Consider the following 54,958-nt stretch of genomic DNA (forward strand, 5'->3'; position numbering starts at 1 on the left):
TGGCGTTGGCGACGACCTCGGCCACCGATTTCGCCAGCCGCACGCCGCCCTTGGCGTCGGGACCGAGTTCCCTAAACTTGCCCTTGCCGCGGCCGCCGGCATGGATCTGGCTCTTCACCACATAGAGCGGGCCGGGCAGTGCCTTGGCGGCAGCTTCCGCCTCGCTTGCCCTAAACACCGGCACGCCTTCGGCCACCGGTGCGCCAAAGCCCTTCAGCAGCGCCTTGCCCTGATATTCATGGATGTTCATGCTAGATATCTCCGGGTCACTTGGCGGCGAGTTGCGGAGCGATCTTGACGCAGGCCTCGCACAGGCCCTGCACCGCCGCCACCGAATTGTCGAACATCTTCTGCTCTGGTCTGCTGAGCTCGATCTCGATGATGCGCTCGACGCCGCCGGCGCCGATCACCACCGGCACGCCGACATAGGTGTTCTTGACACCATACTGGCCGGAGAGATGCGCGGCACAGGGCAGCACGCGTTTCTTGTCCTTGAGATAGGCTTCAGCCATGGCGATCGCGGAGGCGGCCGGTGCGTAGAAGGCCGAGCCGGTCTTAAGCAGGCCGACGATCTCGGCGCCGCCGTCGCGGGTGCGCTGCACGATCTGGTCGAGCTTTTCCTTCGATGTCCAGCCCATCTTGACGAGGTCGGGCAGCGGGATGCCGGCAACGGTCGAATAGCGGATCATCGGCACCATGGAATCGCCATGGCCGCCGAGCACGAAAGCGGTGACATCCTCGACCGAGACCTTGAATTCCTCGGCCAGGAAATAGCGGAAGCGCGAACTGTCCAGCACGCCGGCCATGCCGACGACATGGCTCTTCGGCAGGCCGGAAAACTTCTGCAGCGCCCAGACCATGGCGTCGAGCGGGTTGGTGATGCAGATGACAAAGGCTTTCGGCGCGTATTTCTTGAGACCCGCGCCAACCTGCTCCATGACCTTCAGATTGATGCCGAGAAGGTCGTCGCGGCTCATGCCGGGCTTGCGCGGCACGCCGGCGGTGACGATGCAGACGTCGGCGCCCTCTATGCCGGCGTAATCGTTGACACCGGTCAGCCTGGAATCGAAACCATCGACCGGCGACGACTGCGCGATATCCAGCCCCTTGCCTTGCGGGATGCCCTCGGCGATATCGAACAGCACAACGTCGCCGAGATCCTTGAGGCCGATCATGTGGGCGAGCGTGCCGCCGATCATGCCCGAGCCGATGAGCGCTATCTTGTTGCGTGCCATGTCAGGATGTTTTCCCTTTAGACTGTGACGGCGCCCAAATCCTTCACGAATTTGATAACGGCGCCGAGGAAGGAGGCCGGAATGCTGCGGGGAAGCCGCAGGATTTCGCCGCACCCAATAGCCCCGGGGCAAAAGAAATTCAAACGATTATTTCGGAGTGAATAATTTCAATCGGTTAGAAACAATGGGAGTTACGTAAACGTCAAAAGAATAAAGCCGACTTTGGGATATTTACACAATGAAGATGGAATAAGAAGGCTGCTTCCCGGCGATGACGCCCTTGTGATGCGAGCGCCAAATCTCCCCCCTTGAGGGGGAGATGTCGCCGAAGGCGACAGAGGGGGTCGCTGCGCGTGAAGCACCGGCGCCATCTGCGCCGAACCCGGTCGGACCGACCCCCTTCTGGCCTGCCGGCCATCTCCCCCTCGAGGAGGGAGATAAGCCGCCACGCCGGGTTTCGCCAATCGCCAGAAGGGTGGCGAAACTAGATCTCTAAGCCTGCGCCTGCTGCGCTTCCGGCGGCCACACCTTCGCCTTCTGCCGCTCCGTCCAATCCTCCAGCCAGTCGTGGCTCTGCATCTCGATCAGCCGTGACGCCGTGCGCTCGAACTCGAAGACCTCGGTGCCGCGCTTGGCCGTATACAGCTGCGTTGGTGGCGCAGCGGCGCTCACCACCAGCCGCACATGATGGTCGTAGAGCGTGTCGATCAGCAGGATGAAGCGCTTGGCTTCGTTGCGTCTGCCTTCGCCGAGCACCGGCACATGGTCGATGAAAATGGTCGAGAAGCGGCCGGCAATGGCCAGGAAATCACGGGCACCGTGCGGTTTTTCGCAAAGATCGGCAAAGGAAAACCGCGCTGCTTCGCCGGCAGCACGCGGCACCACGACCTGCCGGCCCTTTACCGTCAATGCCGCCTCGGCGGTCGGCCGGCCACGCGTCATCACTTCCCAGGCCTCGTCGAGGACAGCATCGGCGGCGGCATCGTCAGGGGTGACATAGACCGGCAGGCGGCTCAGCTTGTCTAGCCGATAGTCCTTGTCGGCATCCAGCGCCAGCACCTGCGCATGCCGCTCCAGGATGCCGATGAAGGGCAGGAAAAGCTTGCGGTTCAAGCCCTCCCGGTAGAGATCCTGCGGCGCGACATTGGACGTGGCGACCAGCACGACGCCGTTGGCAAACAGCGCCGAGAACAGCCGGGACAGGATCATCGCGTCGGCGATGTCGGTGACGGAAAACTCGTCGAAGCACAGCACCCAGGCTTCGTCGGCCAGCGCGCGGGCCACCGGCGCGATCGGGTCGTCCTCGCTGACGGCGCCCTCTTTACGCGCCTGCCGGTGCTTCTGGATGCGATCCTGCACATCGGCCATGAAGTCATTGAAATGCACACGGCGCTTGCGCCTGACCGGCACCAGCTCGAAGAACATGTCCATCAGCATGGTCTTGCCGCGGCCGACGCCGCCATGGATGTAGAGGCCCTTGACGGCCCCGCGCGTTTCACGCTTGCGGGCGAACAGCCAGCCCAGCGCGCTCGATTTGTGCGCCAACCGCTTTGCCGAAATCTCGTCGACCAGCCGGTCGAGTGCAGCGACGATCCGCTCCTGTGCCGGATCGCGGTCGATCAGGCCCGTATCGACCAAATGGTCGTAGCGCTGCCGGACGGTCGCATGGGTCTGAAGGCCGTCACGCAGATGCATCGGTCACGTCGTTCTGGAAGCAATTCCAGGAAAAGCGGTTTTCCGTCCGGAATTGCGTAAAAACAATAAAGCGGCTGGTCAGCCTCTTGTAAGCGAGATCGGCAGGCCGTTGGAAGTCTGGCCGTCGAATTTCTCTCCGCCCGAGGAATAGAGCCGTGCCAGCGTGCCGCCATTCTCGTCGTACAGCGTCAACTGCTTGCCGGCGACGTTCCAAGATTTGATGCCGTCGATCGGCGCCGGGCAATGCAGCGGTCCAGCGCGGTAGCCGGCGCCGAATTTGGTCTGCGGCGTCGCCACCTGACAGCTCTGGCCGGACACGCTGGCTTTCCACACGCCGGCGACGCTGCTTGCGGTAAGATCCGGGGCGCCGGCCGGAGCCGTCCCGTCCGGCGGCAGCGAGGCGACCTGGGGGTTTAGCGTCCCTTGCGGCGCCGTCGGAAACTTCGACGGGTCGGCCGTGCCCGGCGACGCCGGCGGCGGCAACTGATTTGCGGTCACCTTGCCAGAGGGCGCGGCTTGCAGCGGCGACGGCTGCTCCTGGTCCATCGGCGAGAACCGTGACGTTGAACAGCCGCTCGCAACGAGCGCGGCAAGCGATACGGCCAGCAGACCGGTTTTCGAAAAATCCATTTCAAACCTCCGTCGGATCCGGCTGGGGCTGCCGTCCGCACAATATCCCCTTCACCAAGATGGAGAAGGTGGCGAAATTTCAACCCGATATGGTTAAAATACAATTTGCGTCAGCATCTGTTGCAATTTTACCACAAGATGCGTGCCGCCTGAAAGCCTGCCCTAAGGATCTGACCCGAGACCGCGCAGCGTGTTTGCCTGGACAGGCGTGCCTTGGTGTCCGGCCGCAAATGCTTGCGCCAGCCCGCTTCGGTCCTATCTCTGATGAAACGGAACCCTGCCGGAGGCGAAACCTTGGCTGCGAGAAAAAGGGCTGCCAATCGCTACTATAGCGGCCCACCGAGCGATCATTTCGACGGCACCTTGTTCTTCAATCCCAACGGCAAGCCGCCCGCCCGTTTTTCCGATCTTTTGAAGTGGCAGCTGGGCGGCGAACGCTCGAAATGGCCGGCGGCGAATCCGAGCCCGTTTCATCAGGCGACACCGGCCAAGCAGATCGACGGCTCCGAACTGAGGCTGACCATGGTCGGCCATTCCACGCTGCTCATCCAGACAGCCGGCCTGAACATCCTCACCGACCCGGTCTGGTCGCGGCGCGTCTCGCCGCTCTCCTTTGCCGGGCCGAAACGGGTCAATCCGCCGGGTATCGCCTTTTCCAACCTGCCGCCGATCGACCTCGTATTGGTCAGCCACAACCACTACGACCATCTCGACCTCGCCACGCTGAAGCGGCTGAAGACAAAGCACGACCTGCTGGTGCTGACACCGCTCGGCAACGACGCCATCATCGACGATGGCGTTCCCGGCATGCGGCTTTCCGTGCATGACTGGGGCGAGCGGTTCGAGATCGGCAAGGACGTCGCCGTCCATGTCGAGCCGGTGCACCACTGGTCGGCGCGCGGCACCCGCGACCGGCGCATGGCGCTTTGGGCTGGTTTTGTGGTCGAGACGCCGGGCGGAAAGGTCTATTTCGCCGGCGACACCGGTTTCCACGACGGCATCAATTACCGGCTGATGGCTGAAATGCACGGCGGCTTCCGCCTCGCTATCCTGCCGATCGGCGCCTACGAGCCGCGCTGGTTCATGGCGCCTCACCACCAGAACCCGGAGGAGGCGGTGCAAGGCATGCTTTTGTGCAACGCCGCCTATGCCGCCGGCTGCCATTGGGGCACGTTCCGGCTCACCAACGAGCCGATCGACGAACCGGCGAGAAAGCTTGGCGAGGCCCTCGACGATCAAGGTATCCCGCAAGAACGCTTTCGCGCCCTACGTCCCGGCGAGGTCTGGGACGTGCCACCGCTCTAGGCAGGCGACCGGCTTCAGGGGGAACCTGCGACGTCGTAAACGCGTTGCTGGTCATCTACAACCGTCGGCTGCGAGGGATTTCCCCATGATCAAATGGATTGTCATTCTTCTGATTATCGCGGCCGCAGCCAGCCTGCTCGGCATGCCGGCATTGGCCGGGGCCGCCGCCACCGGCGCCCGTATTCTCATCGGCATCGTGCTGATCATCTTCCTGCTGGTCATGCTTGGCGTCTTCGCGGTGGCCTAAAATGCATGTCGCGCAAAAGTGCGAAGCGGTTTGCGATAACGACATGCATAAAAACAAGAGCTTTAAGCGCGCCGTATGAATCCGTTCAAACGCGACGCGCGTTAGACGCATCGGCCCGAAAAATCGGAATCGATTTTCGGAAAGCACGATGCGCCGGTTCAAAGCGTCAGCGCGTGCTTTGTGTGTCCAAGGGACACACGTCGCTCTGACGCGTCCGCACACTGGTAATTTCGGCCGGTATCCGCCATATAGGCGCCAAACCGGCATGAGACCTTTCGATCCATGGCAAGTACTGCCCCCTTCGCCAAGATGAACGGCATCGGCAACGAGATCATCGTTGCCGACATGCGCGGTCGCGCCGATCGGGTGACGCCGGCTGCCGCTCTTGCGCTCAATGCCGATGCCGCGACGAAATTCGATCAGATCATGGCGATCCACGACGCCAGGACGCCGGGCACCGCCTTTTTCATCGACATCCTGAATTCCGACGGAACCGGCGCGCAGGCCTGCGGCAACGGCATGCGCTGCGTGGTGCAGGCACTTGCTGCCGAGACCGGCCAGAAGACATTCGCCTTCGAGACGGTCGCCGGCATCCTCAACGCCGAAGAACACGCCGACGGGCTGATCTCGGTCGACATGGGCAAGCCGCGTTTTGGCTGGCAGGATATTCCGCTGGCCGAGGAATTCCGTGACACCCGCATGATCGAGCTGCAGATTGGCCCGATCGATGCGCCTGTGCTGCACTCGCCTTCGGTCGTGTCGATGGGCAATCCGCACGCTATCTTCTGGGTCGACCGCGACGTCTGGTCTTACGAACTCGACCGCTTCGGCCCGCTGCTCGAAAGCCACCCGATCTTCCCCGAACGCGCCAACATCACCATCGCACGGGTGACCTCACCCGAGACGATGGTCATCCGCACCTGGGAGCGCGGCGCCGGCCTGACCAAGGCCTGCGGTACGGCGGCTTGTGCCGCCGTCGTCGCTGCCGCGCGCACCAGGCGGACCGGACGCAGCGTCTCTCTGGTGACGCCCGGCGGCGACTCCTTGCATGTCGAATGGCGCGGCGACGACCACGTTATCCTCACCGGTGCCGCCGAATGGGAATTTTCCGGCAGCTTCGACCCGTCGACCGGCGTGTGGGCCCGCGACACCGAAAGCGCCGCCTGATGGCTCCTCTTGCCAACAAGGTTCCCGTTCCTTCCAGGGGCCCCACTCTTCCCAAAGGTCCCACTCTTCCCAAAGGTGTTGACGTCGTCACCTTCGGTTGCCGGCTGAACACCTACGAATCCGAGGTGATGCGGCGAGAGGCGGAAAGCGCCGGCCTCGGCGCGCTGGAAGGCGGCGCCATCATCTTCAACACTTGCGCCGTCACCGGCGAGGCGGTGCGCCAGGCAAAACAGTCGATCCGCAAGGCCCGCCGCGAGAACCCGCAGGCCCGCATCATCGTCACCGGCTGCGCCGCACAGATCGAGCCGCAGAATTTCGTCGCCATGGACGAGGTCGATCTCGTCCTCGGCAACGAGGAAAAGCTGAAGGCGCATTCCTATCGCGCGCTGCCGGATTTCGGCGTCAACGATACCGAGAAGGCCCGCGTCAACGATATCTTCTCGTTACGCGAGACGGCCGGCCACATGGTCGACGCCATCGAAGGCCGGGCGCGGGCCTTCGTCCAGGTGCAGAACGGCTGCGACCACCGCTGCACTTTCTGCATCATCCCCTATGGCCGCGGCAATTCGCGCTCGGTGCCGATGGGCGCCGCGGTCGAACAGGTCAAGCGGCTGAGCGGCAATGGTTATGCCGAGATCGTGCTGACCGGCGTCGACATGACCAGTTTCGGCGCCGACCTGCCTGGCAGCCCGAAACTCGGCAAGTTGGTCAAGACAATCCTGAAGCAGGTGCCTGACGTAAAACGCCTGCGCCTCTCCTCGATTGATTCGATCGAGGCCGACGACGATCTGCTCGATGCCATTGCCACCGAGCCCAGGCTGATGCCGCATCTGCATCTGTCGCTGCAGGCGGGTGACGACATGATCCTGAAGCGGATGAAGCGCCGGCACAACCGGGATCAGTCGATCCGTTTTTGCGAGGATTTGCGCAAATTGCGCCCCGGCATCGTCTTCGGCGCCGACATCATCGCCGGCTTCCCGACCGAGACGGACGCCATGTTCGAAAAATCGCTGGAGATCGTCGAGGAATGCGGGCTGACGCATCTCCACGTCTTCCCGTTCTCGCCGCGCGAAGGCACCCCCGCCGCGCGCATGCCGCAGCTTCGCCGCGAGGTGGTCAAGCAGCGCGCGGCACGGCTGCGCGCCGCCGGCGACGCCGCCTATATCAGTCACCTCGCCGCACTCGCCGGAACACGCCAGTCCATCCTGGTCGAGCGCGACGGGCTCGGCCGCACCGAAGGGTTTACGCTCGCTGCGGTCTCCGCGGGCGCGCCGGGCGAAATCGTTGAGGCTGATATCGCCGGCCATGACGGCGCGCGCCTGATCGCGGCGCCGCTTGCCGCCCGCGCCGCCTGAGACGCAGGAACATGGCTGGTTTTTTCAAGAAGATATTTTCGTTCGGCAAGAAGGAAGTGGTCGAGGAGCGGATCGATGAGTCCGCACCCCTGCCGCCGATCAAATGGGATGCGCTGGAGGCGCTGAAGCCGGCCGCCGAACAGACTGTTCCGGAATTTTTGAAACGCGAAGAGCCCCGGCCCGAGGCAGAAGCTGCGCCTCCGCCACCGGTCAAGGCGGAAGCGCCGCCCGCGCCGCTGCCGGCGCCGGTTGAAGAGGCCGAGCCCGCTCCGATCATTTCCCCCGCGCCGGAAATCCAGCCGGAGCCTGCTCCGGTTGAAGAGCCAGGGGCGCCTGCCGAACAGCCGGCGTCAGAGGCCGCTCCCGTCGTTCGCGAGCCAGCTCCGGAGCCTGAGCCGGAGGAAATCCCTGAGCCAGAGCCGACCCAGCCAGAGATCGTCCAGACTGAGCCTCCGTCAGCCGAACGTGGCGCTGCCCCTCATCCGCCTGCCGGCACCTTCTCCCCGTATAGTGACGGGGAGAAGGGTGCTGATCGTCACGCCGAGCCTCCTCTTGAAAGCGGCAAAGAAGAAGCTCCGACGCTGACGCCCCCCTCTCCCCGTCCTTTACGGGGAGAGGGTAAGGGTGATGGGCAGCGCGAACCTGCGCAAGATACCGCACCGCCCGCCGAGGCCCCCTCGCCGGTGCCCGAGCCTGAGGCGCCGCCGGCCGAAATCCCGCCCCCGATTCGCCAGCCGGCGCCGGTCGAGGCGAAGCCGGTCCTTGCCGAGATCGCACCAGAGCCAGAGCCCGTTCCGCAACCATCACCGGAGGCAAAGCCCGCTCCCGGCAAGGTCACCGTCACCAGGAAGGTCGAGCAGAGAGCCGAGCCGCAGAAGGCGCCGGAACCGGCACCGAAACGCTCTTGGTTCCAGCGCATGAAGGAGGGGCTTGCCCGCTCTTCCCGGGAACTGTCCGGCAACATCGCCGGCGTCTTCACCAAGCGCAAGCTCGACGAGGACACGCTGCAGGATCTGGAGGACGTGCTGATCCGCGCCGATCTCGGCATGGAGACGGCCCTGCGCATTACCGATTCGCTGGCCGCCAGCCGCCACGGCAAGGACGTCTCCGAGACGGAAGTCCGCGCCATCATGGCGGCCGAGGTGGAGAAGGTGCTGATCCATGTCGCCATGCCGCTGGAGCTCGATCTCAGCCATAAGCCGCATGTCATCCTTGTCGTCGGCGTCAACGGCACCGGCAAGACCACGACCATCGGCAAGCTGGCGGCAAAGCTGACCGACGGCGGCCTGTCGGTGATGCTCGCAGCCGGCGACACGTTCCGTGCCGCGGCGATCGAGCAATTGAAGATCTGGGGCGAGCGCACCAAGTCGCCGGTCATCGCCTCGAAGCTTGGCGCCGATGCGGCAGGTCTTGCCTACGACGCCTTCGAGCAGGCCAAGCAAGCCGGCTCCGACGTGCTGATCATCGACACCGCCGGGCGGCTGCAGAACAAGACCGAACTGATGGCGGAACTGGAAAAGATCGTCCGGGTGCTGGGCAAGCTCGATCCTGAGGCGCCGCACACCGTGCTGCAGACGGTCGACGCCACCACCGGCCAGAACGCGCTCAACCAGGTCGAGATCTTCCGCAATGTCGCCGGCGTCAACGGCCTGGTGATGACCAAGCTGGACGGCACCGCGCGCGGCGGTATTCTTGTGGCGATCGCGGCAAAGCACAAATTGCCGGTCTATTTCATCGGCGTCGGCGAACAGGTCGACGACCTCGAACCATTCTCCGCAAGCGAGTTCGCCAGGGCGATCGCTGGAGTGGCCTAACAAGCATGGTTCCAAGAAGTCGCAGACTTTCTTGGAGGATCATCCGCAAAAAGGAAGCCTATGAACCCGCCCATCCTCGAACGCGACCCGTCCGATCCGCAGAAGCAGAAGAAGGAAGGCGTCAATCCGCTGCTCAAGATGATTCTGGAGCTCGGCCCATTGATGGTGTTCTTCTTCGCTAACGCCCGTGGCGCATGGCTGTCGCAGAAATTTCCGGCGCTGGCCGAATTCGGCGGGCCGATCTTCGTCGCCACCGGTCTGTTCATGGCCGCGACCGCGATCGCGCTGGCCGCGTCCTGGCTGCTCACCCGCACCTTGCCGATCATGCCGATGGTGTCGGGCGTCGTCGTCTTCGTCTTCGGCGCGCTGACGCTCTACCTGCAGGACGACATCTTCATCAAGATGAAGCCGACCATCGTCAACATGCTGTTCGGCGGCGTGCTGCTCGGCGGGCTGTTCTTCGGCAAATCGCTGCTCGGCTACGTCTTCGATTCGGCCTTCAGGCTCGACGCCGAGGGCTGGAAGAAACTCACCTTCCGCTGGGGCCTGTTTTTCCTGTTTCTAGCCCTTGTCAACGAAGTGGTCTGGCGGAATTTCTCCACCGACGCCTGGGTTACCTTCAAGGTCTGGGGAATCATGCCGATCACGCTTCTTTTCACCTTCAGCCAGATGCCGCTGATCATGCGCCATTCGCTTGAAGGCAAGACTGGAAATGAAGAGAAGGCCGGCAAGTAACGGTTAGGAGAGGGCATGGAATTCGTCACCACGCGCGAAGAGCTGAGAACGATCTACAAGACGCCTCGGCCGACCGACGGCTCGATCCGCAAGGAACTGAAGGCGCTGGATGGCCACAGCCGCTCCTTCATCGGCAAAAGCCCTTTCGTGCTGATCGGCTCCTCCGACGGCGCCGGCAATGCCGATGTGACGCCGAAGGGCGACAGACCGGGCTTCGCCGCCGTGCTTGACGAGAAGACCATCGCCATCCCCGACCGGCCCGGCAACAACCGGCTCGACACGCTGGAGAACATTCTTCTCAACCCCTCGGTCGGGCTGCTCTTCCTCATCCCGGGCATGAACGAGACGCTGCGTGTCAACGGCGATGCCCGCATCACCGTCGATGAGGCTTTGCGCGAGCGGCTCGCCGTCGACGGCAAGGAACCGCAAAGCGTCGTCCTGGTGACGGTGAAGGCCGCCTACATGCATTGCGCAAAGGCCTTCATGCGCTCCGATCTGTGGAAGCCGGAAACCTGGTACGACCGCGCGACGCTGCCGACGCTCGGCCAGATCCTGCGCGACCAGCTGGCGCTCGCCGATTCGGCCGAGGCGACCGATCGCTGGCTGGACGAAGAATACAAACACACCATGTGGTAAAATCTGCTCGGGCGCGATTCGCCCGAGAAGGCATAGCAACGTGCTTGCAATTGCTTGGCGGCCGCTCAGTAGGTCATTGCGCCGTTGACCATCAGCCGGACCATGTAGAGCGAGGTCGTGCCGGCGATGTAGAGGCAGTTCAGCTTGTTGCCGCCGAACACGCAATTGGCGACGACTTCCGGCACCTTGATCTTGCCGATCAGCGTCCCGTCCGGATCGTAGCAATGGATGCCATCGGCGGCACTCGTCCAGATCCGCCCTTGGTCATCGAGCCTGAAGCCATCGAACAGGCCGGCCGTGCAGTCGGCGAAGACCTTTCCCCCGGAGACCTTCTTGCCACCCTCATCGACATCGAACACCCGCATATGCGCCGGATTCTGCGCGCCATGCGTGCGGCCGGTATCGACGACATAGAGCTTGCTCTCGTCGAGCGAGAAGGCGAGCCCGTTGGGCCTGACCATATCGGTGATCACCGCTTCGATCTCACCGGTGCCGGGATCGGCCCGGTAGACATGGCAGGCGCCGATCTCGCTCTCGGCCTTGTCGCCCTCATAATCCGTATCGATGCCGTAGGTCGGGTCGGTGAACCAGATCGACCCGTCGGACCTGACCACTGCGTCGTTGGGCGAGTTCAGCCGCTTGCCGCGCCATTTGTCGGCGATGGTGGTGATCGAGCCGTCATGCTCGGTGCGGCTGACCCTCCGGCCCGAATGCTCGCAAGTGACCAGCCGGCCCTGCCGGTCGACGGTGTTGCCGTTGGAATTGCCCGACGGCTGGCGGAACACGCTGACACTGCCGTCGGTCTCGTCGTAGCGCAGCATGCGGTTGTTGGGGATGTCGGACCAGACCACATAACGGCCGGCCGCAAACCAAGCCGGCCCTTCCGCCCACCGGCATCCGGTGAACAGCTTGTCCACCTGCGCATTACCGTTGAACAGCCGCGCAAAACGCGGATCGAGAATCTCGTAGTCATCAGCGGCCATGGTTTCCTCCCGGTCATGCAGATCGCTAGTGCCGACGCGATCAAGCCAGCCGGCGATCGATATGGCAAGATCGTTGATATCGGTCTCACCGCATCTTGAGGCATCGAGGGCAAAACGCGGCAATGCCGCCCTTGCTCAAATGACGGGCCCAAATGAAGGCCTCACGCCCGGTTAACCGGCTATGCGTCCAGTGCAATGGTGCATTGCAACATCTTCTTTTTGCAACGCATCATAACTATGTCATGCTCCATATCGATCAGGGAGGAACAACCTGCTGCAACAATGCGGCACAGAAGGAACCTCGCTATGATTCTCGACAGCCTCATGAGCCGCGCTCGCACCAGCATCGCCAAGCGCCGGCAATACAACCGCCTCGTCGCGGAAATCGACAGCTTTTCCAGCCGCGACCTGGCCGACATGCGCGCCGACCGCAGCGAAATGCTCTACCAGGTCCACAAGCAGATCTACGGCTGAGTTCGGCGTTCGATCCCCAACGAAGGCTTGTGAACCCAGATAGGGTTCAAGGATGATCCCCCCGCACCTACGACGGCGAGTTGCTGGATCCGGCGAGATTCCCGGCCGAGGCAGTCGCCAAGCTCAAGCGGGACAAGGGCAGCTATGCCTATGCCGGACAGTATCAGCAGCGGCCAGCGCCACGTTCAGGTCGCATGTTCCAGCGTAGCGACTTCGAGGTTGTTGATGCGGTTCCCGCCAGCGCACGGCGTTGCAGGGCTTGGGATTTCGCAGCATCGAAAGAGAAGCCCGTAAGCAGCCGGACTGGACCGTTGGGTTGCGCATGGCGCGCAGGAATGGGATTTTCTACGTCGAGGACGTCGAGCGCGGCCGCTGGTCTCCCGGTGAGGGCGAGACCAACTGAAGAACAGTGCCACTCATGACGGACTGGAAGTCACGATTCGCATGCCGCAGGACCCCGGATCAGCGGGCATGGCGGATGCAGCAACCAAGGTGAAGCTGCTGGCCGTCAGGACGTAAAGACCCTTCCGGTCTCCGGCGACAAGGCTACTCGTGCCAAACCAGCATCGGCACAGGCGGAGGCCCGGCTACGTGAAGCTCTTGTGCGGTCGGTGGAACGAAACATTCCTCGATGAGGTCTGTTCATTCCCGAACGGTCAATTCGATGATCAGGTCGACGCCTTCGCCGATGCTCTGAACGAGTTGGCGCTCGGCTCAACCTTCACCCTCGACAACGTTTAACATTGAGCTTCGCTTCAATGGCGAAGGCTCGCATCAGCCTTCAAAACATTTGAACGACCTGAAAATCGTCAGATGCATGTGGGATGTGAGCGCACGATCGCTTGGACCCCCATACCGAACTTTTGCGCCCGTTTAGCATTAGCTCGAGCGATGTCGAGTACAGCTTGCTTGACAAACGCGATGTCGTGAGAGGGGAGGTTCAAGGAGAAGCCATGGGCGTGACAGGCTGCTAAAAACTGCTCTCTCCCGCCCATCCCAGTGATGAGGTCGACGACCTCGAAGACTTTCTCGGGTGTCATTGCGGGTGGCGTTTCGGGAACGGTGCTAATTTGCATGTCGTCGAAATTTATTGCCATATTCACGTTCCTCCTCATCTATTCTCGACGGCGCTCGAACGCCTGCTGCAATCGTACGTTATTTAGTTCATCTTCGACGCGCTGCTCCGCGATCGTGAGAGCGCGTTCGCCAGCCCCGGTTGGCATAACAAATGTGATGGCCACCTTGTGAACCTCAGATCGACCGTTAGAGACGGACCCTGATGCTTTTGAAAGCTCAAATGGCTCGCCGAGCGGATTCAGACCGAGTGACGGACCAACCGAATTTTTGGCACTCGTCGTGAACTTCAAAGTTACGGTGTAAGGCGTCTTAGATGTGTCAAGATTGCCAGATTGATTCATGCTTAAAAACGTTTGCGCATACCGACGCAGTTCTAGGGCTCCGGTGATTGGATAGATGTAATTTTTCGTGCGACGGGGCGCTAACTCGCAGTACTCGTCGTCCGGAACAAGAGTTACCAATCGACCGAAGCTGTCTAGGTTGCGGAAATTTTCAACGCCATTCCGTTCCAGTGAAGCAGATGCCGTAAGGCCCAATCCGAACGTTCCTCTGGTCAGAGCTCCGACGAAGTCAACCGAACCCAGTGCAGTGTTGGTCTCGGTAATATCCAGGTTGAATTCGTACCCTATGAGAACGTTTTGATATCTCTCGATGATCTGCTGAGAGTTTTTCAGGAAGGCTAGAAATCTTGAGATCTATAAATTCGGCATCTGTGGTAAATTTGTTGGAAAGTTCTCTGTTGCGCCGAATAATAGCTTGTCGCATCAGATCGCGGACCGCATCTCTCATTTCGCACCGCACACGAAGCACTATCTCGTAGCTTGATACTTTTGAGTAATCCTGCGAGTGCGGTGGGAGGGCACATGCGGACAAAAGCAATCCGGGTGCCATTAAGCCAAAACAGTAAGATCGCAAACTTACCCTCCCCCCGAAGGATACTTCCCTAACCACTACATAAGCAGTTGCCGGGTGGTCGTGTCAATGTGCGTCGTAAATTTTCCTGATAACGGGCAGGTCAATTCTAATCCAAGCGTGGCCGTTTACTCGCAAGAATTTGCTTACACATCGCTGCTATGGGATCAGTTATTGATATTGCTCGCAAATTCGGCGACAGCCTGACCAATGTCGTTTCCCGCTTCGGCACCGAGCGGGACAAGGCGTCGAGCAGCTACTATGCGATGCGCAGCAAAATTGCAGATCGAACTTAGCCAATCCATTCGATCCAGCGGCCGTGGTAATCGCAATGGGCCAGGCGGCGCGTCTCGCCGCCGGGCCATAGAGTGAGGCTGAGTACCGCCCACTGCTTTGTGGGATCGCGCGGCTCCATCTTCAGCCTTGCGACAGGCGCAGCCGCCGCGGCCTGTCTGCCCGCCTGTTCCAGGGAGGCGGTGATGGCATCCTTGGTCGCCCGCGGCAGATATTGCCACATGATCGAATGATAGAGCACGAAGGCGCCGCCCTGCTGCCGTGCGGCCAGTGCCTTCTCGACAAAATCCGCCGCGTCCGCTTTGACAAGCAGCGGTTGAAGCTTTTCGGCAAGTGACAGCGCGGCGTCGAGTCGGGCCAGCCGCGCTGCCTGATCGGCCCAGATGTAGGACCGAAGCCGTACCCGCGCCGATGCGTCGGCGACATTGACCGGTGCGATGTCGCAGCCGGCGCGATGGCGGACGTTGATCACTCCACCAAACGGGACAGCGCGACCTCGCACCTCCGGCGCCAACCGGACGGGGGAGGCCGGGTCGCCCCACTCGGCATCGCCGTAGCGATAGTGAAAGCTGTCGAACAGGAGATTGAGCCCGGCGCTGGCGCCGATCTCGCACAGATCCAGCGGCAGGCCAGTTTCCCGCGCGACCGTCAGAAATCCAGGCAGCAGCATCGCCGACCGGGCGATTTCATTGGTCTGCGGCGCGCCGGCGATGCCGGCGACGATCCACTCGTCGGATCGCGCAATTGCCTCCGGCAGCACCGCTGCGATCTCGGATTCGCTTGTCTGGTTGGGCGGATAGATCAGTGCCAGTCGCTCACTGGCACCCGTCAGGACCAACGCATGCAGCGCACCGCAGACCCGCAATGCGAGGCCGTCGGCGCGCGCGTCGCCCGGCCAGCCGAGCACCGCCTGCCCGGTCCTGGTGTTTGCGTCGAGAACCTTGGCCAGCGCACGGCATAAATTCGCGGTGAAAGGCGAGCCAAGTTCATCGCAGGCTTTCGCTTGGGCCAGAAAATGATCGCGGATGTCTGGTTCGTCCATCGCCTTTCCGGTGCCTTAGCCCGGCGCGGCCAGCGCCTTCTCGATCTCCGGCAAAAGCAGCGTCTGCGCCGAGCCTGGGGTCAGCGGGCCGACATGCTTGTAGGCGATCTTGCCGTCCTTGCCGATGACGAAGGTTTCCGGCACGCCGTAGACGCCCCAGTCGATCGCCGCGCGCCCCGCCGCGTCGACGCCGATCGCCTGGAACGGATTGCCGAGATCGCCGAGGAACCGGCGGGCGTTTTCCGGCTGATCCTTGTAGTTGAGCGCGGCTATGACGAAGCGCTTGTCCTGCGACAGCGCCAGCAGCACCGGATGTTCGTCGCGGCATGGCCCGCACCACGATGCGAAGACGTTGACCAGTGTGACCTTGCCGGCGAACTGCCTGGAATCGAGCCCCGGCAAAATCATACCCTCCAGCGCCGCCAGATTGGTCTGCGGCGCTGGCAGGCCGATCAGCGCCGATGGCACTTCCGAGGTGTCGCGGCCGGACAGCAGCTGCGTCAGGAACAGCCCCGCCAGCCCAAGGAAAATCACCAACGGCAACAGCACGATCAGGCGCCGCCCGCGCGCCGGCGTTTCCGTTTCCATGCTCATGATTTCCGCGCCTTGTCGGAGCGCCGCCGCACGCCGGATGCTTCCAGCTCGGCGAGGTCCCTCTTGCGTGCCTGCTGGTCGAAAAGGATCCAGCCGATCAGCCCAGCCAGCACCACGGCCGAGATGACATAGGCGGCGGTCACGTAGAGCGCATGCACGCTCATATGGTTCGCTCCGCCGGCGCAAAAACTTTCAACCGGGCCATTCCGCTTCGTTCGAACATGCCTTCCCTTAACCTTGCGCCATCGGCTTCGCAATCGACAGCAGCGCCGCAGCCTTTGACGTCAGCCGGCCGTCTAATTTAGTCCGCTCCATGACGCAGCGCCAGCGCCGCTGCAATCGGGCCCAGCACGGCAAGAAACAAGGTCAGCGCGGCCAGAATGAGGAAAGGCTGCAGGAACGGATCGGGGTTCGCCACCGCGCCATAGCTTGCCGAGACGCCAAAGATCAGCACGGGAATGGTCAGCGGCAGCACCAGCACCGAGATCAGCAGCCCGCCTCGCGGCAGCGCCACCGCCACCGCCGCACCGGCAGCGCCGATGAAGGTGATCGCCGGCGTGCCGACCAGAAGGGTCAGCGCCGTGGCGCCGATGCCGACCGGCTCCATGTTCATGAACAGGCCGAGCAGGGGTGCCGCGATGACCAGCGGCAGCACGCTTCCCGCCCAATGCGCCAGGCATTTCGTCAGCACGGTCAGCGCCAGCATCTGCCGGTCGTTGCCGAGCACCAGAAGATCGAGCGAGCCGTCTTCCCGGTCGGCCTGAAACAATCGGTCGAGACCGAGCAGGCAAGCGAGTAAGGCGCCGATCCACAGGATCGCCGGGCCGATGCGGGCGAGCAAATTGAGGTCCGGTCCGACGCCGAAAGGGATCGTGGCGATCACGGCGAGAAAGAAGATCACGCCGGTCAGCGCCCCGCCGCCGGCACGGATACTCAGGCGGATATCGCGCAGGAAGAGGGCTAGCATGGTGTGAGACGCCCTTGCCCAGGCACCCCCCTCTGTCCTACCGGACATCTCCCCCTCAAGGGGGGAGATTGGCCGTCATGATTGCCTTCGCTAAACTCGATCGTTGAAAGATAGGCGGAGCAAAGAAGCTGCCAATCTCCCCCCTTGAGGGGGAGATGTCCGGCAGGACAGAGGGGGGCGCCGTGGAGCACCGACATCAAACGGCCTCCCCCATCACCAAAGCCTTTGCCCCGTCCAGCCCAAGCGGCAGATGCGTGGCTGCTACAACGATCCCTCCGCCCTCCAGATGCTTTCGCATCAGCACCGCGAATCGCTCTTCCGATGCCTTGTCCAGCCCGGCCGTCGGCTCGTCCAGCAGCCACAGCGGCCGCCGGCTGACCAGCAGTTTTGCGATCGCCGCGCGGCGGCGTTGCCCGGTGGAGAGATAGCCGAACGGCAGATGGCCGAGACCATCAAGCCCGACCGCTTCGAGCGCCTCTTCAGCGCCCAAAAAATCCGCGCCCGAAAAATCGCGCCAGAAGCGCAGATTTTCCGCGACGCTTAGCGCCGTCTTCATCGCGTTCTGGTGGCCGAGATAATGGCAGGCCGAGGCAACCGACGGAAAATCCTCGCCGCCGCCTTCGATAAGCACACGGCCTGCCGCCACCGGCAGCAGCCCGGCAACCACCCTGAGCAGCGTCGACTTCCCCGCGCCGTTCGGCCCTGTGACGATCAGCGCCTGGCCTTTCTCAAGGGCAAAGTTGATGCCGGAAAAAACCGCCTCGCCGCCGCGTTCGCCGCCTAGATTTTCGGCGATCAGCCGCATTCCTTGCCCGTCCCGAAAACATCGCGTCACGGCAGTTGCCGCATCGCACAAAATAGCCTTTCGACTGTCTAGAACTATTCCAGGAAATTCTCTATATGCGGGTCATCCGTGCCAGCGGTCGGCACGGGAAGCGAATTAGCGCCGAACCAGCGCACGCGCCGCCTTGAACGGCTCGGGTTGGCTGGGAACGGACAGCGGAAATGGCCGTACCCGCACCTTTGCGCGTGATTGCATGCCATCGGCGTCCGTTCCCTTTCAGGCTGAACAGACAAGGACGGATCGCACGTGTCAAAATCCCTCGATAATTTCAATTGCCGCCGCACGCTGACCGCGGGCGGGACCGACTATGTTTATTATGATCTTGTCGAGGCCGAGAAGAACGGCCTCACCGGCATCGCCCAGCTGCCCTATTCGATGAAAGTTCTGCTGGAGAACCTGCTGCGCAACGAGGACGGCCGTTCCGTCACCAAGGAGAGCATCCAGGCGGTCGCCGGCTGGCTGACCGACAGGGGCACCGCCGGCGTCGAGATTGCCTATCGCCCGGCCCGTGTGCTGATGCAGGATTTCACCGGCGTTCCGGCCGTGGTCGACCTGGCCGCCATGCGCGATGCCATGGCCTCGCTCGGCGGCGACCCGCAAAAGATCAATCCGCTGGTGCCGGTCGATCTGGTCATCGACCACTCGGTCATCGTCGATGAATTCGGCACGCCGCTGGCTTTCGCCAGGAATGTCGAGCTTGAGTACGAGCGCAACGAGGAACGCTACAAATTCCTGAAATGGGGCCAGCAGGCCTTCCGCAATTTCCGCGTCGTGCCGCCCGGCACCGGCATCTGCCACCAGGTCAATCTCGAATATCTCGGCCAGGTCGTGTGGACCAACACTGAAGGCGGCGAAACCACCGCCTATCCCGACACCTGCGTCGGCACTGATTCGCACACCACCATGATCAACGGTCTTGGCGTGCTCGGCTGGGGCGTCGGCGGCATCGAGGCCGAGGCCGCCATGCTCGGCCAGCCCGTCTCCATGCTGTTGCCCGAAGTCATCGGCTTCCGCCTCACCGGCAGACTCAGGGAAGGCGTCACCGCCACCGACCTCGTGCTCACCGTCACCCAGATGCTGCGCAAGAAGGGCGTCGTCGGCAAGTTCGTCGAGTTCTTCGGTCCAGGTCTGTCCAACATGACGCTGGCCGACCGCGCCACTATCGGCAACATGGCGCCCGAATATGGCGCCACCTGCGGCTTCTTCCCGGTCGACGGCGAAACCATCCGCTATCTCACCATGTCCGGCCGCGAGGAAAATCGCATCGCGCTGGTCGAGGCATACGCCAAGGCGCAAGGCATGTGGCGCGATACCGGCTCGGCCGACCCGGTGTTCACCGACCTGCTCGAGCTCGATCTCGGCAGTGTCGTGCCGTCGATGGCCGGTCCCAAGCGTCCGGAAGGCCGCGTAGCGCTTGAAGGCATTCCGGACGGCTTCGCCAAGGCGATGGAAACCGAATACAAGAAGGCCGCCGAAATCGACAAGCGCTACGCCGTCGAAGGCACCAACTATGATCTCGGCCATGGCGATGTCGTCATCGCCGCCATCACCTCCTGCACCAACACCTCGAACCCGAGCGTGCTGATCGGCGCCGGGCTTTTGGCGCGCAACGCCAACCGGCTCGGGCTCAAGCAGAAGCCGTGGGTCAAAACATCGCTGGCGCCGGGCAGCCAGGTGGTCGCCGAATATCTGGAGAAGTCCGGCCTGCAGAAGGAACTCGACCAGATCGGCTTCAACCTGGTCGGCTTCGGCTGCACCACCTGCATCGGCAATTCCGGCCCATTGCCGGCGCCGATCTCCAAGACGATCAACGACAAAGGTTTGATCGCTGCCGCGGTGCTTTCCGGCAACCGCAATTTCGAAGGCCGCGTTTCGCCCGACGTGCAGGCGAACTACCTCGCCTCGCCGCCGCTGGTCGTCGCCCACGCGCTGGCCGGGACCGTGACCAAGGATCTGACCACCGAGCCGCTCGGCGAGGATCGTGACGGCAACCCGGTCTACCTCCGGGACATCTGGCCGAGCTCGGTCGAGATCCAGGAGTTCATCGAGAAGAACGTGACGCGCGAACTGTTCGCCCGCAAATATGCCGACGTCTTCAAGGGCGACGAATACTGGCAGAACGTCAAGGCGCCGGAAGGCCAGACCTACGCCTGGGACGACCATTCGACCTATGTGCAGAACCCGCCTTATTTCGCCGGCATGACATCAGGCTTCGGGACAATCGGCGACATCAAGGGCGCCCGCGTGCTCGGCCTGTTCGGCGACAAGATCACGACAGACCACATCTCTCCGGCCGGCTCGATCAAGGCGGCCTCGCCAGCCGGCAAGTACCTGATGGATCATGGCGTCGGCGTCGCCGACTTCAACCAGTACGGCACGCGGCGCGGCAATCACGAGGTGATGATGCGCGGCACCTTCGCCAACATCCGCATCCGTAACCACATGCTGGGCGAGAACGGCCGCGAGGGCGGCTATACCATCCACTATCCGTCGAAGGAAGAGAGATCGATCTACGACGCCGCCATGGAGTACAGGAAGGAAGGCGTGCCGCTGGTCATCTTCGCCGGTGTCGAATACGGCAACGGCTCGTCGCGCGACTGGGCGGCCAAGGGCACCAACCTGCTGGGTGTTCGCGCCGTCATTGCTCAGTCGTTCGAGCGCATCCACCGCTCGAACCTGGTCGGCATGGGGGTCATCCCCTTTGTCTTCGAGGAGGGCACCTCATGGGCCTCGCTCAACCTCAAGGGCGACGAACTGGTCGAGATCGACGGACTGAGCGCCATCAAGCCGCGTCAGAAGATGATCGCGAAGATCACCTATGGCGACGGCAGGATGAAGGACATTCCGATCATCTGCCGCATCGATACGCTGGACGAACTCGACTACTTCAAAAACGGCGGCATCCTGCAATATGTGCTGCGCGATCTGGCAGCATAGGGGAAGGGAGTATGGGAGTAGGGCAGTAAGGGAGTAGGGAAGACAATACCTATTCCCCTATTCCCCTATTCCCCTATTCCCCTATTCCCCTATTCCCCTATTTTCGGCGCCCCGAAGCGCGCCGCCGCCGCCAGCAGCACACCGAGCATCAGCCCGTTGAGGATGTGCCACAGGAAATGCGTGCCGAGCGGGAAGCTGCCGCAGACCAGCGGATCGATCATCCTGAAGATGACCGACACGGCGAAGATCGCCGAGCCCGCCAGATTGTACCAGCCGGCGCGGTTGCCGCTCACCGCCACTATGACGCCGAAGAAGGCGAGCGCCAGGAAGGGCGGCAGATAGCCGGTCGTGCCGTTCGATGCCTGGCGCAGCCAGTCCGGCACGGCCCAGGTCAACAACCCGGTGACGGTATAGAAGGCGACGAAGATGGCGATCGCCTTGCCCCATTTCATGCCGAGGAAACAGCGCAGGTTGAACAGCGTGTAGGCCAGCGTGAACCCGGCGATCGGCAGCACGTCGGCCCACACCGTGCCATAGTTGGCAAAGGTGTGGAACAGCGCCGAGCCGATGCCGATCGCCACCACCCACCAGGCCAGCACTTCGGCGAAGATGCCGGTGCCACGCCGGCGCACCTCCCGGACACCCCACAGCCCGGCGACAAGAAAAGCCAGATTGGTCAATGCATTGACCGGCTCGGCCCAGAGCTCCGGCCCGACCCGCTCGCAGTACAGGTCGACCGGCGTCAGGAGAGTTTGCCACATGCTGATTGTTGCCCGAATCGGTATCTACTCTGAAGTGTAGTCCGTCCTGTGGCGCCCTTGCAGTTGGTTGCAGCGGTAAAATTTCACCGCAACGTGACTTCCCGTTGACTGCCGCTTCTGCCACATATTTCGCCAATCAGAATAAAGCCGGCCATCACCGGCGGGAGTCGAAACGGCTATGACACCTCGAAGACCATTGCGGCTTGCGGCATTGGCGCTGGCCCTCTCGGTGTTTGCCAGCGCTGGACTTGCCGGCAATGCGCATGCCGGCGAGGCCGACACGCCCCAGGCTGACAAAGCCTCGACTGACCAGCCCTTGGGCGTGGTCGAGCTCTTCACCAGCCAGGGCTGCAATTCCTGCCTGCCGGCCGATGAATTCTTCGCCGAGCTTGCCACCAGGCAGAATATCGTCGCGCTCGCCTATCATGTCGACTACTGGGATTATCTCGGTTGGAAGGACACGCTGAGCCGCAAGGAGAACACCGAACGGCAATATGAGTATATGCGCGCCTTCGGCAGCCGCTCGGTCTATACGCCGCAGGCCGTCATCAATGGCCGCAGCCATGTCAGCGGCGCCAACCGCAAGGAAGTCGACGGCGCGCTCACCCGCATGGAAAGATCGGGCGAAGGCATGCGGGTCAGCATCAAGGTCAGCCGGACCAATGACCGCGTCACGATCGACGCCGGCGATGCCGGGACCGGTCCCAGCGATGCCCATGTCGTCATCGTCTATTTCGACCCGCCGCAGACGATCAAGATCGGCAAGGGCGAAAACACCGGCCGCAGCATGACCTACTGGAACGCCGTCTCCGGCATCCAGACCGCCGGCATGTGGCACGGCAAGGCGCAGCGCTACGAATTGCCGATGAGCGTGATTTCCAAGAAAGGCGGCTGCGCCGTGCTGCTGCAATCGGTGGGTAAGGACGGCCTGCCGGGACCCATTCTGGGCGCCGCCTTAATCCACAAGCCTTTACCGGCTGCGCATTCTCGCCCGTAGCATTTTGCAGCCAAACGTCTTCGTTTGGCGTCCGACAAAATGCGTTAAATAATGCATGTCGCGCAAAAGTGTGCAGTGGTTTTGCGATAACGACATGCATAAAACAACAACCTAAAGCGCGCCGCATGAGGCCGATCAAACGCGACGCGCTTAGTAAAGAGAGCGCGGATTTGGTTCCACCAAAACGCAAAGCGCTCTCGGCGTCCGCTTCCATCCAGACATAAAAAACCGACGTCAGCTTGCTTCTGACGCCGGTCATTGTAGGTTTTGGGATCGTCGCACTCGATTTTTCCCTAGGAAAAACCGAGGTTGGTTCGATCCGACGCAGACCCGTGGGCGGGGGGCTTGGGGTTTACGAGCCAGTGCCGGACCGAACCGTCTCAGGCAACACCCGTAAATTCGTCGGACATTGGGGCATTAGCACGGATAAAAGAAGGCAGGATTGTGGCGAAGCATCACCAATTCCAACGGGCGTTTTATAAACGTGACTGGACACCGGGGAAACGGTGCGCCGCCAGCCTTTGTCCGGCTGGGCTTGCAATTCCATGGCGAAAGCGCCAACTTTGATTGATGTAAGATTCATTCGAAGGGATCGAGGCATGACTGATCACGGCAGTGGGACGGAGGATGGGGACGCATCCGCAATACTGATCCCGCTGCATGAGGCAAGACGCGAACGCCTCGACCAGCCGGTGCGGTTCGACCGGCGTGAATTGGACCAGATCCTGAGGCTTTACGGGCGCATGGTCGCCGCCAATGAATGGCGCGACTACGCCATCGACCATCTTACCGACCGCGCCGTCTTTTCCGTCTTCCGTCGCACCAGCGAGGTGCCGCTGTTCCAGATCGTCAAGGATCCGAAGCTGGCGCGCCGGCAGGGCGCATTTGCCGTCATTGCCGCCGGCGGCCGCATCCTTAAGCGCGGCCAGGAACTTGGCCGCGTGCTCGGCGTCTTCGACCGCACGCTGAAGCTGGTCGAAGCCTAACTATTTATTTTGCTGGCGGAATTTCTGTTCCGGCAACGAGTTGGGATCGGGCGGAACCAGAGCTCCGTCATTGATCGGCAGCTGCATGAACACCGTATCGAGCCAGCGTCCGTGCTTGTAGCCGGAGCCTTCCAGGCGGCCCGAATGGCGAAAGCCGAGTTTTTCATGCAGCCGCACCGAGGCACTGTCCGGCCGACCGTCGCCGATCACCGCGATGATCTGGCGGAAGCCCGCCGCCTCGGCCGCGTCGATCAGCCCTTGCATCAGCTTGAGCCCGATGCCATGGCCCTTGGCCTCCGGCGCGACATAGACAGAGTCCTCGACGACAAACCGGTACGCAGGCCGCGCCCGGAAGGGGCCGGCATAGGCATAGCCGAGCACAATGCCCCCTTTTTCCGCCACCAGATAGGGAAAGCCACCCGCTATCAAACTATCGAAGCGTTGGCCCATCTCGGCGCGATCAGGCGGCTCCAGTTCGTAGCTCGCCGTGCCATGGGTCACCGCATCGGCATAGATATCCGTGATCCGATCGAGATCAGCCGAAGCCGCGGGCCGTATCGTGATGCTGCTCATAATTTATGCAAGTCGTTCATCTGCCTTCCATCACAGCAAAGGTCGGCACAAAAAGAAAGGGCGGCCTTTGGGCCGCCCTTTCCAAAATCGCTGGTCCAGAGACGCAGGGACCGTTTTAACGGCGGTCGCCCATGAACTGCAGCAGGAACATGAACAGGTTGATGAAGTCGAGATAGAGCGTCAGCGCGCCCATGATCGCCTTGCGGCCGGCAACGTCGGTGGCGTCGCCCTCGAAATACATCTCCTTGATCTTCTGCGTGTCATAGGCGGTTAGGCCCGAAAAGATCAGCACGCCGAGCGCCGAGACGGCGAAGGACAGGGCCGACGACTGCAGGAAGATATTGATCACCATCGCGATGATCAGGCCGAACACGCCCATCACCAGGAACGAGCCGAACGCGGTCAGATCGCGCTTGGTCGTGTAGCCGTAAAGCGACAGCGCACCGAACGCCGCTGCGGTGGCGAAGAAGGTCTGCGAAATGCTAGCCGTCGTGTAGACCAGGAAGATCGACGACAGCGACAGGCCGACGAGGCCGGCATAGACCCAGAACGTCGTCTGCGCGGCCGAAACGCTCATCGACTGGACGCGGAACGACAGAAACAGCACGGCGGCGAGCGGGGCAAAGATCACCAGCCATTTCAGCGGCGAGCCGAAGATCGCGTAGCCGAAGGAGGTCAGCATGTCGCCGTTCGGCAGCGTGGCGACCGCCGAAGCCGGATCGGTAGTGGTGGCCAGCATAATCGTTCCGACCGCGGCGAGGCCGGTGATGAGGAGGCCAAGCCCCATCAGATTGTAGACCTTGATCATATAGGCGCGCAGGCCCTGGTCGATAGCAGCATCGACGCCGGCGCCGGGCACGGCACGCGTCTGATAATTGCGAACGGGTTCAGCCATGGAAATCCTCATATTGCTTCTGCCCCGTCCGGTGTCCGGCCCATTTTGGACCGCGGCGCCGCTGGCGGGGCTCCAGCATGCCTGCGGCGAAATATGATGGTTATTGGCGTCAAGAACAAGACCGTAACCGAGCGTAATGCTTCGTGAAGACCCGAAAATCCGCATTTATCGCCTTCCGAAGCCCAACATTAACAAGATTTAACCGAATCCTGGTCGCGTTGAGCCTGGATATGCTTGCAGATCAAAGGTTGCGCAGCACCGGCGCCGCCTTGTGGCCCAGCACCCGCCAGGTGCCGGCGAGGCCAATTCCGACCGTGACCACCAGCGCAAAGACGATGGTTGCCACCGCCACATCAGGCATGAAATGCGATGGCAGCGTCATCACGCGCGCGACAACGAACCACGCGGCAATCCCGCCTGCCGCCAGCGCGAACATCGCGGTGGCGAGGCCGATCAGCATGTATTCCAGCGAAAAGGCTGCGATCAGCGTTTTCCTGGTGGCGCCCAGCGTCTTCAGCACCACTGCGTCGTGGATGCGGGCCCGGTTGCCGGCGGCCAGCGCGCCGGCCAGCACCAGCACCGAGGCGATCAGCGCCACGCCGGCCGCGGCCCTGATCGCGGTGCCGAGCTGCGCCACCAACCGGTTGACGATGTCGAGCGCGTCCTTGACCCTGACTGTCGTCACCGCCGGAAAGGCACGGGTGACCGCGTTGAGAAGACGAGCATCGTCGGCCGGCGACGCGCCCTTTTCGGTCAGCGTCGCCAGCCAGCTATGCGGCGCGCCGGCAAATGTGCTGGGCGAGAACACCATGACGAAGTTGATGCCCATGGTCTCCCATTCGACTTGGCGGAAGTTGGCGATCTTCGCCGTCACGTTGCGGCCAAGCACGTTGACGGTGATGGTGTCGCCGAGTTTCAGCCCGATCTCTTTGCCTTCCTCGGCCGAAAACGACACCAGCGGCTCGCCGGCATAATTGTCCGGCCACCATGTGCCTTCGGTCAGCGTCGCATTCGCGGGAATGCTGGCCTCGTAGGTCAGCCCGCGATCGCCGCGCAGCACCCAGGCCCCTTCCGGCGCAACCCTGACCTTGTCGACATCGACGCCGTTCAGCGCCATCACCCGGCCGCGCAGCATCGGCACTTTGACCAGTGTGCCCTGCGGCGCTTGCCTGCTGACCAGCGCGGAGAACGCATCGACATCGCTGCTCTGGATATCGACGAAGAAGAAGTTCGGCGCCCGTTCCGGCAGGCTGCCGGAAATCTGCCGCCTGAGATTGCCGTCGATCAGCGCCAGCGTCACCAGAAGCGTCAATCCCAGCCCCAGCGACAGCACCACCGACGGCGTCAAGGCACCTGGCCGATGGATGTTGCCGATGGCGAGCCTGAGCACCGTCGAGCCAACGCGCGGGCTCTTTTTGGCGGCCCATTGCACCAGCGCGCCGACGATGCGCAGCACCAGGAAAGCAAAAATGGTGGCACCGACGAAGATCGAGGCGATATAGCGGTCGCCGGAAAACAGAATGGCCAGCGCCGCCAGCAGCAGCGCTATGCCGAGCGCCACTGCCGTGTAGAGCGGGCGCGGAAAACCGCGGCCCTCAAAACCCATTTCGCGAAACAGCGCCGTCGCCGGCACGTCGCGCGCACGGCCGAGCGGCAGCAAGGCGAAAGCCAGCGTCACCAGCAACCCGAACAGCGCCGCCATGCCGAGCGCGCCGGGATAGAACCCGCCTTCCGCCGGCACCGGAATGACCGACTGGAGTGCCGCGCTCGCCGCGAACGGCATCAGCGCGCCAAGCACGACGCCCGCCATGATGCCGAGGGCGGCGATCATCAGGATCTGCACGAGGTAGACGGCAAAGACGAAACCGCCCGAGGCCCCCAGGCTCTTGAAGGTGGCGATGACGCCACGCTTGCCGTCGAGATAGGCGCGCACCGCATTGGCCACCCCGACGCCGCCGACCACCAGCGCCGTCAGCCCGACCAGCGTCAGGAACTGCGAGAACCGTTCGATGTTGGAAGACAGCGCCGGTGCCGCGTTGCTGCGCGTGCGGATCGACCAGCCGGACTCGGGAAAATCTGCCGCGGCCTGGTCCTGGATTGCCTTGATGCGCGCTTCGCTGGCGCCGCTGGGCAGCCGGATCTTATACGCATTCTCGACCAGGCTGCCGGGCTGGATCAGGCTGGAAGCGGCAAGCCCTTGCGTCGAGATCATCAGCCGCGGCGCAAAGCCGAACCCGTCGGACACCGCGTCCGGCTCGTTGACGAGCCTGGCGCGCAGTTCGAAGGTGGCGCTGCCCAGCTTCAGCCTGTCGCCGATCCCAAGGTTCAGCCGCTCGAACAAAAGGTCGGGTGCGGCGGCGCCGAAAACACCGGATTTTTCGCCGAGCAATTCCTGCTTCGACAACGCCGGCTCGGTCATCAGCGCGCCATAGAGCGGATAGGCGCCATCGACCGCCTTGGCCTCGACCAGCGCCTGGTCGGAACCGTCCTCGAGCCGCGCCATCGAACGCATGTTGGCGCTGTGCGACACCGTGCCCAGCCCGTCGAGAAAGGCGTGCTCGACCTGCGTCGCAGCGCGCTGATTGAGCTCGAAACGAAGGTCGCCGCCGAGCAGCGACTGGCCTTCGTTGGCGACACCGGCGGTAATCGCCCGGGCCACCGAATTGACGCCGCCGATCGCCGCGACGCCAAGCGCAATGCAGGCAAGGAAGATCAGGAAGCCGGACAGCCCGCCGCGCATCTCGCGCAGCGAGAAACGGAAGGCGAGCTTCAACGTGCGCGACAGCGGCATCAGGCCGGCACCTTACCGGGTTTTGGGGCAGGTTCCGGCGTGTCCTCGATCCGGCCCGACCGCATCGACACCTGCCGGGAGCAGCGTGCGGCAAGCGCCGGATCGTGCGTGACCAGCACCAGCGTCATGCCGCGCTCGGACGCTTTGGCGAACAGAAGATCGGCGACCTGCCGCCCCGTTGTCTGGTCGAGATTGCCGGTCGGCTCGTCGGCGATCAGGATGCGCGGCGAAGGCGCCAGCGCCCGCGCGATCGCCACACGCTGCTGTTCGCCGCCGGACAATTCGCCGGGATAGTGGGTGACGCGGTCGCTCAAGCCCACCGCCTCCAGCTCCCGCGCCGCCACCCCGAACGGATCGGCATGGCCGGCAAGTTCCAGCGGCACTGCGACATTTTCGAGCGCCGTCATGTTGGGAATGAGATGAAAGGACTGGAAAACGATGCCAATGTTTCGACCGCGAAACGATGCGATTTGATCTTCGCTCTTGCCGTTCAGCAATTCGCCGGCAATTCGTACCGTACCCGAATCGACCCTTTCCAAACCCGCCAAAACCATCAGCAGCGTCGATTTTCCCGAGCCCGATGGCCCGACGATGCCGGTCGCCTCGCCATCGGCCACATCGAGGCTGACACCTTTCAGCACATGGACGGAAGACGCTCCTTCACCGAGCATCAGCGATACGTCTTTCAGCGCGATGACGGCTTCTATCAAAATAAAATCGTCCTATATGGGAGAGGGGAGGCTGGAATTCTGCCTGCCGCCAACAAAATTTCCTCGTCATATGGGGCCTGCCGCATGGCTTTCAAACACACACTTGCCCCAGTCTTCATCCTTTTTCTCGGAATTTGCGGCGCCATTTCGCCGGCACGCGCCGAGCCCTTCAAGATTGTCGGTTTCGGCGACAGCCTGATGGCAGGCTTTGGCCTCGGACTGGACGAAGGCTTCACCCAGAAACTTGAGGCAGCGCTTCGCGCCAAGGGCCACGATGTGACCGTCGCCAATGCCGGCGTCTCCGGCGATACGTCGAGTGGCGGCCTGTCGCGGCTCGACTGGTCGGTGCCGGACGGCACGCAGCTTGTCATCCTCGAACTCGGTGCCAACGACATGCTGCGCGGCGTTTCTCCCGCCATCACGCAAAACAATCTGGACGCCATGCTGGCGAAGCTGAAGCAGCGCAAGATCGCCGTGCTGCTGGCCGGCATGCGCGCCGCGCCCAATCTCGGCGCCGACTACCAGAGCGGCTTTGACGCGATCTTTCCAAAACTGGCGGAAAAATACGGCGTCCCGCTCTATCCGTTCTTTCTCGACGGCGTCGCCGGCGAAGCCGCCTTTCAACTCGAGGACGGCCTTCACCCGAACGCCAAGGGCATCGACCGCATGGTCGAGCGCATACTGCCGGATGTCGAAAAAGCCATTGCCGTGGTTAAGGGCAACTCTTGAAGGACTGGATTTCGATGAGGCTACGCATTCCCCGGACGATTTGATTTAGCCCAGGTGCGACCAAACAAACCGCTTGCCCCGCTCGATTTTCGATGATTCGCTAGGGACAAGAGTTCGATTCGAGGACAGGAGGCTTACCCATGCCGCGTCTTTTCACCGCCCTCGAAATACCGCGTGACGCCGCCCTTTCGCTGTCCCTGCTCCGGGGCGGCCTGCCCGGAGCCCGCTGGATCGATGTCGAGAACTACCATTTGACGCTGCGCTTCATCGGCGATGTCGAGGGCCATGTCGCCGACGAGGTCGCCAACGCACTCGACCGGGTCCACCGCCCATCCTTCGCGCTGACACTGTCGGGCGTTGGCGCCTTCGGCCAGAAGAAACCGCATGCGGTGTGGGCCGGCGTCTCCGCGTCGCCCGATCTTTCGTCACTGCAAGCCGAAATCGAGCGCATCTGCCAGCGCCTCGGCATCCCCGCCGATCCGCGCAAGTTCATGCCGCATGTGACCTTGGCGCGCTTACGCAATTCGAGCCCGCTCGATGTCGCCCAGTATCTGTCGGCACGCGGCAATTTTTCGACGCTGCCCTTCCGTGTCGGCCGCTTCGTCCTGATGTCGTCGCGCGATTCGGTCGGCGGCGGACCCTACATCGTCGAGGAGGCCTGGCCGCTGTCGGGGGCCGACACCCGTGCCTCGAGCCGCGTCGCCAGCGCCTCCGACGCTTCGCGGATCATGCGGTAGACCGAGGCAAACGCCTCCGGCCCCTCGTGATAGGGGTCCGGCACGTCGCTCACCCTTCCCTCCGCGAACTCGAGGAACAGATGGACCCGGTCGCGCACGGCGGCAGGCACCAGCGCCTTCAGATCACGGAGATTCGATCGGTCCATAGCGAGAATGAGGTCGAAACGCGAAAAATCGTCCGGCGTCAGCTTGCGCGCCTTCTGTCCGGAAATATCGATGCCGTGCCGCTCTGCGACCGAGATCGAGCGCGGGTCGGGTGCCGAGCCGGCTTCCCAGTCGCTGGTTCCGGCCGAATCAAGCAGGATATCCCGATCGAGACCGCGCTCCGCCAAGACGGCGCGCAACACGCCCTCCGCCAGTGGTGAGCGGCAGATATTGCCGAGACAGACGAAAAGAACGGATTTTATCGGCTTTGCGCTCATCGATCCGGCACTATGCTGAAGACTGCAAATCCAGATAGCACGGGAAACCACTATGACGAGAGAGAAACTGAGCAAGGAGGCGGTCGCCGAGGCGCTGGCCGGGCTCGACGGCTGGTCGCTGGCCAAGGATGGCGACTCGATCGCGCGCACCTTCACCTTCAGGAATTTTTCCGAAGCCTTCGCCTTCATGACCCGAGTCGCCCTGGCGGCGGAGAAGATGGACCATCACCCCGACTGGTCGAATGTCTACAAGACCGTGAACGTGACGCTGAACACCCATGATGCCGGCGGCCTGACCGCGCTCGATTTCGAACTGGCCAAGAAGATGGACCGCTATTTCGGCGGTTGAACGCGCTGGTCTGTGGTCGTTCGCTGCCGGTCGGATTCCAACCTATCTGAATCGCTGCGTCGGGCATCGGCATCTTGTAGTGCGGCACTGCTTTCACCACATTTTCTGCTGGCAGGCGCGCGTGGAGCCACGTCCGGCAGGGAGAGATTGATGGCACAAAAATCCGGTTTTGATTTCTTCGGCTTTGGCGGCAAGCCGGGCGATGCGAACGAAGTGCGCGAGAAATTCTGGCGCACCGCCAAGCGGGCTGCCCGGCAGATCCCGTTCATGGAAGAGCTGGTCGCCGCCTACTACTGCGCCATGGACAAGAACACGCCGCTGCGCGCCAAGGGCATCCTGGTGGCGGCGCTCGGCTATTTCGTGCTGCCGGCTGACGTCATCCCCGACTTCGTCTTCGGACTGGGCTTTACCGACGACATCGCGGTGCTGACCGCCGCGATCACCACCGTCAAAGCCCATATCACACCGGCGCATCGGCGCGCCGCCAAGCAGGCGATTGCCGACAACAGTTGAGCCGGCAATAAGGCAGAAAAGTCAAACTCTTGCCGCTTTCGTGGCCTCCAAGTCGCGAAAGGGACGTTGCAACTGCCGCTTTTCGAGCGACGGGCGCAAGGGTGGCGGCGGTTTCCTGGGTGGATCTCCTTTTCCTGAAGGGAAGTTCACCGTTTGGTAACCCAGATTAAATCAAAATGAAGCGACGGGCAGGACGCCGAGCCGGCCTGCCTCCGCACCATATATGGGAAAAGCGATGCGCGGATTGATTGCTACAATTTCGAGTCTGGTCCTGGTGGCCGTGACAGCGCCGGCACTGGCGCAGTCGGCGACCAAGATCGGCCAGCACAATGCCTGGGGCACCTACAGCTACCAGGCGTCGGGCGGCAAGGTTTGCTATGTATTGACCGTGCCGACCGACAAGCAGCCGCCGACGCTTGACCATGGCGACATGTTCTTCTTCGTCAGCCAGCGGCCGGGACAGCAGGTGTCCTATGAGCCGCAGTTCATCGCCGGCTACAATTTCCAGGAAAACTCCAAGGCCACCGTCACCATCGACGGCAAGAGTTTTTCGATGTTCACCCGCGGCAAGTCGGCCTGGGTCGAAAACGCCGCCGAGGAGCCGGTGCTGATCGCCGCGATGAAGTCCGGCAGCGACATGAGGGTGCAGGCGAAATCCGGCCGCGGCAACACCACCACCTATGTCTTTTCGCTGAAAGGTATTTCGGCGGCGCTGTCGTCCATCGCCAAGTGCAAATAGCCATAGGCGAAGCGGAGTTTGAGTAAGAGCCGGGCCGCAAGCCCGGCTTTCTGCTTTTTAAAACGCCGCCGGCCGGCACATTGGGCGGGGCCTTGTATCGCCGTCACCATGACTCCGCCACCAACCTGTGCTATGCGCCGCGCTTCATTTCGGGCACGATGCTGTAATCGGCCATAAATCGCTTATATCAGTGCAACAATGACCCTTTCATTTGATCTCACCACTGAGGGCGCCCGTGAGGCGTTGCGCGCCCGCGCCACGCCGGCCGAAAAACCGTCGCTGATCGGCCTGACCCGGGCCGAGCTTGGCGCAGCCCTCGTTGCGTCAGGCATCGTGCCGGAGCGCCAGGCCAAGATGCGCGCCCAGCAGCTCTGGCACTGGATGTATGTGCGCGGCGTCTCCGACTTTGCCGGCATGTTCAATATCTCCAAGGATTTGCGCGCCGAGCTCGACAAGCATTTCACCGTCGCCAGGCCCGAGATCGTCGAGGAGCAGATTTCCTCCGACGGCACGCGCAAATGGCTGTTTCGCTTTCCGCCGCGCGGCGCCGGCCGGCCGGTCGAGATCGAGACCGTCTACATTCCCGAGGAAGGCCGCGGCACACTCTGCATCTCGTCGCAGGTCGGTTGCACGCTGACCTGTTCCTTCTGCCACACCGGCACGCAGAAGCTGGTGCGCAACCTGACATCAGAGGAAATCCTCGCCCAGCTTCTGACCGCCCGCGACCGGCTCGGCGATTTCCCCGACCGCGACACGCCGGATGGCGCCATCGTGCCGGCCGAGGGCCGGAAAGTGTCTAACGTCGTCATGATGGGCATGGGCGAGCCGCTCTACAATTTCGAGGCGGTGAAGAAGGCGCTGCTGATAGCCTCCGACGGCGACGGGCTTTCGCTGTCGAAGCGCCGCATCACACTGTCGACCTCCGGTGTCGTGCCGGAAATCTTCCGCACCGGCGAGGAGATCGGCGTCATGCTGGCGATCTCGCTGCACGCCACCAATGACGATCTGCGCGACCTTTTGGTGCCGATCAACAAAAAATATCCATTGAAAGAGCTGATCGCCGCCTGCCGCGCCTATCCCGGCCTGTCGAACGCTCGCCGCATCACCTTCGAATATGTGATGCTGAAGGACGTCAACGATTCGATCGAGGACGCCAAGGGTCTGATCAAGCTGCTCAAGGGCATTCCGGCCAAGATCAATCTGATCCCGTTCAACCCGTGGCCCGGCACCAATTACCAGTGCTCTGACTGGGAGACGATCGAGAAATTCGCCGACTACATCAACAATGCCGGCTATGCTTCGCCGATCCGCACGCCGCGCGGCCGCGATATTCTCGCCGCCTGCGGCCAGCTCAAATCGGAATCGGAACGCATGCGCAAGGTCGACCGGCTGGCGCTGGAAGCGATGATGATCGCGGGGCACGGCGAGGCGTGAACCGTCTCGTCGCCTATCTCATTCGCTTCGCCGTCATCCTGATCGGCTATGTTGTCGCCTCGCTGGCCGCCAGCGCCTTCCTCAATATCATGTTTCTGGCGTCGCTGGGCTACACGCCGGAGCACGCGCAGCCTACGGCGACTGCTTCGCTGTATTTTTCGATTCCATTCGTTGCACTGTTTGTCGCTTATTTCGCCTTCATGCCGGCGGCGGTCGCCATCCTCGTCTCCGAAATCCTGGGACGGCGCGACTGGCTGTTTTATGCGCTGGCGGGTGCGGTGATTGCGGCGGTTTTCCTCGGCTTCGCCTATCAGACCGCCGATGCCAATTTCGAGATCACCGATCCGCGCGTCGTCGCTGCCGTGGTCGGCTGCGGCATGGTCGGCGGCATTTTCTACTGGCTGAGCGCCGGGCGCTCGGCCGGAAGCTGGCGTCAAGCCGGAAGGTCCGCGCCTACTTCGCCTGGGCGGTCAGGATCTTGAGCGCGAAGGCCGAAAACACCCCCGCGAAGAGATAATCGACGACGCGTGTGGCGCGCGGGCTGGTCTTCATGGCCGCCGAGAATTTTTCGGCCGCAAAGACCATCGGCGCTGTTACCGGGATCGACAGCACCACGAAAATCGCACCGAGGAAGAACAGCTTTCCGGGCGCGTTCGGGTCGTGCGCGGAGACGAACTGCGGCAGGAAGGTCATGAAGAACAGGATGATCTTCGGGTTGAGCAGATTGACGCCGAGCCCCGCCGCCCAAGCGCGAAACAGCGAAATCTCAGGCCCGCTCTTCTTCTCTGGTGAAAACGCCGACCCCTTGGTGATCGCCTGCCAGGCCAGGAAAACGAGATAGCCGGCGCCAAAGATCTTCAGGGCCAGGAAGGACATCGGCGAGGCGACGATCAGCGCCGAGATGCCGACCACCACCAGCGTGGTGTGAATCAGCGTGCCGCACAGCGCGCCGGCCATCGAGGCAAAACCGGTGGCGCGGCCATGGCTCAGCGTGCGCGACACGAACAGCGTCATATCGGGCCCCGGCGTGATCGCCAGGATCACGGTGGCGATGGCGAACTGGATCAGCGTGGTGGTGTCGGGAATAAAGGACATGGGCGGGCCCCTGGATAAGAAAGCGCAGCCTATACCGCAAGCGTCTTCTCTGCACCAGTGACTGGCGGCACAGGGCTGATCCAGTATGCCAGCAGCGACCGGGACCGTTCATCACTTGCGCAGCCCGGAAAGGCCGTGATACCTCGCCCGCGAAGAATCCTGTCGCGGAACAGCCAAATGTCAAAAGCAAAAGCCGTCAAGAAGGTCGTGCTCGCCTATTCCGGCGGCCTTGACACTTCCATCATCCTGAAATGGCTGCAGACCGAGATCGGCGCCGAGGTCGTTACCTTCACCGCCGATCTCGGCCAGGGCGGCGAGCTGGAGCCGGCGCGGCGCAAGGCCGAGATGATGGGCATCAAGGACATCCGCATCATGGATGTCCGCGAGGAGTTCGTTTCCGACTTCGTCTTCCCGATGTTTCGCGCCAATGCCGTCTATGAGGGCACTTACCTGCTCGGCACCTCGATCGCACGGCCGCTGATCTCCAAGCACCTCGTCGAGATCGCAAAAGAAACCGGCGCCGACGCGATCGCCCACGGCGCCACCGGCAAGGGCAACGACCAGGTCCGTTTCGAGCTTTCGGCCTATGCGCTCAACCCCGACATCAAGGTCATCGCGCCATGGCGCGACTGGTCGTTCAAGTCGCGCACCGACCTGATCAACTTCGCCGAGCAGCACCAGATTCCGGTGCCGAAGGACAAAAAGGGCGACGCGCCGTTTTCGGTCGACGCCAACCTGCTGCACTCGTCTTCCGAAGGCAAAGTGCTGGAAGACCCGTGGAGCGAGCCGCCGGAGTTCGTCCACCAGCGCACCATCTCGCCGATGGACGCGCCGGACAAGGTCACCGAGATCGAAATCGAATTCCTGAAAGGCGATCCGATCGCGCTCGACGGCAAGAAACTGTCGCCGGCGACGATGCTGGCCGCACTCAACGATCTCGGCCGCGACAACGGCATCGGCCGGCTCGACCTTGTCGAGAACCGTTTCGTCGGGATGAAATCGCGCGGCGTCTACGAGACGCCCGGCGGCACCATCCTGATATCAGCCCACCGGGCGATCGAATCGATCACGCTTGATCGTGGGGCCGCCCACCTCAAGGACGAATTCATGCCGCGCTATGCCGAGCTGGTCTACAACGGCTTTTGGTTCGCGCCCGAGCGCCTGATGCTGCAGGCGATGATCGACAAGAGCCAGGAAGATGTCGAAGGCACGGTGCGGCTAAAACTCTACAAGGGCAACGTCATCGTCACCGGCCGCAAGTCGAAGAAGACGCTCTATTCCGATGCGCTGGTCACCTTCGAGGACGACCGTGGCGCCTATGACCAGAAGGACGCCGAAGGCTTCATCCGCCTCAACGCGCTGAGATTGCGTACGCTGGCGGCGCGTAGCCGTAAAAGCTAGCCAGTTTCTGTGTACAGGGGGATTTGGCTCTTTGACTGAGCCTCAAGAGACTGAGGACGGTCGTTGGCGGCCGGCCTGCACCCAGCCGCCAATCTCCAACGCCGGCGATTAGCCCCAGGCCACCACGCCTTCGTCATCCTAGGGCCGAGCGACGCGAAGCGGAGCGCAGACCCTGGGAACCATTCCGGGATATCAGCCGAAGAATGCAGCGGCTCGGAACGGTGCTTGCGTCCGCGACGGTGCCAATGGAAGATCGAACTGATCGAGAAGACCAATCCAGAATGGGTCGAGCTTTTTTCGCGGAACGGGGTGGTAGCGTTCGGTCCGCCGGAGCACTGCCGCCAGGTAACGGCATGGATCCAAGGGTCTGCGCCGCGTCGCTTCGCTCCTTGCTTCGCCCTAGGATGACGGAGTGGAGGATGTTTCGGCCAATCTCGAATGTCCTTGCGCCCTGCCATGAAATCGCCGCTGAAAACAATCGACGTTCGCTGCCGCTCGGCTTCCGGGACGGAGACCACTGCGTTGGCCGATGCCTGTTCCGCTGGTGGGGCCTTGAGGAGTTCGAGCCGCCTCGCTCGACCTCGCTGCGATCGAACGCAGGGCCGACATGCCTGCCTATCACGGTTTTGCACTGTCGATTCGTCCCCCCTGGCTCATGGCCGGAGACATTTCTTCAGCTCAACATTGCCTAAGGAATATCTGAGGGAACCCATGCGAAAACTGATCTCCACCGGCTCGCCCTTCGAGAAGGCAGCCGGTTATTCGCGCGCCGTGGTGCAGGGCGACTGGTGTTTCGTTTCCGGAACGACCGGCTACGATTATGCGACCATGTCGATGCCGGAGACGGTCGAGGCGCAGACGCGCAATTGCCTGGCGACGATCGCCAAGGCGTTGCAGGACGGCGGCTTCGAGATGGCCGATGTGGTAAGGACGCACTACTACATCACCGACGCGGCTTTCATTGACATCGTCTTTCCGATCCTCGGCGAGGCCTTTGGCGACATCAGGCCGGCGGCGACGATGATCGTCTGCCAGCTCAACAAGCCGGAAATGAAGATCGAGATCGAAGTGACGGCACTCAGGCGCACAGCCTGAGCGCGGCGACGGCGCAGAAGCTTGCGCGACGTCGGCGGGACAGAAGGAGCGCGAAGCATCGCCAAAGATGCTCTGAACCAAACGCTTGCGCATGGCCCGCTTGGCGTTTAGCAAGGCCGCGGCTCACGACAGCGCCGGGCGTCCTTTCGGACGCGCAAGGACGCCGTCGAATTATAGTTCTGCGCATAATCCTTTCCGAAATCGATTCCGATTTCGGGTCATGCGCCACAGTTAGGACGGTTCCGATGGCTTCGAAAAATCTTCTCCTGCTCGCTGGCGACGGCATCGGCCCCGAGGCGATGACTGAGGTGAAGAAGCTGATATCAGCCATGAACGACAGGCTCGGCAGTGGTTTCGTCACCGATGAGGGGCTGGTCGGCGGCTGCGCCTACGACGCACATGGCGCGGCGATTTCCGATGCCGACATGGCCAAGGCGATGGCTGCCGACGCGGTGCTGTTCGGCGCCGTCGGTGGGCCGAAATGGGATGCGGTGCCGTATGAGGTTCGCCCGGAAGCCGGACTGCTGCGGCTGCGCAAAGACATGGAGCTGTTCGCCAATCTCAGGCCGGCCATTTGCTATCCGGCGCTGGCGGCGTCCTCCTCGCTCAAGCAGGAGGTGGTCGAAGGGCTCGATATACTGATCGTGCGCGAACTCACCGGCGGCGTCTATTTCGGCGAGCCCAAGCAGATCATCGATCTCGGCAACGGCCAGAAGCGCGGCATCGACACGCAGGTCTACGACACGTTCGAGATCGAGCGCATTTCGGGAGTTGCGTTCGAATTGGCGCGCACCCGCAAGAATCACGTCACCTCGATGGAAAAGCGCAATGTGATGAAATCAGGTGTGTTGTGGAACGAGGTCGTCACGCAGACCCACAAGGCTAGATATGCCGACGTCAAGCTCGACCACATGCTGGCCGATGCCGGCGGCATGCAGCTGGTGCGCTGGCCCAAGCAGTTCGACGTCATCGTCACCGACAATCTGTTCGGCGACATGCTGTCCGACATCGCCGCCATGCTGACCGGCTCGATCGGCATGCTGCCGTCGGCCTCGCTCGGCGCGCCCGATGCCAAGACGAAAAAGCGCAAGGCGCTCTACGAGCCGGTGCATGGCTCGGCGCCCGACATATCAGGCAAGGGCATCGCCAACCCGATCGCCATGATCGCCTCCTTCGCCATGTGCCTGCGCTATTCCTTCGGCATGGTGGCTGAGGCCGACCGCTTGGAAGGCGCCATCGCCGCCGTGCTCGACCAGGGCTTGCGCACCAGGGATATTCTGTCCGAGGGCATGACCGAAGTCGGCACCACTGAGATGGGTGACGCGATCATCGCCAAATTCCTGGGCTGAGCCTGTGGCGGTCGACGTCCGCTGGGCGACGACCGGGGATGCAGCTAGGCCCTGACGCCCGCCGGCACCGGGCCCCACTGGTTTTCACGGGCCTGCGTCGGGATCAGCGCAAAGACCAGGATGATCAGCCCGCCGATGGTCGGGATAAACACCACCAGAAAAAGCCAGCCGGTCAAGCCGATGTCGTGCAGGCGACGCACGTTCAGTCCGATCCATGGCGGGATTGTCGCCAGCACAAACGCGCCGCAAACACCGACCGTCACTGCCGGCAATTCGTCAAGATGGCCCATGGCGTCGTCGATGAAGAGGCCGACGCCGAAGATCACGATCAGTGCGATCGTCCAGAACAGGCAATAGCCCCAATATTCCCTGCGACGGGCGCGGCCGGCGAAATTGAAGTAATTTTCAGTCAGGCCTTGCCAGAAGTAGCTCCACAGACTGGTCGCGGGACCATTTTCAGCGGAACGGCCGAAACGTTGCGGCTGACGTGCCCCGGGCGCATTCTCGGCTTGAGACGGGACGACGGTTGCGGCGGCCGGCGGACTGGCGGTTTGGGCGCGGATCGGAAAAACGTCGCGTGCCCGTCCGCCAGCCGGCTGGAACTCGATGGCCGCGCCTCTGGCCATCGACGCCTCGCGGCGCAGATCCTCGCGCGCGAAAGTATAGCGGTTGCCGTCGGCTCCGGTAATGAAACCGAAGCCCTGGTCCTCGTCATAGTGAAGCACTTCACCGCGCATGCCTTGCCCATCCCCCATTCGCGTCTCCACAGACTGTTCAAAGTTGCGGCAGACCGCAAGGGGTGCGTGTGTGCGAAAAATGCAGGTGCTGGCCGCAGGCAGCCTATCCATGCCTTCGTCATCCTAGGGCGGAGCGAACGCGAAGCGGAGCGCAGACCCTAGGATCCATTCCGTGACATTAGCCGAAGAACGCAGCGTTTCGGAATGGAGCTTCTACCGGCTGCGAAGAAGCACCAGATTCTGGTCCGCCGGAGCACTGCCGCAGGGTAACGGCATGGATCCCAGGGTCTCGCGACGTCGCTTCGCTCCTGCTCCGCCCTAGGATGACGAAGTGAGGGATGTCCCGGCCAATCTCCAAGGGTTTGCGATCTGACACGGAAGCAGCGGTCGACGTTCACTGTCGTTCGGTTCCAACCCGTCAAGATTACTGTGTCAAGGAACTACCCCGGCCGTTTCTTCGACTTCTTGTGCTTCGCCGGTGCGCCTTCGAACTTCGCCTTCGCTGCCTTCCCTGCCCAGGGCTTTGCCTCAAGCGCGGCAGGGCGCTGATCGGCTGACGGTGCGCGCTTCTCGAATTTCGGCGCGTTCTGGTCGAACGTACGCTTGCCGCGGTGTGGTTTCTTGTCCGGCCGTGGTTCCTGGTAGCCGGCCCGCGACAGGTCGGGCGTTCCGTCCAGCCGCTTCACCGCGATGTTGTTCTGCAGCTTGCGGTCGGGGCCGATCGATTGGAGAAACCGGTCGGCCCAATCGGCTGATATCTGCACGAAGGTTTCCTCCGGCTGCATCTTGATGGCGCCGATCTCGCGCTTGCTTATGCCGCCAGTCCGGCACAGCATCGGGATCAGCCAGCGCGGCTCGGCATTCTGCCGGCGCCCCACCGACAGCGAAAACCAGACGCTGTTGCCGAAATCGTCGCGGCGGCTTGGCGCCTCGTCGCGACGAGCGGATCTATCGCCAAGCCGCTCGCCTGACGGCGTGAACGGCGCGACGTCAAGAAGATCCTCGGGCGCGGAGCGGCTGGAGCGGCACAAGCGCACGAACGCGGCGGCCACCTGTTCGGGGCCGTGCTGCTCGAGAAGCGCATTGATGAAGCCGCGCTCCTCTTCCTTCACCGGTTCGCCGAAGGCCGGGTCGGCGAGAATACGCTCGTCATCGCGTCGTATCACGTCGTCGGCCGAAGGCGGGCTTGCCCATGTCGCCGCAAGGCCAGCACTTTGCAGCAGCCGTTCGGTGCGCCTGCGGGCACTGTTGGGCACGATCAGCGCGCTGACGCCTTTGCGTCCCGCCCGTCCGGTCCGCCCGCTCCGGTGCAGAAGCGTCTCCGGATTGGTCGGCAGGTCGGCATGGATCACCAGTTCGAGGTTGGGCAGGTCGATGCCGCGTGCCGCCACGTCGGTGGCGATGCAGACCTTGGCGCGGCCGTCGCGCATCGCCTGCAGCGCGTGGCTGCGCTCGTTCTGACTCAGCTCGCCCGAAAGCGCCACGACGGAAAAGTTGCGGTTGTTGAAGCGCGCGGTCAGGTGATTGACGGCAGCGCGCGTGTTGCAGAACACCAGTGCGTTCTTCGCCTCGTAATAGCGCAGCACGTTGATGATGGCGTTTTCCCGATCGGGCTGGGCTACGCTCAGCGCCCGGTACTCGATGTCGAGATGCTGCTTCTCCTCGCCGGAGGCCGAGATGCGCACCGCATCGCGCTGGTAGCCTTTGGCCAGCGTGGCGATAGAGCGCGGCACGGTGGCCGAAAACATCAGCGTGCGGCGCTCGGCAGGGGCAGCGTCGAGGATGAATTCCAGATCCTCGCGAAAGCCAAGATCGAGCATCTCGTCGGCCTCGTCGAGCACCACTGCCTTCAGTTCAGACATGTCGAGCGAGTTGCGGGTGATGTGGTCGCGCAGGCGGCCGGGCGTGCCAACGACGATATGGGCGCCGCGCTCCAGCACGCGCCGCTCGGTGCGCATGTCCATGCCGCCAACGCAGGACGCTATCGCTGCGCCGGTCAGTTCGTAGAGCCATTCGAGCTCGCGCGTCACCTGGAGGGCGAGTTCCCGCGTCGGCGCCACGGCCAGCGCCAGCGGTGCTGCGGCGTGAGAAAAGCGCTCGGCGCCATCGAGGAGGGTCGGCGCCAGAGCCAGCCCGAAGGCGACGGTCTTGCCGGAGCCGGTCTGCGCCGAAACTAGCGCATCGGCCTGCCCGAGTTCGAGAACCGCCTTCTGCACCGGTGTCAGCTCGACATAGCCGCGTTTTTCCAGCGCCTTCGCCAGCGCGGGGGCTATAGCTTCGAAATTGGACATATGCTTCTTTCGGAATTCGGATTCGTTTATACCCGGCAATGGGTCATCCGTCGGCGAGCGCCAGGAGCGCCACGAGCCAGACAATCCTTGCGTTCGTACTTCGCGGCGGCGCCATTGTACAGGGCAAGCCGCCTCGCCGCATCGCGATTGACTCTTTACGCAAACCGCGTAAAAGCCGGCACCGAACGGGATAGTTTCGATGCGCGGCCTTTTAATGGCGCTTCTTGCCTTCGACATCCCCGGCCGCAATGCAAACCATTGGGCCGGGAGCGTCGCTGCGTTTCCTCGTTCCAGCAAAACCATGTTCTTGGTCAAAACCGGCAAAACGACCCCCAAAACGGCCTGATTCCCTTGGCCTAACCACCCTCTCCCGGGTCCGGCCCGGGGGTTGAAACCCGCATCGGCCGGCGGGTTTTCTCCAAAAACCGAGCGGAGAGGACAGGAGATTTCGATGAGTTTCAAAGTTGCAATCGTCGGCGCCACGGGCAATGTGGGCCGGGAAATGCTCAACATACTGGAAGAGCGCGGCTTTCCGGTGAGCGAGGTGGTGGCGCTGGCCTCACGGCGCAGCCAGGGCACGGAAGTGTCGTTCGGCGACCGCACCCTGAAGGTCAGGACGCTCGACCAATATGATTTTTCCGACACCGACATCTGCATCATGTCGGCCGGCGGCAACGTCTCGAAGGAATGGTCGCCGAAGATCGGTAAGCAGGGCTGCGTCGTCATCGATAATTCGTCGGCCTTCCGCTACGACCAGGACGTGCCGCTGATCGTGCCGGAAGTGAACCCGGACGCGATTTCGCTGTTCACCCGCAAGAACATCATCGCCAATCCGAATTGCTCGACGGCGCAGCTCGTCGTGGCGCTGAAGCCGCTGCACGACTTCGCCACCATCAAGCGCGTCGTCGTCGCCACCTACCAGTCGGTGTCGGGCGCCGGCAAGGAAGGCATGGACGAATTGTTCACGCAGACGCGCGCCGTGTTCGTCGCTGATCAGGTCGACGTCAAGAAGTTCACCAAGCGCATCGCCTTCAACGTCATCCCGCATATCGACGTCTTCCTCGATGACGGCTTCACCAAGGAAGAGTGGAAGATGGTGGCCGAGACCAAGAAAATGCTCGACCCCAAGATCAAGCTGACGGCGACCTGCGTGCGCGTGCCGGTGTTCATCGGCCATTCGGAAGCGGTCAATATCGAATTCGAAAAGCCGATCACCGCCGACGAGGCGCGCGATATCCTCCGCGAGGCGCCGGGCTGCCAGGTCTTGGACAAGCGCGAGGACGGCGGCTACATCACGCCGCTGGAATCGGCCGGCGAGGACGCCACCTTCATCTCACGTATCCGCGAGGACTCGACCATCGACAACGGCCTGTCGATGTGGATCGTCTCCGACAATCTGCGCAAGGGCGCGGCGCTCAATGCGGTGCAGATCGCCGAGCTGCTGGTCGAGCGGGGACTGATCCAGCCGAAGAAGAAGGCGGCTTGATTCTCGCTCACGGGCCGTATCGCCGCTGTCGCGGCGGGCCCTCCGCGGGGGCGCCGGAAAGCCGGCGGCCCGCAGTCGCGGGCTCGGTCTTCGGCCGTTATTTCGCTCACGGGCCGTATCGCCGCTGCCGCGGCGGGCCCTCCGCGGGGGCGCCGGACAACCGGCGGCCCGCGGTCGCAGGCTCGGCCTTCCGGCCGTTAGCTCCCTTCTCCCCGTTCACGGGGAGAAGGTCCCGGCAGGGGATGAGGGGCGGCACCGGCGTCTCAGGTAGGTTGCATCGGACCGGCATCACCTCTGGCTCTCTTCCGCTAATTCCACCAAAACCCCTATCGCCTCCTCCGCCCTGTCGGCCGGGACAAACAGATGGTCGTGGTAGAAGGCCGAGACCGGATTGACGCCTATGCCCGCGGCGGCCAGACGCGCGGTGATAGCGGCGAGGAAGCCGACCGCCTCCAGCGACGAATGGATGCTCAGCGTCACCATCCGGCAGCGGAAGACGGTCTCCAGGCCAGCGGCTTTGGCTTTCTCCTCTAGCGCGATCACCGTCGTCCCCTCGCGCTCGCGAAAAAGCATCACCGGCTCGAGGCTGTCTGGTACGGGCGCATCGGGCGGCAGTGTGGCGAAGACATGGATGCCGGGACGCAATTGCGGCGCCATCGTTGCCAGCAGTTTCTTCAGATCGGTCTCGCCAGCCATCGATTGCTCCTGAATGTCTCGCGGATTTTCGATAGCGTGCTCGGCCCCAGGCCGGCAAGACGACATCGCCATGTCGCTGGCGGCTGGGCTTGCGCGTGTATTGCATCGCACAATGGAACCGATCAGGATCATTGCCGGTCCGTGAAAGGGATTTCGATGATCGTTCGCCCGCGCCCGGGATTCTTGCATCTGTTCTTCATCATGCGCGGCTCGGTGGTGCCGCGCATCCTGCCGCAAATCTTCGGCTTCGGCGTCTATGGCGCGCTGGTGGTGCTTGCGGTCAGGGCGCTCAAGCTCGACCTCGGCAATGCCGGCCCCGCGCCCGTAGCCTTGCTCGGTGTGGCGCTGTCGATCTATCTCGGTTTCCGCAACAATGCCGCCTATGACCGCTGGTGGGAAGCGCGCAAGCTGTGGGGCCAGCTTGTCTTCGACATCCGCAATCTGGCGCGCGCCAGCACCGGGCTGATCGAAAACCGGGCGGAACTGCGCGGCCTGCTGATGGAGGCGATCGCCTTCTGCCACTTCCTGCGCGGGCTGCTTCGGCGGGTGGATGCCACGACCGAAGCACGCACGTTCATCGGCGAAGCCGCCGAAAGTGCCGCCAAGCTGGCCAACCCGCCCGACGCCATGGTGCGGCGGATGGGCGAGCGAGCCGCCGCGCTATACAGGGCCGGGGCGATCGATGTCATGGGCTACCGCATCCTCGACGAGCGCCTGTCGCAAATCGCGGCAGCGCAAGCCGGCTGCGAGCGCATTATGGGGACACCGCTTCCGTTTGCCTACACGCTGCTCTTGCAGCGCACCGCCTATATCTTCTGCCTGCTGCTGCCGTTTGGGCTCGCATCCACTGCCGGCTGGGCGACGCCGCTGTTCACGGCGCTGATCGCCTACACCTTCTTCGGCCTCGACGCGCTTTCGGAGGAACTCGAGGACCCGTTCGGCACCGAGGCCAACGATCTCGCCCTCGACGGCCTGTGCCGCGTCTGTGAAATCTCGGTGTTCGAGGCCCTAGGCGAGGCGCCGCCAAAAATGATCCCGGCCGAAAAATACTATTTTTCCTAAGGTTTGTTCCCGGCTCATCGCAGCGCCGTGCGCTCAAAAGATTGCAGGCGTGTCGGATCGCCGCCTCACGCCGCGTCCTTGGTTCGACCCTGGCCAAGAGGGCTCGAAACAACCGGAGGACCAATGACCATGTCTCAAACTGCATCCGTCACGCCGGGCGCGCTGTGGACCGGCCGAGGGCTCAGCGCCCTCATCGTGCTGTTCATGATCTTCGACGGGGTCATCAAGCCGCCGCCGCTCGATGTCGTCACCCAGACCATGGTGCAGCTCGGCTGGCCGGCCGATCCCAATGTCTCGCGCATGCTCGGCATCATCGGGCTGGTCTCGACCGCGCTCTATGCGGTGCCGCGCACCTCAATGCTTGGCGCCATCCTGCTCACCGCCTACCTCGGTGGCGCCATCGCAACGCATATACGTATCGGCAGCCCGCTGTTTTCGCACACACTGTTCGGCGTCTATCTCGGCTTCATCTTGTGGGGTGGCCTTTTCCTGCGCAACCCCAGGGTGCGCGCGCTGATCCTGTTCAACCGATAGCTCCGACTTCAAACAGCCGTTCGATGGCGATCGCGTCGCCAGAGAGGAGCACGGTCTGCCGGCACCCTTCTTCTTTGACTTTGGATCAAATCGCCCGTTTGCGAGTTAGAAGATGTGGCGGCGAGGACGGAAAACCCCGTTTGAGAGGAACGACAATGAAGAAACTGGTGGTCCTGATGGTACTGGCAACCTCGCTCGCAGCCTGTTCCCGGACAGAACAGGGCGCCGCGGTCGGTGGGCTGGGGGGCGCTGCTGTCGGCGCTGCAGTGGCCGATGACGAAGTTGAAGGTGCGGTGGTCGGTGGTGCTGTCGGCGCCCTCGCCGGCGCACTGATCGGTCGTGCTACCGAACCCGGCCGGTGCCGCTATCGGGATCGATATGGACGCGTCTACATCGCCCGCTGCCCGGCAGGCTATTGATCGGGCCGCGTCATAGCTCCGACGAATAAAACGGCGGACAAAAGCGCCCGCCGTTCCGTGGGCGATAAGAAGCGGATTATTCGGCGGTCGCGGCTTCCGCCTCGGCTGGCGCGGCTGCCGCGGCGGCAACAGCGGCGGCTGCATCGTCCTGCGCCTTCTTCAGAAGTGCGGCGCGCTCCTGCGCCTTCTTGCCGGGCTCGGCCTTCTTCGGGTTGGAGCGGGCCTCACGCTTGGCAATGCCGGCCTCGTCGAGGAAGCGCAGCACGCGGTCGGTCGGCTGGGCGCCATGCGAGAGCCAATGCTTAACGCGGTCGGCGTCGACCTTGACGCGCTCGCCGTCCTTGGGCAGCAGCGGGTTCCACGAGCCGAGGGACTCGATGAAACGGCCGTCGCGCGGCGAACGGGCGTCGGCGACGACGACGTGGTAATAGGGGCGCTTCTTCGAGCCCGCACGGGCCAGCCGGATTTTCAATGGCATTTCTTTTCTCCTAAAACTCTGATTTTCGGGTTTACGGCTGGTCCTCAGCCGGTTTTCGTTACGCCGTTGGATGCGGCGATCTGCTCATGATGTCGGATCACTTCGCGGACGACGAAGTTCAGGAATTTCTCTGCGAAATCCGGGTCGAGATGGGCGTCCTTCGCCAGTTGACGAAGGCGGGCGATCTGCTGCTGCTCGCGTGCCGGATCGGCCGGCGGCAGGCCATGCGACGCCTTCAGCTCGCCGACCGCCTTGGTGCAGCGGAAACGCTCGGCCAGCATGTAGATGAGCGCTGCGTCGATGTTGTCGATCGAGGTGCGGTAGTCGACCAGCGCCGCACGTGCGTCGGCCATGTCCTTCTCTTCGTTCATGGCGCCCTCACTTCTTCTTGCCAAGACCGGGAAGCCCGCCGCCGCCCAGACCAGGAAGCTTCATGCCGCCGGGCAGTCCAGGCAGGCCACCGCCACCTGGAAGGCCACCGGGCAGGCCCTTCATGCCGCCGAGACCGGCTGCCTGCGCCTGCTTCTGCAAGGCTTCGAGCTGCTTGGAGTCCATCTTGGACAGGTCCGGCATGCCGCCGCCCATCATGCCGCCCGGGCCACCCATGGCTCCCATACCCCCTGGCATCATGCCGCCGAGACCCATCTTCTGGGCCAGGCCGCCCATCATGCCGCGCATCAGGCCACCGCCTTTGCCCTTGCCGCCCATCGCCTTCATCATGTCGGCCATGCCGCGGTGCATCTTCAGGAGCTTGTTGATCTCGGCCGCATCGGTGCCGGAGCCGGCGGCGATGCGCTTCTTGCGCGAGTGCTTCAGAATATCGGGATTGGCGCGCTCGGCCTTGGTCATTGACGAGATGATGGCGAGCTGGCGGCCGAACATCTTGTCGTCGAGACCGGCGGCGGCCATCTGGTCCTTCATCTTGCCCATGCCCGGCATCATCCCCATGATGCCGCCCATGCCGCCCATCTTCGACATCTGCTGAAGCTGGCCGGCAAGGTCATTCAGGTCGAACTTGCCCGACTGCATCTTCTTGGCCATCGCCGCCGCCTGCTCGGCGTCGATGTTTTCGGCAGCCTTTTCGACCAGGCTGATGATGTCGCCCATGCCGAGGATGCGGTCGGCGATGCGCTTGGGATGGAATTCCTCCAGCCCGTCCATTTTCTCGCCGGTGCCGATCAGCTTGATCGGCTTGCCGGTGACGGCGCGCATGGAAAGTGCGGCACCACCACGGCCGTCGCCGTCCATGCGGGTCAGCACCAGGCCGGTGATGCCGACGCGCTCATCGAAGCTTTTCACCAGATTGACGGCGTCCTGGCCGGTCAGCGAATCGGCAACCAAAAGGATCTCGTGCGGCGACGACACCTTCTTGATGTCGGCCATCTCGACCATCAGCGGCTCGTCGATATGGGTGCGACCCGCGGTGTCGAGGATGACGACGTCATGGCCGCCGAGCTTTGCCGCCTGCACGGCGCGGCGGGCGATGTCGACCGGCGTCTGGCCCTCGACGATCGGCAGCGTGGCGACCTTGACCTGCTCGCCGAGCTGACGGAGCTGCTCCTGCGCGGCGGGACGCCGCGTGTCGAGCGAGGCCATCAGGACCTTCTTGTTCTGGCGCTCGGTGAGGCGCTTGGCGATCTTGGCCGATGTCGTGGTCTTGCCGGAACCCTGCAGGCCGACCATCATGATGACAACCGGAGCCGGTGCATTGAGGTCGATGGCGACGCCCTCGGCGCCCAGCATCTCGACCAGCTCGTCATGAACGATCTTGACGACCATCTGGCCGGGCTTGATCGACTTCAGCACGGCAGCGCCGACGGCCTTCTCGCGTACCTTGTCGGTGAAGGAACGCACCACTTCCAGCGCAACGTCGGCCTCGAGCAGCGCACGGCGCACCTCGCGCAGCGCCGCCGCGACATCCGCCTCGGACAGGGCACCGCGGCCGGTGAGGCCGTTCAGGATCGAACCAAGGCGCTCTTGCAGTGATTCAAACATTCTTCTTCCTTTCCCTGGCACCCGGATGATGCCCGAGAGGTAATGCGTTCGCGCCCAGTATCCAACCCAAAGCCAGTCCAAGCCAAAGCCAGTCCAGGCAAAAGCTCAAAGCCAAAAAGCACCCGGGGGCGCACAGCGCTGCCGGATGTTGGCCTCCAGGATCGATTTACAGCACGTCACCTCAAAGAGGCTTCGGCGTCCCGGTCGGCTTGCTCGGAGGGATACTCGTCGCGGAATTCGCGGCGTGTAGACAGGAAATCGGCCGCGGAGTCAAGGTGCGGACCGAATCCGCTGAACCGGGCCGGTTCGGTTTATCGCAGGACCACCAGCGTGATGCGCATCAGCTTGGGTGCGAAATATCCGGCCCGACCTTTAGCGGCGAGCGCGGATGCAGCAGCAGCAGGACAGTCAACAGGCTGCAGACGATGCCGATCGCCGCGATGAGGACGGCATCAAGCGTCGTCCAGCCGGGGCCTTCGAGCGGCTTGGCGTTGAACAGCGCGAAGGAATTGTAGCTTTGCTGGTGCGAAATCAGCAGGAAACCCGTCAGATTGTTGCCGAGATGGGCGCCGAAGGCCGCGCCGAGATTGCCCGTGGCATAGACTACAAGCGTCAGGAGCAGCGCAAAAGCGGCGATCGAGGCCAGCACGCAGGTGTTGATGGCGGCCGTCGAGCTTGGGCTCCAATGCATCGCAGTGAACAGAAGTCCTGGCAGCAGCGCCCAGATGACGGGGTTTTGAAACCGGTTGGCCAGACCCCTGAGAAGATAGCCGCGAAACAGCACCTCTTCGGACGAGGTCTGCAGCAGGGTCAGCGCAGCGATCGGGATCAGGAACAGCAGCCAGGACGACAGGCCGATCGCACCGCGCGCAATGTCGGGCTGCAAGAGATAGAGCAGGATTTCGGAGAGCAACGATGTGATCAGCACCGCGGCCAATCCCTTGAGGAATCCCGAGCGCGAAACGCGGCGGCTGGTGCCGATCAGCGCCATCAGCGGCTCGCGATGGACCCAGCGCATGGCAGCCCACAGGCCGAGCCAGATTCCGGCAAAGGAGGCGAGCGCGGCGAGGATTCCGGTGGGCGAGGCCATGAAATTCTGCACCGCCCCTCCTTCTATCGGGGTGCCAGACGATGCCTGCCAGATAACAAAAAGATAGGTGCCGCCGAACAGCACTGCCATGGTTGTCGCCACCCAGAACAGGACGACGATCGCCGTTCCGAGCAGGAGCCGCGGCAGGGTCGTCTTGGCGTTGGGAGAGCGCCGATAATGCTCGAAGGCGGCCGGGTCTGTTATCACGCGGGTTCCTTGCCTGATGCATCGGGTCGCATGATCTAGAGCATCGGACCCAAAAGTGGAACCGGTTTTGGAAGATCGGATGCTCGAACAAAAGGCTGGAGCGGCGGGCACGCCGCTCCAGCACGAAGCTCAGGTGAACGATATCGGACAGAGGCGGCCGCCGTTGGCTCTTGCCGGGCGGCCGTCTGGTTGGTTGATGATGTCAGCGCTCGACGTACATGATGCGTCGGGTGCCGGGATCGACCAGGGCCGGCTGACCGTTCACATAAACATAGCGGTACTCATAGTCCGGAATCTCACGCAACTCGACGGTGTCGGGCAAGGTCGCGCCCGTAACCACCTCGCCCTCGAGATAGACCGGGTCGACCCGGTTGGTCTCGATATAGGTGCGGATTTCGGCCGGCGGCCGTCTGATCGGCTCAATCGGCTCGCCAGCGACGATCGCTCCTGTATAGGTGCCGGGATAGTCGACGTCGGCGGGCGCTTCGACGATGGCAATGTCTGCGTCAGCCGGGCGTTCCGTTAGGACGACCGCGCTGCCGCCGAAGTCGGCCGTCACATAGTCGGAATAGATCCAGCCCTGGCCATTGGCCTCGGCGATGGTGCACCATTTGCTGTTTCGGATGCAGCCATCAAGCGTTGCCGACTGGCCGGCGGCGAGCACACCGATGACCGGGTATTGCGGGCCGGGGCCGGCGCGTACGTTGAGATCGGTGACAGCCGAGACGGCGGTATCAGCCAAGGCTGTGCCGGACATCGCGACAAGCGCTCCGGCGACAGCAGGAAATAGTATGCGCTTCATGGTTTCGCTCCGTTTTGATAGTCCCTCACGAACGAAAACGAAACAGGGCTTCATGCGTTCCGGCTAAAACGCCTCAGCCGGCTCACGTTTTGTTCCGGTTTCTTTCACGTCAGTCAGCAGTTCATGAACGAAGGCCAGCTTCCGTGCGGTCACGTCCGAGATGACGAAGGGGTAAAGGTCGGGCAGGCCCATGCAGCGGTTGATCGAGTTGGACGCTTCCGACAGCACCAGCCAGCGGGCCAGGATCTTTTCGAACGGTTCGGGAACGGCGGCAGGTTCCGATGGCGCCGGTTGCAGCTCGCCGCCGGTGTCGCTGCGCGACAGCTCGTTGGCCTCTACCGTTTCCAGTCGGCCGAGCGGAAAATTCAGCGCATGCACCATCTCCAGCGTATCGGTGATGTGCAGGTGGTGTGCCCATGCCTCGGCCCAGTCCTCCCAGGGATGAGACGTGGCATAGGCGGAAATGTGGTCCTGCTGCCAGTCGGGCGCAGCACCTTTGGCATGGTAGGTCTTCAGCGCCTGCTCGTAATCAACGCGCTCGTCGCCGAACAACGCGCGGAAGGCGGCAAGCCGTTGCGGGTCGTCGCGGATCAGGCGGTCCCAGTAGTAGTGGCCGAGCTCGTGGCGGAAATGACCGAGCAAAGTGCGGTAGTTCTCGCCCATCTCGACGCGCCGTCTTTCGCGTTCGGCCGAGTCGGCCTCGGCGACATTGAGTGTGATCAGGCCGTTGTCATGGCCGGTCAGGATGCGCGCGCCGCCTGGGCCGCCGATCGGATCGGCGAGAAAGTCGAAGGCGAGGCCGGCCTCGTCGCCGGCGTTCCGCTTGGGCACGACCGGCAGTCCGGCGGCGAGCAGCGAATAGATTGCCCGCTTCTTTGCCGCTTCGACGCGGATCCAGCGACGGCGGTTGCCATCGACCGAAAGGTCCGGGATCAGCTGGTTCAGCTCGCAGGCGCGGCAGAAGGCATGGCCAGGTTCCGCCATCCAGTTGCAGGCGCACTCGTCGGCATTGGTGCACTGGAAAACGCCGCCGGCGCCTGACAACACGAAGCACGCCTGCCCGGGATCGTAGAGCACGGGGCTGGCGCAGTTCAGGCACTGGGCATTCTCGAAATAGAGGCGGTGGCCACAATGCGGGCAATCGAAGAGCTTCATCCCAATCTCAAATCATCAGGTCTCAAATCATCAGGCCCGGATATAGTGCGGAGCGGCGTATCGCCCAAACGCCTGTCGGCGGCCAGCGTTCCTGCTAATGCTATTTTGCCGCAAGCTGGGCGGCGACCGTTCTCGCCACCGCCTCGCCCGACAGCCGGGCGCCGCCGCAGGTCTGCATCAGCGGACCGGCCAGATGCTCGCCGGCGAAGAAGATTTTTTCCGCCACCGGCTGCATCAGCGCGGCGCGCGCCTGCGAACGGCCGGGGCGGGCCGCCGCATAGGCGCCGCGCACGAACCGCTCGCCGCCCCAATTGGTCATCATGGCGCGCCCGACATGTTTTCGCACGTCCCCGCCGAATATGGCGCACAGCCGGTCGACGACAAAGTCGACGCCTGCCGCCTCGCCCGCCGCCGACATCTCCCAGGCGAAATCGTCGCCGACGAAGCCGACCATCAGGTCGAGGTCGAAGGGAAAACAAAGGAAGTAGATGTCGTGCCTGGCCAGCCGCTCGATCAGCAGGTCGTCGAACGGCGCCAGCCCGAGCCTTGTGCCCCTGATTTCGACCGGCAGCTTGGTCAGCATGCCCATCGGCAGGTCGAAGAAGGCAGCGAAATGCGTGTCGGGCAGCGCCGGCGAGAATTCGATCTCCTCGAAGGCGAGCACCGCCGGCGAGGCGGTGACGATGGCCGCCTTGGCGCGGATGGTGCCGCGATCTGTGACGCAGGCGACGCCAGGCACGTCCCAGAGGATTTTCCGCACCGGCGTCGACAGCTCGACGGGCACGTCGGCGCCGAAACGGGCGACCAGTGCGCCGAACCCCTCCTTGGTGAAATAGTTCGGATCGAGATCGGCGGCGGCCTGAAAGTCGCGGATCGATATCTCGTCCTCGTCGGCGCCGAAGTCCATCGGCCCAGCGAAGGTGGCCGCGGCGCGCGGCGCATGGCCTTTGGCGAGCAATGCCGAAAGACGGTCGTCGTCGCCAACCTTGACCTCATGCGCCGCCAGAAGCTCGAACAGCCTGATATCGGCCGCCTTCATTGCGGCCTCTTCGTCCTCGCTCGCCTTTCGGTTGCGATAGTAAAGATGGTCGATATTCATGTCGTGATGGTGAAGCGTCCAGCGGGCGGCTTGCGCCTCGGGAAAGTAAGGATTGCGGTCAGCCGCATGCAGCCAGGCGCAGCCGATGTCGAAAGGAACGCCGAAATGCTGATCGCTGGTCCAGGCGCGGCCGCCGACACGGTTCATCGCTTCGAGCAGCTTGAAGGAAAGGCCAGCCGCACGGAGGGTCTTGGCGGCGGAAAGTCCCGCCGAACCGGCGCCGATGACCACGACGTCAACGTCTTCCATGAATATTTTAGCCCCCGCCACAATAATTACTTGATCGTAAGCAAGTTCTCCGGCATTCGCCAGCGCTGCGGCGAGGATGCGTAAACGAGTTCTTAGCGCGGCGGCTCGAAAATCGGTTCCGATTCTCGGAAAGCACGATGCGCAGATTGTAAAGTGCTGGAGCGTACTGCGTCCAAGTGGGCGCACGTCCGCTCCAACAGTGACAAGCGGGCGTTTCGCTGGCAAATTCGTATTTGGGACAAGATCCAGGCAACCAGGAGAGCAACATGGCATTTTTTGCCAAGGGAAAGATTTTCGCGGCCGCGGCATCGATGATGCTTGCGGCGGCAACAGGCGCACAGGCCGCCCAATGCGGCAATACGGGCGCGGGCTTCGAAGCGTGGAAGGCAGAGTTCGCGCAGGAAGCAAAGGCCAGCGGTGTAGGCTCGAAGGGTCTGGCCGCTCTGGCTCGCGCGACCTACGCAACAAAGACGATCGGCGTCGACCGCGCCATCCATAAGGCTTTCAGCGGCTCGGTGGAAGCTTTCATGAAGCGCCGTGGTGCGTCCACGATCATTTCCAAGGGCCGTTCGCTGAAGAAGTCGAACGCCGCGCTGTTCGGCAAGATCGAACAGACCTATGGCGTGTCGCCGGGTGTGTTGCTCGCCATCTGGGGTATGGAGACCGGCTTCGGTTCCTTCTTGGGCAAGCAGAATACGGTCTCCGCCATTTTAACGCTTGCCTATGATTGCCGCCGCCCGGAGTTCTTCTACCCGCATGCTGTTGCAGCCCTGAAGCTGGTTGATAGCGGCGCTTTGAGCGCCTCGTCGGTCGGTGCCGCGCATGGCGAGATCGGCCACACGCAGTTCCTGCCGGGGAATGTTTTGACATATGGAGTTGGCAACAAAAATCTGCGCGACAAGGCCACTGCGTTGGCTTCCACCGCCAACTTCCTCAGAGGTCATGGTTGGCGGGCCGGCGCGAGCGCGCAGGCGAATATGGGCGCAATTGCCGGCTGGAATTCCGCTAGCGTCTATCAACAGGCCATCGCCCGCATGGCCACGGCGATCGATGGCGATTGATAGAAATCTCTGTTCGACGGAACAGCCCGGCCATGCGCCGGGCTTTTTTGTTGATGCTTTAGAGCAATTCCAGGAAAAGTGTGAAACGGTTTTCCGTCCGGAATTGCGCATAAACAAAGAGATAGAGCGGTTCGGCGTTTCCGTGAAACGATGAACCGCTCTAAGGGTACGACTGCCGCCGCTCGGCCCCGCCTCGGGAACGAAGGCACGAAGCAGAGAAGCTAATTCGGCGAGCCGAGCGCCCTGTCCATCGCTTCCCTGACGTCTGGCGGCCACGTGTTCACAGCCGGCCACGCATCTGGCTCGGGCTTGTCACCGCGGCGGGCAAAATAGAGCTTGTGGTCGGCCGAATCGATCGCCATGAAACCGTCTTTGCCGCCGCAATCATGCGGGATGCAGCCGCTGGCGTAGAAGACGCCCGAGGCGGTCTTCTCGGTGCCGCCGCCGACCAGCAGGCTGGTCGCCATCTCGGGCATCTCCTTGCCGAGCAGCGTCTCGGCTAGCCTGTAGATGGCCTCGTTGTGGAAGGCATCGACGATGTTGTCGTATTTCGACGGATCGACGTCTTTCCAGCCGGTGCCGGGCTCCGGCATATAGGTGAGATTGCCGGAAGTCGTCAGCCCGTGCGTCGGCGACCATTGCATCGCCGGCTTCGAAGCGCCCGGCAGCAGATGAGGCACGAAATAGATGGCACTGTCGGACACCGCTGCCGGCGGCGCGCCGCATTCATCCTGCTCGACGGTGGTCGTCTGGATCGTGCCGCCTTCCGGCTTCCACACGATCACCTTGGCCGGGCCGCATTGATTGCCGCCGTCGCCGACATCGACCAGCGCCACATTGACGCCGCCGACCTCGACAATCCTGTCGAAGAAGACATCGTAGTTGCGCGCCAGCTGCTTGCCGTCATAGGCCAGCACCTTTTCGCCATACTCTTCCTGCTGGGTGATGGTCAGCTGCCCACTCTCGAACGGGACCGGTGCTTGGCTGACATCTTCGCCTAGGGCCGCATTGCTCGACGCGCCCTGGTCGGCGGCGCCGGACGCATCGTCAGCCGGCACGAGCACCATGTCGGTCTGTG

Annotated in this window: 57 protein-coding genes (2 of these 57 only partly in view); 27 read left to right on the forward strand and 30 right to left on the reverse strand. The window is 62.8% G+C overall.

The window, feature by feature from the left end; all coding sequences use genetic code 11:
- The 4 genes from sucC to NKH12_RS03315 all read right to left on the reverse strand — a co-directional run.
- On the reverse strand, positions 1 to 250 hold the 5' portion of the coding sequence (sucC, locus tag NKH12_RS03300; protein ID WP_352951876.1) for an ADP-forming succinate--CoA ligase subunit beta. 944 nt of this gene lie to the left of the window's left edge; 250 of the gene's 1,194 nt are visible here — the first part of the coding sequence; its start codon is at positions 248 to 250; the stop codon falls past the left edge of the window.
- 16 nt (positions 251 to 266) lie between these two features.
- The gene (mdh, locus tag NKH12_RS03305; protein ID WP_352951877.1) at positions 267 to 1,235 is read right to left on the reverse strand and encodes a malate dehydrogenase; all 969 of its coding nucleotides are present in this window, start codon (positions 1,233 to 1,235) and stop codon (positions 267 to 269) included.
- A 492-nt stretch (positions 1,236 to 1,727) separates the two neighbouring features.
- On the reverse strand, positions 1,728 to 2,930 hold the full coding sequence (zapE, locus tag NKH12_RS03310; protein WP_352951878.1) for a cell division protein ZapE: 1,203 nt from the start codon (positions 2,928 to 2,930) through the stop codon (positions 1,728 to 1,730).
- 78 nt (positions 2,931 to 3,008) lie between these two features.
- Complete coding sequence (locus NKH12_RS03315) at positions 3,009 to 3,560, reverse strand: AprI/Inh family metalloprotease inhibitor (protein WP_352951879.1); 552 nt, start codon at positions 3,558 to 3,560, stop codon at positions 3,009 to 3,011.
- Between the two features lie 264 nt (positions 3,561 to 3,824).
- Here NKH12_RS03315 and NKH12_RS03320 point away from each other — a divergent pair, with 264 nt between their 5' ends.
- From NKH12_RS03320 to NKH12_RS03350, 7 genes are all read left to right on the forward strand, one after another.
- Positions 3,825 to 4,865, forward strand: coding sequence for an MBL fold metallo-hydrolase (locus NKH12_RS03320; protein ID WP_502910749.1), 1,041 nt, complete (start codon positions 3,825 to 3,827; stop codon positions 4,863 to 4,865).
- A gap of 85 nt (positions 4,866 to 4,950) precedes the next feature.
- Entirely contained in the window at positions 4,951 to 5,112 is a 162-nt protein-coding gene (locus tag NKH12_RS03325) for a DUF1328 family protein (protein WP_128175373.1), read from the forward strand.
- A gap of 282 nt (positions 5,113 to 5,394) precedes the next feature.
- On the forward strand, positions 5,395 to 6,279 hold the full coding sequence (dapF, locus tag NKH12_RS03330; protein ID WP_352951881.1) for a diaminopimelate epimerase: 885 nt from the start codon (positions 5,395 to 5,397) through the stop codon (positions 6,277 to 6,279).
- Complete coding sequence (mtaB, locus tag NKH12_RS03335; RefSeq protein ID WP_352951882.1) at positions 6,279 to 7,634, forward strand: tRNA (N(6)-L-threonylcarbamoyladenosine(37)-C(2))-methylthiotransferase MtaB; 1,356 nt, start codon at positions 6,279 to 6,281, stop codon at positions 7,632 to 7,634. The genes dapF and mtaB overlap by 1 nt, the downstream gene beginning before the upstream one ends.
- A gap of 11 nt (positions 7,635 to 7,645) precedes the next feature.
- Positions 7,646 to 9,448, forward strand: a complete 1,803-nt coding sequence (gene ftsY / locus NKH12_RS03340; RefSeq protein WP_352951883.1) for a signal recognition particle-docking protein FtsY — start codon at positions 7,646 to 7,648, stop codon at positions 9,446 to 9,448.
- A gap of 60 nt (positions 9,449 to 9,508) precedes the next feature.
- Positions 9,509 to 10,183, forward strand: coding sequence for a septation protein A (locus tag NKH12_RS03345; RefSeq protein ID WP_352951884.1), 675 nt, complete (start codon positions 9,509 to 9,511; stop codon positions 10,181 to 10,183).
- Between the two features lie 15 nt (positions 10,184 to 10,198).
- A complete protein-coding gene (locus NKH12_RS03350) occupies positions 10,199 to 10,819 on the forward strand; it encodes a pyridoxamine 5'-phosphate oxidase family protein (protein WP_352951885.1) in 621 nt (206 codons plus the stop codon).
- Positions 10,820 to 10,884: 65 nt separating this feature from the next.
- Here NKH12_RS03350 and NKH12_RS03355 read toward each other — a convergent pair whose 3' ends face one another.
- Positions 10,885 to 11,802, reverse strand: coding sequence for an SMP-30/gluconolactonase/LRE family protein (locus tag NKH12_RS03355; protein ID WP_352951944.1), 918 nt, complete (start codon positions 11,800 to 11,802; stop codon positions 10,885 to 10,887).
- A gap of 306 nt (positions 11,803 to 12,108) precedes the next feature.
- Here NKH12_RS03355 and NKH12_RS03360 point away from each other — a divergent pair, with 306 nt between their 5' ends.
- Entirely contained in the window at positions 12,109 to 12,276 is a 168-nt protein-coding gene (locus NKH12_RS03360) for a hypothetical protein (RefSeq protein WP_127314787.1), read from the forward strand.
- Between the two features lie 809 nt (positions 12,277 to 13,085).
- Here NKH12_RS03360 and NKH12_RS03365 read toward each other — a convergent pair.
- The 7 genes from NKH12_RS03365 to ccmA all read right to left on the reverse strand — a co-directional run bounded on the left by NKH12_RS03365 (position 13,086) and on the right by ccmA (position 17,967).
- Positions 13,086 to 13,373, reverse strand: coding sequence for a hypothetical protein (locus NKH12_RS03365; protein ID WP_352951886.1), 288 nt, complete (start codon positions 13,371 to 13,373; stop codon positions 13,086 to 13,088).
- Between the two features lie 18 nt (positions 13,374 to 13,391).
- Complete coding sequence (locus tag NKH12_RS03370) at positions 13,392 to 14,048, reverse strand: Y4kA family protein (protein ID WP_502910750.1); 657 nt, start codon at positions 14,046 to 14,048, stop codon at positions 13,392 to 13,394.
- A 509-nt stretch (positions 14,049 to 14,557) separates the two neighbouring features.
- A complete protein-coding gene (locus NKH12_RS03375) occupies positions 14,558 to 15,601 on the reverse strand; it encodes a DUF2332 domain-containing protein (RefSeq protein WP_352951888.1) in 1,044 nt (347 codons plus the stop codon).
- A gap of 15 nt (positions 15,602 to 15,616) precedes the next feature.
- Positions 15,617 to 16,195, reverse strand: a complete 579-nt coding sequence (locus NKH12_RS03380) for a DsbE family thiol:disulfide interchange protein (protein WP_352951889.1) — start codon at positions 16,193 to 16,195, stop codon at positions 15,617 to 15,619.
- The gene (gene ccmD, locus NKH12_RS03385) at positions 16,192 to 16,359 is read right to left on the reverse strand and encodes a heme exporter protein CcmD (RefSeq protein ID WP_352951890.1); all 168 of its coding nucleotides are present in this window, start codon (positions 16,357 to 16,359) and stop codon (positions 16,192 to 16,194) included. Before ccmD ends, NKH12_RS03380 begins: the two co-directional genes overlap by 4 nt.
- 137 nt (positions 16,360 to 16,496) lie before the next feature.
- Complete coding sequence (ccmB, locus tag NKH12_RS03390; protein WP_352951891.1) at positions 16,497 to 17,162, reverse strand: heme exporter protein CcmB; 666 nt, start codon at positions 17,160 to 17,162, stop codon at positions 16,497 to 16,499.
- Between the two features lie 196 nt (positions 17,163 to 17,358).
- On the reverse strand, positions 17,359 to 17,967 hold the full coding sequence (gene ccmA, locus NKH12_RS03395) for a heme ABC exporter ATP-binding protein CcmA (RefSeq protein ID WP_352951892.1): 609 nt from the start codon (positions 17,965 to 17,967) through the stop codon (positions 17,359 to 17,361).
- A 285-nt stretch (positions 17,968 to 18,252) separates the two neighbouring features.
- Here ccmA and acnA point away from each other — a divergent pair, with 285 nt between their 5' ends.
- Positions 18,253 to 20,943 (forward strand): aconitate hydratase AcnA, encoded by a 2,691-nt coding sequence (gene acnA, locus NKH12_RS03400; RefSeq protein ID WP_352951893.1) that lies wholly within the window; start codon positions 18,253 to 18,255, stop codon positions 20,941 to 20,943.
- 89 nt (positions 20,944 to 21,032) lie between these two features.
- Here acnA and NKH12_RS03405 read toward each other — a convergent pair whose 3' ends face one another.
- Positions 21,033 to 21,704, reverse strand: coding sequence for a ceramidase domain-containing protein (locus NKH12_RS03405; protein ID WP_352951894.1), 672 nt, complete (start codon positions 21,702 to 21,704; stop codon positions 21,033 to 21,035).
- A 178-nt stretch (positions 21,705 to 21,882) separates the two neighbouring features.
- Here NKH12_RS03405 and NKH12_RS03410 point away from each other — a divergent pair, with 178 nt between their 5' ends.
- Both NKH12_RS03410 and NKH12_RS03415 read left to right on the forward strand, forming a co-directional pair.
- On the forward strand, positions 21,883 to 22,701 hold the full coding sequence (locus NKH12_RS03410) for a DUF1223 domain-containing protein (RefSeq protein WP_352951895.1): 819 nt from the start codon (positions 21,883 to 21,885) through the stop codon (positions 22,699 to 22,701).
- Between the two features lie 599 nt (positions 22,702 to 23,300).
- The gene (locus NKH12_RS03415; protein ID WP_095484870.1) at positions 23,301 to 23,687 is read left to right on the forward strand and encodes a DUF2794 domain-containing protein; all 387 of its coding nucleotides are present in this window, start codon (positions 23,301 to 23,303) and stop codon (positions 23,685 to 23,687) included.
- On the opposite strand, the gene NKH12_RS03420 is transcribed toward NKH12_RS03415, so the two are convergent.
- From NKH12_RS03420 to NKH12_RS03435, 4 genes are all read right to left on the reverse strand, one after another.
- Positions 23,688 to 24,260, reverse strand: coding sequence for a GNAT family N-acetyltransferase (locus NKH12_RS03420; RefSeq protein ID WP_352951896.1), 573 nt, complete (start codon positions 24,258 to 24,260; stop codon positions 23,688 to 23,690).
- A gap of 115 nt (positions 24,261 to 24,375) precedes the next feature.
- Positions 24,376 to 25,155, reverse strand: a complete 780-nt coding sequence (locus tag NKH12_RS03425; protein ID WP_029349432.1) for a Bax inhibitor-1/YccA family protein — start codon at positions 25,153 to 25,155, stop codon at positions 24,376 to 24,378.
- 241 nt (positions 25,156 to 25,396) lie between these two features.
- Positions 25,397 to 27,946, reverse strand: coding sequence for an ABC transporter permease (locus tag NKH12_RS03430; protein WP_352951897.1), 2,550 nt, complete (start codon positions 27,944 to 27,946; stop codon positions 25,397 to 25,399).
- A complete protein-coding gene (locus tag NKH12_RS03435) occupies positions 27,946 to 28,656 on the reverse strand; it encodes an ABC transporter ATP-binding protein (RefSeq protein ID WP_352951898.1) in 711 nt (236 codons plus the stop codon). The genes NKH12_RS03430 and NKH12_RS03435 overlap by 1 nt, the downstream gene beginning before the upstream one ends.
- Positions 28,657 to 28,740: 84 nt before the next feature.
- Here NKH12_RS03435 and NKH12_RS03440 point away from each other — a divergent pair, with 84 nt between their 5' ends.
- Both NKH12_RS03440 and thpR read left to right on the forward strand, forming a co-directional pair.
- Positions 28,741 to 29,385: an arylesterase gene (locus tag NKH12_RS03440; RefSeq protein WP_352951899.1), complete on the forward strand. Its 645-nt coding sequence runs from the start codon at positions 28,741 to 28,743 to the stop codon at positions 29,383 to 29,385.
- Positions 29,386 to 29,525: 140 nt separating this feature from the next.
- Complete coding sequence (gene thpR / locus NKH12_RS03445; RefSeq protein WP_352951900.1) at positions 29,526 to 30,122, forward strand: RNA 2',3'-cyclic phosphodiesterase; 597 nt, start codon at positions 29,526 to 29,528, stop codon at positions 30,120 to 30,122.
- Here the strand turns inward: thpR and NKH12_RS03450 are convergent.
- A complete protein-coding gene (locus NKH12_RS03450) occupies positions 30,026 to 30,544 on the reverse strand; it encodes a low molecular weight protein-tyrosine-phosphatase (protein ID WP_352951901.1) in 519 nt (172 codons plus the stop codon). The genes thpR and NKH12_RS03450 overlap by 97 nt on opposite strands.
- Positions 30,545 to 30,596: 52 nt before the next feature.
- On the opposite strand from NKH12_RS03450, the gene NKH12_RS03455 reads away from it, so the two are divergent.
- From NKH12_RS03455 to NKH12_RS03475, 5 genes are all read left to right on the forward strand, one after another.
- On the forward strand, positions 30,597 to 30,893 hold the full coding sequence (locus NKH12_RS03455; protein ID WP_352951902.1) for a 4a-hydroxytetrahydrobiopterin dehydratase: 297 nt from the start codon (positions 30,597 to 30,599) through the stop codon (positions 30,891 to 30,893).
- 150 nt (positions 30,894 to 31,043) lie between these two features.
- Positions 31,044 to 31,406 (forward strand): YkvA family protein, encoded by a 363-nt coding sequence (locus tag NKH12_RS03460; RefSeq protein ID WP_352951903.1) that lies wholly within the window; start codon positions 31,044 to 31,046, stop codon positions 31,404 to 31,406.
- 235 nt (positions 31,407 to 31,641) lie between these two features.
- The gene (locus tag NKH12_RS03465) at positions 31,642 to 32,145 is read left to right on the forward strand and encodes an invasion associated locus B family protein (RefSeq protein ID WP_352951904.1); all 504 of its coding nucleotides are present in this window, start codon (positions 31,642 to 31,644) and stop codon (positions 32,143 to 32,145) included.
- A 198-nt stretch (positions 32,146 to 32,343) separates the two neighbouring features.
- Positions 32,344 to 33,579 carry a dual-specificity RNA methyltransferase RlmN gene (gene rlmN / locus NKH12_RS03470; protein WP_352951905.1) on the forward strand — a complete coding sequence of 412 codons (1,236 nt, stop codon included), beginning with the start codon at positions 32,344 to 32,346 and terminating at the stop codon, positions 33,577 to 33,579.
- The gene (locus NKH12_RS03475; protein WP_352951906.1) at positions 33,576 to 34,061 is read left to right on the forward strand and encodes a hypothetical protein; all 486 of its coding nucleotides are present in this window, start codon (positions 33,576 to 33,578) and stop codon (positions 34,059 to 34,061) included. Before rlmN ends, NKH12_RS03475 begins: the two co-directional genes overlap by 4 nt.
- Here the strand turns inward: NKH12_RS03475 and NKH12_RS03480 are convergent.
- Positions 34,033 to 34,674 (reverse strand): LysE family translocator, encoded by a 642-nt coding sequence (locus NKH12_RS03480; protein ID WP_352951907.1) that lies wholly within the window; start codon positions 34,672 to 34,674, stop codon positions 34,033 to 34,035. The genes NKH12_RS03475 and NKH12_RS03480 overlap by 29 nt on opposite strands.
- A gap of 177 nt (positions 34,675 to 34,851) precedes the next feature.
- Between NKH12_RS03480 and NKH12_RS03485 the strand changes: the two genes are divergently transcribed.
- From NKH12_RS03485 to leuB, 3 genes are all read left to right on the forward strand, one after another.
- Complete coding sequence (locus tag NKH12_RS03485; protein ID WP_352951908.1) at positions 34,852 to 36,075, forward strand: argininosuccinate synthase; 1,224 nt, start codon at positions 34,852 to 34,854, stop codon at positions 36,073 to 36,075.
- 711 nt (positions 36,076 to 36,786) lie between these two features.
- Complete coding sequence (locus NKH12_RS03490) at positions 36,787 to 37,170, forward strand: RidA family protein (protein ID WP_352951909.1); 384 nt, start codon at positions 36,787 to 36,789, stop codon at positions 37,168 to 37,170.
- 245 nt (positions 37,171 to 37,415) lie between these two features.
- Positions 37,416 to 38,519, forward strand: a complete 1,104-nt coding sequence (leuB, locus tag NKH12_RS03495; protein ID WP_352951910.1) for a 3-isopropylmalate dehydrogenase — start codon at positions 37,416 to 37,418, stop codon at positions 38,517 to 38,519.
- Between the two features lie 44 nt (positions 38,520 to 38,563).
- Here leuB and NKH12_RS03500 read toward each other — a convergent pair whose 3' ends face one another.
- A complete protein-coding gene (locus tag NKH12_RS03500) occupies positions 38,564 to 39,256 on the reverse strand; it encodes a DUF805 domain-containing protein (protein ID WP_352951945.1) in 693 nt (230 codons plus the stop codon).
- A 440-nt stretch (positions 39,257 to 39,696) separates the two neighbouring features.
- Complete coding sequence (locus tag NKH12_RS03505) at positions 39,697 to 41,547, reverse strand: DEAD/DEAH box helicase (protein WP_352951911.1); 1,851 nt, start codon at positions 41,545 to 41,547, stop codon at positions 39,697 to 39,699.
- A 199-nt stretch (positions 41,548 to 41,746) separates the two neighbouring features.
- Here NKH12_RS03505 and NKH12_RS03510 point away from each other — a divergent pair, with 199 nt between their 5' ends.
- The gene (locus NKH12_RS03510) at positions 41,747 to 41,893 is read left to right on the forward strand and encodes a hypothetical protein (protein ID WP_352951912.1); all 147 of its coding nucleotides are present in this window, start codon (positions 41,747 to 41,749) and stop codon (positions 41,891 to 41,893) included.
- Between the two features lie 105 nt (positions 41,894 to 41,998).
- Positions 41,999 to 43,033, forward strand: coding sequence for an aspartate-semialdehyde dehydrogenase (locus NKH12_RS03515; RefSeq protein ID WP_352951913.1), 1,035 nt, complete (start codon positions 41,999 to 42,001; stop codon positions 43,031 to 43,033).
- Between the two features lie 288 nt (positions 43,034 to 43,321).
- Here the strand turns inward: NKH12_RS03515 and NKH12_RS03520 are convergent, their stop codons facing one another.
- Entirely contained in the window at positions 43,322 to 43,729 is a 408-nt protein-coding gene (locus NKH12_RS03520; RefSeq protein ID WP_352951914.1) for an ACT domain-containing protein, read from the reverse strand.
- 156 nt (positions 43,730 to 43,885) lie between these two features.
- Between NKH12_RS03520 and NKH12_RS03525 the strand changes: the two genes are divergently transcribed.
- The 3 genes from NKH12_RS03525 (at position 43,886) to NKH12_RS03535 (ending at position 45,744) form a co-directional block, all read left to right on the forward strand.
- A complete protein-coding gene (locus tag NKH12_RS03525; protein ID WP_352951915.1) occupies positions 43,886 to 44,791 on the forward strand; it encodes a bestrophin family protein in 906 nt (301 codons plus the stop codon).
- Positions 44,792 to 44,914: 123 nt separating this feature from the next.
- Positions 44,915 to 45,325: a DoxX family protein gene (locus NKH12_RS03530; protein WP_352951916.1), complete on the forward strand. Its 411-nt coding sequence runs from the start codon at positions 44,915 to 44,917 to the stop codon at positions 45,323 to 45,325.
- A 155-nt stretch (positions 45,326 to 45,480) separates the two neighbouring features.
- On the forward strand, positions 45,481 to 45,744 hold the full coding sequence (locus tag NKH12_RS03535; RefSeq protein WP_352951917.1) for a YMGG-like glycine zipper-containing protein: 264 nt from the start codon (positions 45,481 to 45,483) through the stop codon (positions 45,742 to 45,744).
- 76 nt (positions 45,745 to 45,820) lie between these two features.
- Here NKH12_RS03535 and rpsP read toward each other — a convergent pair whose 3' ends face one another.
- From rpsP to NKH12_RS03570, 7 genes are all read right to left on the reverse strand, one after another.
- On the reverse strand, positions 45,821 to 46,222 hold the full coding sequence (rpsP, locus tag NKH12_RS03540) for a 30S ribosomal protein S16 (protein WP_027153676.1): 402 nt from the start codon (positions 46,220 to 46,222) through the stop codon (positions 45,821 to 45,823).
- Between the two features lie 44 nt (positions 46,223 to 46,266).
- Positions 46,267 to 46,593, reverse strand: a complete 327-nt coding sequence (locus tag NKH12_RS03545; RefSeq protein WP_352951918.1) for a chorismate mutase — start codon at positions 46,591 to 46,593, stop codon at positions 46,267 to 46,269.
- Positions 46,594 to 46,600: 7 nt separating this feature from the next.
- Positions 46,601 to 48,217, reverse strand: a complete 1,617-nt coding sequence (gene ffh, locus NKH12_RS03550; RefSeq protein ID WP_352951919.1) for a signal recognition particle protein — start codon at positions 48,215 to 48,217, stop codon at positions 46,601 to 46,603.
- Positions 48,218 to 48,557: 340 nt separating this feature from the next.
- Positions 48,558 to 49,514: a CPBP family intramembrane glutamic endopeptidase gene (locus NKH12_RS03555; protein ID WP_352951920.1), complete on the reverse strand. Its 957-nt coding sequence runs from the start codon at positions 49,512 to 49,514 to the stop codon at positions 48,558 to 48,560.
- Positions 49,515 to 49,716: 202 nt separating this feature from the next.
- A complete protein-coding gene (locus NKH12_RS03560) occupies positions 49,717 to 50,316 on the reverse strand; it encodes a DUF1236 domain-containing protein (protein WP_352951921.1) in 600 nt (199 codons plus the stop codon).
- Between the two features lie 63 nt (positions 50,317 to 50,379).
- Positions 50,380 to 51,471, reverse strand: coding sequence for a zinc-binding metallopeptidase family protein (locus NKH12_RS03565; protein ID WP_352951922.1), 1,092 nt, complete (start codon positions 51,469 to 51,471; stop codon positions 50,380 to 50,382).
- Between the two features lie 100 nt (positions 51,472 to 51,571).
- Positions 51,572 to 52,819, reverse strand: a complete 1,248-nt coding sequence (locus tag NKH12_RS03570; RefSeq protein ID WP_352951923.1) for a flavin monoamine oxidase family protein — start codon at positions 52,817 to 52,819, stop codon at positions 51,572 to 51,574.
- 266 nt (positions 52,820 to 53,085) lie between these two features.
- Here NKH12_RS03570 and NKH12_RS03575 point away from each other — a divergent pair, with 266 nt between their 5' ends.
- Positions 53,086 to 53,880, forward strand: a complete 795-nt coding sequence (locus NKH12_RS03575) for a lytic murein transglycosylase (protein ID WP_352951924.1) — start codon at positions 53,086 to 53,088, stop codon at positions 53,878 to 53,880.
- 221 nt (positions 53,881 to 54,101) lie between these two features.
- On the opposite strand, the gene NKH12_RS03580 is transcribed toward NKH12_RS03575, so the two are convergent.
- Positions 54,102 to 54,958, reverse strand: partial view of an Ivy family c-type lysozyme inhibitor gene (locus NKH12_RS03580; RefSeq protein ID WP_352951925.1) — the 3' portion only. Its footprint extends 70 nt past the window's final position; the window shows 857 of its 927 coding nt (coding positions 71-927); its start codon lies beyond the right edge, outside the window; it ends in the stop codon at positions 54,102 to 54,104.

Source organism: Mesorhizobium sp. M1322, from assembly GCF_040318085.1.
GTDB lineage: Bacteria > Pseudomonadota > Alphaproteobacteria > Rhizobiales > Rhizobiaceae > Mesorhizobium.

What these genes read in the sequence shown, in the direction of transcription:
- NKH12_RS03485 (WP_352951908.1), top strand. Translation starts at nt 34,852, where the DNA reads ATGTCAAAAGCAAAAGCCGTCAAGAAGGTCGTGCTCGCCTATTCCGGC.
- NKH12_RS03410 (WP_352951895.1), top strand. Translation starts at nt 21,883, where the DNA reads ATGACACCTCGAAGACCATTGCGGCTTGCGGCATTGGCGCTGGCCCTC.
- NKH12_RS03545 (WP_352951918.1), bottom strand. Translation starts at nt 46,593, where the DNA reads ATGAACGAAGAGAAGGACATGGCCGACGCACGTGCGGCGCTGGTCGAC.
- NKH12_RS03405 (WP_352951894.1), bottom strand. Translation starts at nt 21,704, where the DNA reads ATGTGGCAAACTCTCCTGACGCCGGTCGACCTGTACTGCGAGCGGGTC.
- NKH12_RS03345 (WP_352951884.1), top strand. Translation starts at nt 9,509, where the DNA reads ATGAACCCGCCCATCCTCGAACGCGACCCGTCCGATCCGCAGAAGCAG.
- NKH12_RS03510 (WP_352951912.1), top strand. Translation starts at nt 41,747, where the DNA reads ATGCGCGGCCTTTTAATGGCGCTTCTTGCCTTCGACATCCCCGGCCGC.
- NKH12_RS03460 (WP_352951903.1), top strand. Translation starts at nt 31,044, where the DNA reads ATGGCACAAAAATCCGGTTTTGATTTCTTCGGCTTTGGCGGCAAGCCG.
- rlmN (WP_352951905.1), top strand. Translation starts at nt 32,344, where the DNA reads ATGACCCTTTCATTTGATCTCACCACTGAGGGCGCCCGTGAGGCGTTG.
- ccmD (WP_352951890.1), bottom strand. Translation starts at nt 16,359, where the DNA reads ATGAGCGTGCATGCGCTCTACGTGACCGCCGCCTATGTCATCTCGGCC.
- NKH12_RS03355 (WP_352951944.1), bottom strand. Translation starts at nt 11,802, where the DNA reads ATGGCCGCTGATGACTACGAGATTCTCGATCCGCGTTTTGCGCGGCTG.
- NKH12_RS03535 (WP_352951917.1), top strand. Translation starts at nt 45,481, where the DNA reads ATGAAGAAACTGGTGGTCCTGATGGTACTGGCAACCTCGCTCGCAGCC.
- NKH12_RS03500 (WP_352951945.1), bottom strand. Translation starts at nt 39,256, where the DNA reads ATGCGCGGTGAAGTGCTTCACTATGACGAGGACCAGGGCTTCGGTTTC.
- NKH12_RS03480 (WP_352951907.1), bottom strand. Translation starts at nt 34,674, where the DNA reads ATGTCCTTTATTCCCGACACCACCACGCTGATCCAGTTCGCCATCGCC.
- NKH12_RS03455 (WP_352951902.1), top strand. Translation starts at nt 30,597, where the DNA reads ATGACGAGAGAGAAACTGAGCAAGGAGGCGGTCGCCGAGGCGCTGGCC.
- NKH12_RS03320 (WP_502910749.1), top strand. Translation starts at nt 3,825, where the DNA reads ATGAAACGGAACCCTGCCGGAGGCGAAACCTTGGCTGCGAGAAAAAGG.
- NKH12_RS03490 (WP_352951909.1), top strand. Translation starts at nt 36,787, where the DNA reads ATGCGAAAACTGATCTCCACCGGCTCGCCCTTCGAGAAGGCAGCCGGT.
- NKH12_RS03430 (WP_352951897.1), bottom strand. Translation starts at nt 27,946, where the DNA reads ATGCCGCTGTCGCGCACGTTGAAGCTCGCCTTCCGTTTCTCGCTGCGC.
- leuB (WP_352951910.1), top strand. Translation starts at nt 37,416, where the DNA reads ATGGCTTCGAAAAATCTTCTCCTGCTCGCTGGCGACGGCATCGGCCCC.
- dapF (WP_352951881.1), top strand. Translation starts at nt 5,395, where the DNA reads ATGGCAAGTACTGCCCCCTTCGCCAAGATGAACGGCATCGGCAACGAG.
- NKH12_RS03425 (WP_029349432.1), bottom strand. Translation starts at nt 25,155, where the DNA reads ATGGCTGAACCCGTTCGCAATTATCAGACGCGTGCCGTGCCCGGCGCC.
- ccmB (WP_352951891.1), bottom strand. Translation starts at nt 17,162, where the DNA reads ATGCTAGCCCTCTTCCTGCGCGATATCCGCCTGAGTATCCGTGCCGGC.
- NKH12_RS03350 (WP_352951885.1), top strand. Translation starts at nt 10,199, where the DNA reads ATGGAATTCGTCACCACGCGCGAAGAGCTGAGAACGATCTACAAGACG.
- rpsP (WP_027153676.1), bottom strand. Translation starts at nt 46,222, where the DNA reads ATGCCATTGAAAATCCGGCTGGCCCGTGCGGGCTCGAAGAAGCGCCCC.
- NKH12_RS03360 (WP_127314787.1), top strand. Translation starts at nt 12,109, where the DNA reads ATGATTCTCGACAGCCTCATGAGCCGCGCTCGCACCAGCATCGCCAAG.
- NKH12_RS03520 (WP_352951914.1), bottom strand. Translation starts at nt 43,729, where the DNA reads ATGGCTGGCGAGACCGATCTGAAGAAACTGCTGGCAACGATGGCGCCG.
- NKH12_RS03530 (WP_352951916.1), top strand. Translation starts at nt 44,915, where the DNA reads ATGACCATGTCTCAAACTGCATCCGTCACGCCGGGCGCGCTGTGGACC.
- ffh (WP_352951919.1), bottom strand. Translation starts at nt 48,217, where the DNA reads ATGTTTGAATCACTGCAAGAGCGCCTTGGTTCGATCCTGAACGGCCTC.
- NKH12_RS03375 (WP_352951888.1), bottom strand. Translation starts at nt 15,601, where the DNA reads ATGGACGAACCAGACATCCGCGATCATTTTCTGGCCCAAGCGAAAGCC.
- NKH12_RS03365 (WP_352951886.1), bottom strand. Translation starts at nt 13,373, where the DNA reads ATGGCAATAAATTTCGACGACATGCAAATTAGCACCGTTCCCGAAACG.
- NKH12_RS03505 (WP_352951911.1), bottom strand. Translation starts at nt 41,547, where the DNA reads ATGTCCAATTTCGAAGCTATAGCCCCCGCGCTGGCGAAGGCGCTGGAA.
- ftsY (WP_352951883.1), top strand. Translation starts at nt 7,646, where the DNA reads ATGGCTGGTTTTTTCAAGAAGATATTTTCGTTCGGCAAGAAGGAAGTG.
- thpR (WP_352951900.1), top strand. Translation starts at nt 29,526, where the DNA reads ATGCCGCGTCTTTTCACCGCCCTCGAAATACCGCGTGACGCCGCCCTT.
- NKH12_RS03465 (WP_352951904.1), top strand. Translation starts at nt 31,642, where the DNA reads ATGCGCGGATTGATTGCTACAATTTCGAGTCTGGTCCTGGTGGCCGTG.
- NKH12_RS03420 (WP_352951896.1), bottom strand. Translation starts at nt 24,260, where the DNA reads ATGAGCAGCATCACGATACGGCCCGCGGCTTCGGCTGATCTCGATCGG.
- mdh (WP_352951877.1), bottom strand. Translation starts at nt 1,235, where the DNA reads ATGGCACGCAACAAGATAGCGCTCATCGGCTCGGGCATGATCGGCGGC.
- NKH12_RS03560 (WP_352951921.1), bottom strand. Translation starts at nt 50,316, where the DNA reads ATGAAGCGCATACTATTTCCTGCTGTCGCCGGAGCGCTTGTCGCGATG.
- NKH12_RS03525 (WP_352951915.1), top strand. Translation starts at nt 43,886, where the DNA reads ATGATCGTTCGCCCGCGCCCGGGATTCTTGCATCTGTTCTTCATCATG.
- NKH12_RS03515 (WP_352951913.1), top strand. Translation starts at nt 41,999, where the DNA reads ATGAGTTTCAAAGTTGCAATCGTCGGCGCCACGGGCAATGTGGGCCGG.
- zapE (WP_352951878.1), bottom strand. Translation starts at nt 2,930, where the DNA reads ATGCATCTGCGTGACGGCCTTCAGACCCATGCGACCGTCCGGCAGCGC.
- NKH12_RS03325 (WP_128175373.1), top strand. Translation starts at nt 4,951, where the DNA reads ATGATCAAATGGATTGTCATTCTTCTGATTATCGCGGCCGCAGCCAGC.
- NKH12_RS03570 (WP_352951923.1), bottom strand. Translation starts at nt 52,819, where the DNA reads ATGGAAGACGTTGACGTCGTGGTCATCGGCGCCGGTTCGGCGGGACTT.
- NKH12_RS03440 (WP_352951899.1), top strand. Translation starts at nt 28,741, where the DNA reads ATGGCTTTCAAACACACACTTGCCCCAGTCTTCATCCTTTTTCTCGGA.
- NKH12_RS03565 (WP_352951922.1), bottom strand. Translation starts at nt 51,471, where the DNA reads ATGAAGCTCTTCGATTGCCCGCATTGTGGCCACCGCCTCTATTTCGAG.
- mtaB (WP_352951882.1), top strand. Translation starts at nt 6,279, where the DNA reads ATGGCTCCTCTTGCCAACAAGGTTCCCGTTCCTTCCAGGGGCCCCACT.
- NKH12_RS03415 (WP_095484870.1), top strand. Translation starts at nt 23,301, where the DNA reads ATGACTGATCACGGCAGTGGGACGGAGGATGGGGACGCATCCGCAATA.
- NKH12_RS03575 (WP_352951924.1), top strand. Translation starts at nt 53,086, where the DNA reads ATGGCATTTTTTGCCAAGGGAAAGATTTTCGCGGCCGCGGCATCGATG.
- NKH12_RS03315 (WP_352951879.1), bottom strand. Translation starts at nt 3,560, where the DNA reads ATGGATTTTTCGAAAACCGGTCTGCTGGCCGTATCGCTTGCCGCGCTC.
- NKH12_RS03380 (WP_352951889.1), bottom strand. Translation starts at nt 16,195, where the DNA reads ATGAGCATGGAAACGGAAACGCCGGCGCGCGGGCGGCGCCTGATCGTG.
- ccmA (WP_352951892.1), bottom strand. Translation starts at nt 17,967, where the DNA reads ATGCGGCTGATCGCCGAAAATCTAGGCGGCGAACGCGGCGGCGAGGCG.
- NKH12_RS03450 (WP_352951901.1), bottom strand. Translation starts at nt 30,544, where the DNA reads ATGAGCGCAAAGCCGATAAAATCCGTTCTTTTCGTCTGTCTCGGCAAT.